At 44.1% G+C, this 57,671-nt stretch carries 49 protein-coding genes; 34 read left to right on the forward strand and 15 right to left on the reverse strand.

Annotated elements, in window-relative coordinates; translation table 11 throughout:
- Positions 1-180: 180 nt before the first annotated feature.
- Positions 181-1,566, reverse strand: coding sequence for an aspartate aminotransferase family protein (locus Q8J82_RS00675; RefSeq protein ID WP_305327576.1), 1,386 nt, complete (start codon positions 1,564-1,566; stop codon positions 181-183).
- 190 nt (positions 1,567-1,756) lie between these two features.
- On the opposite strand from Q8J82_RS00675, the gene speB reads away from it, so the two are divergent.
- Both speB and Q8J82_RS00685 read left to right on the forward strand, forming a co-directional pair.
- Complete coding sequence (speB, locus tag Q8J82_RS00680; RefSeq protein ID WP_304890320.1) at positions 1,757-2,701, forward strand: agmatinase; 945 nt, start codon at positions 1,757-1,759, stop codon at positions 2,699-2,701.
- A 25-nt stretch (positions 2,702-2,726) separates the two neighbouring features.
- On the forward strand, positions 2,727-4,067 hold the full coding sequence (locus tag Q8J82_RS00685; RefSeq protein WP_304890321.1) for an FAD-binding oxidoreductase: 1,341 nt from the start codon (positions 2,727-2,729) through the stop codon (positions 4,065-4,067).
- 26 nt (positions 4,068-4,093) lie between these two features.
- On the opposite strand, the gene Q8J82_RS00690 is transcribed toward Q8J82_RS00685, so the two are convergent.
- Complete coding sequence (locus Q8J82_RS00690) at positions 4,094-5,683, reverse strand: PLP-dependent aminotransferase family protein (RefSeq protein WP_305252385.1); 1,590 nt, start codon at positions 5,681-5,683, stop codon at positions 4,094-4,096.
- A 171-nt stretch (positions 5,684-5,854) separates the two neighbouring features.
- Here Q8J82_RS00690 and Q8J82_RS00695 point away from each other — a divergent pair, with 171 nt between their 5' ends.
- From Q8J82_RS00695 to Q8J82_RS00755, 13 genes are all read left to right on the forward strand, one after another.
- Positions 5,855-6,628, forward strand: coding sequence for a gamma-glutamyl-gamma-aminobutyrate hydrolase family protein (locus Q8J82_RS00695; protein WP_304890323.1), 774 nt, complete (start codon positions 5,855-5,857; stop codon positions 6,626-6,628).
- Positions 6,629-6,703: 75 nt separating this feature from the next.
- The gene (locus tag Q8J82_RS00700) at positions 6,704-8,071 is read left to right on the forward strand and encodes a glutamine synthetase family protein (RefSeq protein ID WP_305327577.1); all 1,368 of its coding nucleotides are present in this window, start codon (positions 6,704-6,706) and stop codon (positions 8,069-8,071) included.
- A 54-nt stretch (positions 8,072-8,125) separates the two neighbouring features.
- A complete protein-coding gene (locus Q8J82_RS00705) occupies positions 8,126-9,496 on the forward strand; it encodes an aspartate aminotransferase family protein (RefSeq protein ID WP_305327578.1) in 1,371 nt (456 codons plus the stop codon).
- Between the two features lie 142 nt (positions 9,497-9,638).
- The gene (locus Q8J82_RS00710) at positions 9,639-10,787 is read left to right on the forward strand and encodes a polyamine ABC transporter substrate-binding protein (protein WP_305327579.1); all 1,149 of its coding nucleotides are present in this window, start codon (positions 9,639-9,641) and stop codon (positions 10,785-10,787) included.
- An 89-nt stretch (positions 10,788-10,876) separates the two neighbouring features.
- Positions 10,877-11,998, forward strand: a complete 1,122-nt coding sequence (locus tag Q8J82_RS00715; protein ID WP_304909147.1) for an ABC transporter ATP-binding protein — start codon at positions 10,877-10,879, stop codon at positions 11,996-11,998.
- A gap of 25 nt (positions 11,999-12,023) precedes the next feature.
- Entirely contained in the window at positions 12,024-12,929 is a 906-nt protein-coding gene (locus tag Q8J82_RS00720) for an ABC transporter permease (RefSeq protein ID WP_304909148.1), read from the forward strand.
- Positions 12,926-13,771, forward strand: a complete 846-nt coding sequence (locus Q8J82_RS00725; protein WP_304909149.1) for an ABC transporter permease — start codon at positions 12,926-12,928, stop codon at positions 13,769-13,771. Before Q8J82_RS00720 ends, Q8J82_RS00725 begins: the two co-directional genes overlap by 4 nt.
- Before the next feature lie 90 nt (positions 13,772-13,861).
- Positions 13,862-15,322, forward strand: a complete 1,461-nt coding sequence (locus Q8J82_RS00730) for an NAD-dependent succinate-semialdehyde dehydrogenase (protein WP_304909150.1) — start codon at positions 13,862-13,864, stop codon at positions 15,320-15,322.
- 1 nt (position 15,323) lies between these two features.
- On the forward strand, positions 15,324-16,817 hold the full coding sequence (locus Q8J82_RS00735) for an aldehyde dehydrogenase (protein ID WP_305326457.1): 1,494 nt from the start codon (positions 15,324-15,326) through the stop codon (positions 16,815-16,817).
- Between the two features lie 66 nt (positions 16,818-16,883).
- On the forward strand, positions 16,884-18,170 hold the full coding sequence (gene gabT / locus Q8J82_RS00740; protein WP_305327580.1) for a 4-aminobutyrate--2-oxoglutarate transaminase: 1,287 nt from the start codon (positions 16,884-16,886) through the stop codon (positions 18,168-18,170).
- Between the two features lie 135 nt (positions 18,171-18,305).
- Positions 18,306-20,045 (forward strand): ShlB/FhaC/HecB family hemolysin secretion/activation protein, encoded by a 1,740-nt coding sequence (locus Q8J82_RS00745; protein ID WP_305327581.1) that lies wholly within the window; start codon positions 18,306-18,308, stop codon positions 20,043-20,045.
- A 66-nt stretch (positions 20,046-20,111) separates the two neighbouring features.
- Positions 20,112-25,772 carry a filamentous hemagglutinin N-terminal domain-containing protein gene (locus Q8J82_RS00750; protein WP_305327582.1) on the forward strand — a complete coding sequence of 1,887 codons (5,661 nt, stop codon included), beginning with the start codon at positions 20,112-20,114 and terminating at the stop codon, positions 25,770-25,772.
- Positions 25,773-25,865: 93 nt separating this feature from the next.
- Entirely contained in the window at positions 25,866-27,506 is a 1,641-nt protein-coding gene (locus Q8J82_RS00755; RefSeq protein ID WP_305252390.1) for an alpha-D-glucose phosphate-specific phosphoglucomutase, read from the forward strand.
- A 352-nt stretch (positions 27,507-27,858) separates the two neighbouring features.
- Here the strand turns inward: Q8J82_RS00755 and Q8J82_RS00760 are convergent, their stop codons facing one another.
- The gene (locus Q8J82_RS00760; RefSeq protein ID WP_304909171.1) at positions 27,859-28,326 is read right to left on the reverse strand and encodes a TIGR02281 family clan AA aspartic protease; all 468 of its coding nucleotides are present in this window, start codon (positions 28,324-28,326) and stop codon (positions 27,859-27,861) included.
- Between the two features lie 116 nt (positions 28,327-28,442).
- The gene (gene iscX, locus Q8J82_RS00765; RefSeq protein WP_304909156.1) at positions 28,443-28,637 is read right to left on the reverse strand and encodes a Fe-S cluster assembly protein IscX; all 195 of its coding nucleotides are present in this window, start codon (positions 28,635-28,637) and stop codon (positions 28,443-28,445) included.
- A gap of 144 nt (positions 28,638-28,781) precedes the next feature.
- Between iscX and glyA the strand changes: the two genes are divergently transcribed.
- The 11 genes from glyA to ftsB all read left to right on the forward strand — a co-directional run bounded on the left by glyA (position 28,782) and on the right by ftsB (position 39,291).
- Positions 28,782-30,041, forward strand: a complete 1,260-nt coding sequence (gene glyA / locus Q8J82_RS00770) for a serine hydroxymethyltransferase (protein ID WP_304890245.1) — start codon at positions 28,782-28,784, stop codon at positions 30,039-30,041.
- An 81-nt stretch (positions 30,042-30,122) separates the two neighbouring features.
- The gene (gene nrdR, locus Q8J82_RS00775) at positions 30,123-30,566 is read left to right on the forward strand and encodes a transcriptional regulator NrdR (protein ID WP_304890243.1); all 444 of its coding nucleotides are present in this window, start codon (positions 30,123-30,125) and stop codon (positions 30,564-30,566) included.
- Positions 30,567-30,618: 52 nt separating this feature from the next.
- Positions 30,619-30,996 (forward strand): hypothetical protein, encoded by a 378-nt coding sequence (locus Q8J82_RS00780; RefSeq protein ID WP_305327583.1) that lies wholly within the window; start codon positions 30,619-30,621, stop codon positions 30,994-30,996.
- Between the two features lie 63 nt (positions 30,997-31,059).
- A complete protein-coding gene (ribD, locus tag Q8J82_RS00785; RefSeq protein ID WP_305327584.1) occupies positions 31,060-32,160 on the forward strand; it encodes a bifunctional diaminohydroxyphosphoribosylaminopyrimidine deaminase/5-amino-6-(5-phosphoribosylamino)uracil reductase RibD in 1,101 nt (366 codons plus the stop codon).
- 16 nt (positions 32,161-32,176) lie between these two features.
- Positions 32,177-32,974, forward strand: a complete 798-nt coding sequence (locus tag Q8J82_RS00790; protein ID WP_305327595.1) for a TatD family hydrolase — start codon at positions 32,177-32,179, stop codon at positions 32,972-32,974.
- Positions 32,975-33,194: 220 nt separating this feature from the next.
- Entirely contained in the window at positions 33,195-34,280 is a 1,086-nt protein-coding gene (mtnA, locus tag Q8J82_RS00795) for an S-methyl-5-thioribose-1-phosphate isomerase (RefSeq protein WP_305327585.1), read from the forward strand.
- Between the two features lie 4 nt (positions 34,281-34,284).
- On the forward strand, positions 34,285-34,956 hold the full coding sequence (locus tag Q8J82_RS00800) for a class II aldolase/adducin family protein (protein WP_304890236.1): 672 nt from the start codon (positions 34,285-34,287) through the stop codon (positions 34,954-34,956).
- 115 nt (positions 34,957-35,071) lie between these two features.
- Positions 35,072-36,718, forward strand: coding sequence for a CTP synthase (locus tag Q8J82_RS00805; protein ID WP_305327586.1), 1,647 nt, complete (start codon positions 35,072-35,074; stop codon positions 36,716-36,718).
- Between the two features lie 34 nt (positions 36,719-36,752).
- The gene (gene kdsA / locus Q8J82_RS00810; RefSeq protein WP_304890232.1) at positions 36,753-37,592 is read left to right on the forward strand and encodes a 3-deoxy-8-phosphooctulonate synthase; all 840 of its coding nucleotides are present in this window, start codon (positions 36,753-36,755) and stop codon (positions 37,590-37,592) included.
- Positions 37,593-37,643: 51 nt separating this feature from the next.
- Positions 37,644-38,930 carry a phosphopyruvate hydratase gene (gene eno / locus Q8J82_RS00815; RefSeq protein WP_304890231.1) on the forward strand — a complete coding sequence of 429 codons (1,287 nt, stop codon included), beginning with the start codon at positions 37,644-37,646 and terminating at the stop codon, positions 38,928-38,930.
- Between the two features lie 13 nt (positions 38,931-38,943).
- Positions 38,944-39,291 (forward strand): cell division protein FtsB, encoded by a 348-nt coding sequence (gene ftsB / locus Q8J82_RS00820; protein ID WP_305327587.1) that lies wholly within the window; start codon positions 38,944-38,946, stop codon positions 39,289-39,291.
- A 181-nt stretch (positions 39,292-39,472) separates the two neighbouring features.
- On the opposite strand, the gene Q8J82_RS00825 is transcribed toward ftsB, so the two are convergent.
- The gene (locus tag Q8J82_RS00825; protein WP_305327588.1) at positions 39,473-40,501 is read right to left on the reverse strand and encodes a folate-binding protein YgfZ; all 1,029 of its coding nucleotides are present in this window, start codon (positions 40,499-40,501) and stop codon (positions 39,473-39,475) included.
- Between the two features lie 88 nt (positions 40,502-40,589).
- Between Q8J82_RS00825 and Q8J82_RS00830 the strand changes: the two genes are divergently transcribed.
- On the forward strand, positions 40,590-41,027 hold the full coding sequence (locus Q8J82_RS00830; protein WP_370868600.1) for a protein YgfX: 438 nt from the start codon (positions 40,590-40,592) through the stop codon (positions 41,025-41,027).
- A 136-nt stretch (positions 41,028-41,163) separates the two neighbouring features.
- Here the strand turns inward: Q8J82_RS00830 and Q8J82_RS00835 are convergent, their stop codons facing one another.
- The 6 genes from Q8J82_RS00835 to Q8J82_RS00860 all read right to left on the reverse strand — a co-directional run bounded on the left by Q8J82_RS00835 (position 41,164) and on the right by Q8J82_RS00860 (position 46,693).
- A complete protein-coding gene (locus tag Q8J82_RS00835; protein ID WP_305327590.1) occupies positions 41,164-42,195 on the reverse strand; it encodes a VWA domain-containing protein in 1,032 nt (343 codons plus the stop codon).
- Positions 42,195-42,749, reverse strand: a complete 555-nt coding sequence (locus Q8J82_RS00840; RefSeq protein WP_305327591.1) for a hypothetical protein — start codon at positions 42,747-42,749, stop codon at positions 42,195-42,197. Before Q8J82_RS00840 ends, Q8J82_RS00835 begins: the two co-directional genes overlap by 1 nt.
- A complete protein-coding gene (locus Q8J82_RS00845) occupies positions 42,734-43,717 on the reverse strand; it encodes a vWA domain-containing protein (protein WP_304890545.1) in 984 nt (327 codons plus the stop codon). The genes Q8J82_RS00840 and Q8J82_RS00845 overlap by 16 nt, the downstream gene beginning before the upstream one ends.
- Entirely contained in the window at positions 43,717-44,712 is a 996-nt protein-coding gene (locus Q8J82_RS00850) for a hypothetical protein (protein WP_304909159.1), read from the reverse strand. The genes Q8J82_RS00845 and Q8J82_RS00850 overlap by 1 nt, the downstream gene beginning before the upstream one ends.
- Positions 44,713-44,727: 15 nt before the next feature.
- Positions 44,728-45,609, reverse strand: a complete 882-nt coding sequence (locus tag Q8J82_RS00855; RefSeq protein ID WP_304890539.1) for a DUF58 domain-containing protein — start codon at positions 45,607-45,609, stop codon at positions 44,728-44,730.
- Between the two features lie 67 nt (positions 45,610-45,676).
- On the reverse strand, positions 45,677-46,693 hold the full coding sequence (locus Q8J82_RS00860) for a MoxR family ATPase (RefSeq protein WP_304890538.1): 1,017 nt from the start codon (positions 46,691-46,693) through the stop codon (positions 45,677-45,679).
- 589 nt (positions 46,694-47,282) lie between these two features.
- Here Q8J82_RS00860 and fabA point away from each other — a divergent pair.
- From fabA to Q8J82_RS00875, 3 genes are read left to right on the forward strand one after another with little or no spacing between them, the layout of a single operon-like run.
- Positions 47,283-47,798, forward strand: coding sequence for a 3-hydroxyacyl-[acyl-carrier-protein] dehydratase FabA (gene fabA, locus Q8J82_RS00865; RefSeq protein WP_370653532.1), 516 nt, complete (start codon positions 47,283-47,285; stop codon positions 47,796-47,798).
- 47 nt (positions 47,799-47,845) lie between these two features.
- Positions 47,846-49,078 carry a beta-ketoacyl-ACP synthase I gene (gene fabB / locus Q8J82_RS00870; RefSeq protein WP_305327592.1) on the forward strand — a complete coding sequence of 411 codons (1,233 nt, stop codon included), beginning with the start codon at positions 47,846-47,848 and terminating at the stop codon, positions 49,076-49,078.
- Positions 49,079-49,118: 40 nt separating this feature from the next.
- Positions 49,119-49,661, forward strand: a complete 543-nt coding sequence (locus Q8J82_RS00875) for a DUF1439 domain-containing protein (protein WP_305327593.1) — start codon at positions 49,119-49,121, stop codon at positions 49,659-49,661.
- A gap of 2 nt (positions 49,662-49,663) precedes the next feature.
- Here Q8J82_RS00875 and Q8J82_RS00880 read toward each other — a convergent pair whose 3' ends face one another.
- On the reverse strand, positions 49,664-50,032 hold the full coding sequence (locus Q8J82_RS00880) for an Mth938-like domain-containing protein (protein ID WP_304890534.1): 369 nt from the start codon (positions 50,030-50,032) through the stop codon (positions 49,664-49,666).
- A 92-nt stretch (positions 50,033-50,124) separates the two neighbouring features.
- Between Q8J82_RS00880 and Q8J82_RS00885 the strand changes: the two genes are divergently transcribed.
- The 4 genes from Q8J82_RS00885 (at position 50,125) to Q8J82_RS00900 (ending at position 55,086) form a co-directional block, all read left to right on the forward strand.
- Complete coding sequence (locus Q8J82_RS00885; RefSeq protein ID WP_304890533.1) at positions 50,125-51,450, forward strand: pyridoxal phosphate-dependent aminotransferase; 1,326 nt, start codon at positions 50,125-50,127, stop codon at positions 51,448-51,450.
- Positions 51,447-52,778 (forward strand): homoserine dehydrogenase, encoded by a 1,332-nt coding sequence (locus Q8J82_RS00890; protein WP_304890532.1) that lies wholly within the window; start codon positions 51,447-51,449, stop codon positions 52,776-52,778. Before Q8J82_RS00885 ends, Q8J82_RS00890 begins: the two co-directional genes overlap by 4 nt.
- A gap of 68 nt (positions 52,779-52,846) precedes the next feature.
- Positions 52,847-54,268 carry a threonine synthase gene (thrC, locus tag Q8J82_RS00895; protein ID WP_305327037.1) on the forward strand — a complete coding sequence of 474 codons (1,422 nt, stop codon included), beginning with the start codon at positions 52,847-52,849 and terminating at the stop codon, positions 54,266-54,268.
- Positions 54,265-55,086, forward strand: a complete 822-nt coding sequence (locus Q8J82_RS00900) for a thymidylate synthase (protein WP_304909161.1) — start codon at positions 54,265-54,267, stop codon at positions 55,084-55,086. The genes thrC and Q8J82_RS00900 overlap by 4 nt, the downstream gene beginning before the upstream one ends.
- Positions 55,087-55,223: 137 nt before the next feature.
- Here the strand turns inward: Q8J82_RS00900 and Q8J82_RS00905 are convergent, their stop codons facing one another.
- The 3 genes from Q8J82_RS00905 to Q8J82_RS00915 form a co-directional block, all read right to left on the reverse strand.
- On the reverse strand, positions 55,224-55,625 hold the full coding sequence (locus Q8J82_RS00905) for an EF-hand domain-containing protein (RefSeq protein WP_304909162.1): 402 nt from the start codon (positions 55,623-55,625) through the stop codon (positions 55,224-55,226).
- 219 nt (positions 55,626-55,844) lie between these two features.
- Entirely contained in the window at positions 55,845-57,203 is a 1,359-nt protein-coding gene (locus tag Q8J82_RS00910) for a sigma 54-interacting transcriptional regulator (protein WP_304909163.1), read from the reverse strand.
- Positions 57,204-57,241: 38 nt separating this feature from the next.
- Positions 57,242-57,568: a hypothetical protein gene (locus tag Q8J82_RS00915; protein WP_305327594.1), complete on the reverse strand. Its 327-nt coding sequence runs from the start codon at positions 57,566-57,568 to the stop codon at positions 57,242-57,244.
- Positions 57,569-57,671 lie beyond the last annotated feature (103 nt).

Consider the following 57,671-nt stretch of genomic DNA (forward strand, 5'->3'; position numbering starts at 1 on the left):
CCTTTGCAAAAGTATTTATTGCGGCAAATTACTGCGTTGCGCGGTACTCGCAACCTCGCTGTACACCGCGTACTATCTCGGTTTCTGTGTTCCGTGCGCCTTGTACTTTATCCACACTAAACACTTTTGCAAAGGTCTCTAAAAGTCTTGTTTAAAAGTCTTGGTTTTTATTTCGTGCTTTTATGCCGTTAGTGCATCTAGACAATCATTAAATACTCGTATTAAAAGGTTTAAGTCCGCATTGTTTGTAGCAGGGCACACCAGCATCATATTATGAAACGGCGTGAGCAGTACGCCGCGGTTTAGCAAGTAAAGATGAATTGCACTTTCCAGCGTTTCGTTTTGTGCATCGCGTGCTTCTTGTGCGTTTTTTGGTGTTTCTGCGCAAAATTGCAGTTCCAGGCGCGCACCAAGGCGGGTGATATTCCACAGTAGTTTATGCGAATTGATTGATGCAGTAAGCAGCCGCTCAAGGTCTTCAGCCATTGTCAGCATGTGCGTGTAAGCTTCTGCTGTTGCTACTTCTGTTAAGGTGGCATGAATGGCTGCCAGTGTCATCATGTTGCCTGATAAGGTTGTGCCAATGCCAGAGTGACCTGATGGTGCGCTATCTTTAGCGATTTTCATGCGAGCCGCCATTTCTGTACTGAATCCGTACGCTGAGGCGGGTAGGCCACCTGCAATCGGTTTGCCTATGACCAAAAAGTCTGGTGTGACATGATTGGCTTTTGCCCAACCGCCTCGCCCAGTGGATATTGTATGAGTTTCATCTAATACCAGCAGGCTGTCGTATTTTTTCGTGAGTTCACGCAAGCTTTTAATAAAGCCGTCTTTAGGTAATACCATACCGCAATTAGTAAGTGCGGGTTCTGTCAGCACGCAGGCAATATTGCCTTTGGCTAATTCGCGTTCAACGGCTTCACTATCGTTAAATGGCACAGCCACAGTATGCAGGCCTAGATCGTAAACCTGGCCAAGTAAGCTGGCACGGTTGGCGGTTTTGCCTTCAATTGCGTCTGCCATGGTGTCATCACTTATAACCATGTCTACCATGGTGTCATCAATAGTCCCGTGGTAACAGCCATCAAACACCAGCAATTTTTGACGCCCGGTTACAGCCCGTGCCCAGCGCAACACAAACCTGTTTGCATCGGTAGCTGTGGTAGCAAGTTGCCAATAGGGCAGGCCAAAATGCTCTGCCAAAGCTTCGCCAACATTAGGTGCTAGCGTGGAAGGTAGCATGGTGGTATAGCCACTGTTAGCTTGAGCGGCTATCGCTTTGGCTACTGGTAGCGGGCTGTGTCCGAACATCGCACCCGTATCGCCCAGGCAAAAATCCGTATAATCAATGTCATCCGCACAGCTGAAGTGCGCGCCCTGCGCTTGCTGCACAAAGAGTGGAACAGGTGTGCCCCAATCATTCATCCAATGCATTGGTACACCATACAAAAAGTGTTGATTAGCCTTGGCTGAAAATGCAATTGAACGTGGGTGTAGCTTTAGATAATTTGTGCGTTCATAAGCAAGTATCTCTATAGCATTTTTGACTATATTGGCATTTAACATTTTATTTTATCGACCGTGATAGTTTGCAATGTGGCCCCAATAAAATTTGATAATTGGCTCTATTTGTTAAACCAAAAATTTAGTTTAACATTGAACAAATTGTGCGTACAAGCAATTTGTTAAGCACTTAAATTGAAGATTCGATTTATGTGAAATTAGTATAAATAGGAAATTTTGGAGTAACGCAATCATGAAGCATGCTTTTCCTTATGCCGTCACAGGCGGTTTTTTAGGGTTACCTATTACACCAGCTGAAATTGTTGATAAAAGCGCTATAAGCACTTTTGCAGTGGCTGGAATTGCATGGGATGGCTGTGTAACGAATCGTCCGGGTGCGCGCTTTGGGCCGAATGCTATTCGCCAAGCCAGTCATATGTTATGTGGTGATGATCACCCATTATTTGATGTGTCACCGGTAAAACACACGGTAGATTTAGGCAACTTAATGTTACCAAATACCAGTTTAGAAGCCATGCGTGCCGCGCTTGCTCCTCAGGCCAGCCGGCTTATAACGCAACATACAATGGTATGGCTGGGAGGCGACCATTCCATCACTTTGCCATTATTGCGTGCCTATCATGCGCATTATCAACAGCCGTTGGCTTGTATTCATTTTGATGCACATTGTGATACATGGGAAAGCCATTTTGGTGAGCCTTCCGGGCATGGTACCTGGGTGTATGAAGCGATTACTGAAGGTTTAGTGGATCCTAAAACTTTTATACAAATTGGCATTCGTTCATCTGGGGAACGTGCAGCGCGAGAATTTGTGAATGACCAGGGCGGACGTATTTTCACCGCGCGGGAACTGCGCGGCAAAGATGGGGCGGGTTTGCAAAGCGTTATTGATGAAGTACGCCAACGCATGATGGAAGCAGGCAATCCGCCACTGTATTTAACTTTTGATATTGATGCGTTTGACCCAGCGTTTGCCCCTGGTACAGGTACACCAGAAGTCGGTGGATTAACAACAGCGCAAGCGATGACTTTGCTGGAAGCTTGGCACGATTTGAATTGGGTGGGTATGGACTGCGTGGAAGTTTCGCCGCCCTATGATCATGCAGAGCTAACCTCAAATGCAGCTGCAACGCTAATATGGACATGGCTTTGCGGGCAGATAGCGGCTAAAAAATAATGATGATTTTAAAATAGAGAAAACCATGTCTGCAGCTACAGAATTAAAACTTACGCAAAACTCATATTACGCTGCAAGTGCTAACGAACAGCCCACTTATTCCAAACTGGAATCGAATATTGAGGCCGATGTATGTGTCGTTGGCGGTGGCTTTGCTGGACTTTCAGCAGCAATTGAGTTGGTAGATCGCGGCTATTCTGTGGTGGTGTTAGAGGCTAAGCATATTGGCTGGGGGGCGAGCGGACGTAATGGTGGGCAAATCATCGCTGGCCTAGCGTGTGAGCAAGATGTGATTGAAAAAGCCATAGGGTTTGATGCGGCAAAAAAAGTATGGGGTATGTCTATAGAAGCCTTGGATTTAGTGCGCGAGCGAGTAAAGCGCTTTAATATCGATTGTGATTTAACGGATGGATTTCTTGGTGTTTCAGTCAATGCAAAAAAAGGTGCTTATTTACGGCAATGGTATGACAGAATGGCAAAGCACTATCAGTATGATGCTGATGCGCAATGGATAGAACCAAAAGACATTCGTCATTGGATAGACAGCCCGCGCTACTACAACGGCTATTTTGATAAACGTTCCGGGCATTTGCATCCCTTAAATTACTGTTTAGGTTTGGCAAAAGGTGCAAGCCGCATCGGTGTGAGCATTTATCAAAAATCGCCAGTCATTGCAATGCAACATGGCAATAGTAGCGATAATGAGTCTGCATATTTGCAAACGGGAACTGGCAGTGTGAAAGCTAAATTTGTCGTGCTTGCGGGTAATATGTATTTGCCTGAAGTTTCGCCTAAACTTGCGCCAGCATTGGCTAAACGTATCATGCCAGTCGGCACTTATATTATCGCTACTGAACCGATTGCGCCCAGTTTGGCAGAAAAGCTGATTCCCACTAATGCTGCGGTTTGCGATACCAATTTTATACTTGATTACTTTAGATTTTCGGCAAACACAACATTGTATGGCCCGCGCATGATTTATGGTGGTCGTGTAAGCTATAGTGCCTTGACACCACCTAATCTTACCGCGAACATGCAAGCTCGTATGGCAGAGACTTTTCCGCAACTAAAAAATACCAAGGTTGAATATACTTGGGGTGGTTTTGTTGATATTACCATGAATCGTGCGCCAGATTTTGGGCGACTTGCGCCAAATATTTACTATCTACAAGGTTTTTCAGGTCATGGCGTGGCACTAACCGGCTTGGCGGGCAAGCTGGTGGCAGAGGCCATTGCAGGGCAGGCTGAACGTTTGGATTTGCTGTCACAAATCAAGCACCATGATTTTCCTGGTGGAAAATTATTGCGTACACCAGCATTAGTGCTGGGCATGCTGTGGTATCAATTACGCGATAAGTTAGGTTGATTTTTTCTAGTTTGATGTATTCAAAGTTAATTTCTTAATGCCTCCTGAATAACTTCAGCCAATTTGCCTCCGTATTGGGTAATATGCTCTGTTGCTGCATAGGCATAACCAATAATCAGACCTTTCTCGCATTTTTCACCCATGCAGTAATGTGAAAGTGGATATACCCGCAGCCCATGTTCAGATGCCATTTCAGTGACACGAACGTCATCGCATGCTTGGTCAAATTCCACCACTAAATGTAAGCCGGAGTCTACTGTTGAAAGGCGTGCACCTACATTCGCTATTGAGGCAAGTGCTGCTTGTAACAAGCGTCTCCGCTCGCCATAAATTTGGCGCAACCTTCTGATATGGCTTGCGAAATGACCTTCTTCAATAAAATCTGCTAGTGCTGCCTGAATAACTACTTGCCCAGGCCGTTGTAGTTCGTACAATCCATGCTTGAAACTTTCTATTAAATTAGGCGGTACGACCAAATATCCCAACCTAATACCCGGGTACATGACTTTTGAAAATGTGCCTAAATAAAGCACGCGACCATTTTGATCCATACCTTGTAATGATGAGATTGGGCGGCCTTCAAACCTAAACTCGCTGTCGTAATCATCTTCAATAATCCACGCACCAACATTTTGGGCGTAATCCAGTAATAAGCGTCTGCGACCATAACTCATGACCATGCCCTTGGGGTATTGGTGTGAAGGTGTGGTGTAAATCAAGCGCGGAGTTGTTCGGTAGTCTATTGTTGTAGGCGCCAACCCTTCTTTGTCTACATCTACAGGGTGCAGTTGCAGACCATTAACCTCCAGCACGCGCCGTGCCGCCCAATAACCAGGGTTTTCCACCCAAGCGCAATCGCCATGGTCAGTCAATAAACGCGCACATAAATCAATTGATTGTTGGGTTCCGGAAGTAATCAGCACCTGGTCAAAAGTGAGGTTGACTGCGCGCGATACCCGCAAATAATCAGCAATGGCTTTGCGTAAAGGTAAATAGCCGCCATCGTGGCTGGAGTCGAGTAATGCCGGGTTTGGTGTACGCCACTGTCGATTAAGTAATCGCCGCCATAGCGCATATGGAAATCCTGCATAATCATCTTCACCCGGTGTAAATGGCTGTACTTCGTTATGAATTCTGCTATTAACTCTGTCTGAATTATTTTGCTTTGCTGATTGATTTTGTCTGCTGGTTGATGCACACGCAGCTAACCCGCGTTTAGAAAGTTGTAGTGAGTCTTCAGATTTTATGCGGGTGTTTGATACGTTTGAATCAAGCAACACTTTATCAGTGATGTTGTCAGAGGTATTGCTGCCGGCAATGTCCTTTGAAAAGTTATCATGTTGATTATAGGTAACATAGGTACCGCTACCAGTTTGAGATGCGACATAGCCTTCATCAAGCAGTTGTTCAAAAGCTGCCAAAACAGTGTTACGTGATACGGTCAAGTCTTCAGCTAATCGTCGAGTAGATGGAAGTCGTGCCCCTGCGGGCAATACCCGGCTTGTAATAGCGCGCCGAATAACTTCGTAAATGCGCCTGTGGTTGGGCATGCGAGCGGGAAAGTTACTTTGGTTAAGTTGCGTTAATAACCATTCAGATAGCACAAGCTGTTTCATGGAGTAGAATATTCCTGACTTACATAGCAGCCGAGTTGCTGGATATGTTAACTTAAAGTGGTTCTATCTAAATAATCTAAATGGTTCTTGTAGCATTACCAATTTTAGGAATAGTATACTCACCAATGAGGCAATGCAATGATTTGTAATCCTTATAAAACTTAATGTGAAATGATGACAACAAAACGTAAACCAGTGGTTTTGATTCCTGCAGATGTTAAGCAGCTTGGCGAGCATCCTTTTCATGTAGCTGGTCATAAATACATTATGGCTGTGGCGGAGGCCGCTGGCGCGCTGCCTTTAGTTGTTCCTGCCATTAGCGATTTGTTGGATATTGACGTCTTATTAGCCATGGCAGATGGTATTTTGCTCACAGGTGCTGTTTCAAATGTGCATCCTTCACATTTCGGTCAAACTGTACATAACCCTTCATTACCGCTAGACCCGGCGCGCGATGCGCTTACTTTAAAACTTGTGCAAGCGGCGATTAATGCTGAAGTGCCGCTTTTGGCTATTTGCCGGGGGTTTCAGGAAATCAACGTTGCTTTTGGTGGTAGCCTGCATCAGGCAGTGCATGAAGTATCTGGTTTAAATGATCATAGAGAAGCTAAAGAATCTACTCTCGATATTCAATATGGCGAATCACACCTAATAGATCTAGTGGCTAGCGGTCAGCTTGCTCAAATAGTAGGCGCCAAGCAAATGATGGTGAATTCGATACATGGACAAGGCATTGATAAACTCGGTGCAGGTCTGGTAGCAGAAGCGTTTGCTTCTGATGGTTTAGTTGAGGCCTTGCGTGTTGAACATGCAAAGGCTTTTACCCTAGGTGTGCAATGGCATCCTGAGTGGAAGGTCATGGAAAACCCTCAGTATTTGGCGATTTTTAAAGCGTTTGGCGATGCTTGCAGATTAAGAATGAGAAGGCACGAGCCACCAGATTAGCAATTGTGCGATACATAAAAACTCAAAAAAAATACATCAATAAGTTGTTAATAAAAGCAAGCCAGGAGAATAAAAGTGACAGAAAAAGTAAATATGAACCATGTGGATATGGATAAGTGGCTGACTGAAAACAACATCACCGAGATTGAATGTTTAGTGCCAGATTTAACTGGTGTGGCGCGAGGCAAAATTTTACCGCGAGAAAAGTTTTCAACAGACCGGGCAATGCGTTTGCCGGAAGCCGTGTTTGGTATGACTGTGACTGGCGAGTCGCCCGAGGGGCATGAAGGGTATGACCGGGTATTTGGTTTTACCGATAAAGACATGGTGCTCATTCCGGACCCGACAACATTACGAGTGGTGCCTTGGGCGGTAGACCCTACAGCACAGGTCATTATGGATTGTGTAGACCATCAAGGTAAACCTGTTGATTTTGCACCGAGAAATGTATTGCGCCGCGTGACTAGTTTGTACAAAGATTTGGGCTGGACGCCTATCGTTGCGCCTGAGCTGGAATTTTACTTACTGGAACGTAATACTGATCCGGATATTGCTTTAAGCCCGCCTGTCGGACGTAGCGGGCGCAAAGAAACGAGTCGTCAACTTTACAGTATTGATGCGGTGAACGAGTTTGATCCGCTCTTTGAAGATATCTATGATTACTGCGATTTAATGGGATTAGAGCTGGATACGCTGATTCATGAGTTTGGCGCAGGGCAAATGGAAATTAACTTTTTGCACGATGAGCCGATGTTGTTAGCGGATAAAACTTTTTTCTTCAAACGTACCTTGCGAGAGGTGGCGATGCGCCATGGCATGTATGCCACGTTTATGGCAAAACCGATGCAGAACGAGCCGGGCTCTGCCATGCATATTCATCAAAGTGTGGTGGATGCTCAGGGACAAAATATTTTCAGTAAGCCGGATGGTTCAGCTTCGCCAATCTTTTTTCATTACATTGCGGGTTTGCAAAAATACCTGCCAGCCGCCATGGCATTGCTCGCGCCTTATGTGAATTCATACCGCCGTATTGTGAGAAATGGTGCTGCACCTATCAATATTGAATGGGGTTATGACAACCGCACTGTGGGGATTCGCGTGCCTATATCTGAACCTAGTGCCCGTCGTGTTGAAAATCGCGTGGTCGGCGCAGACGCAAACCCATACCTTGCTATGGCTGTCACATTAGCTTGCGGTTATTTAGGAATTGTTGAGAAATTAAAACCAACAGATGTGACCACAGGCAGTGCATACGCTTCTGATTACCAGCTGCCGCGCGGCTTGTCAGAAGCTTTGCGTGAATTAGAGAATGCAAAAGCTTTACATCAGGTTTTAGGCAAAGATTTTATTGACGTGTATTTGGCAGTAAAAGATGCAGAACATGATGAATTTATGCGCGTAATCAGCCCCTGGGAACGTGAACACTTGCTAATGCATGTATAAAAAATCACGTAAACAAATAAAGCCAATTAAAAAATATAGAGAAATGAGAACGCCATGGCTATCAACACAAGTGATATTCAAGCAATAGATTCAGCCCACTATATGCATCCTTTTACAGACCACAAAGGGTTGGCCGAGAAGGGTGCGCGCATTATTACCAAATCTGATGGCATTTATATTTGGGATTCTAAAGGTGAAAAAATTCTGGATGCGATGTCCGGTTTATGGTGTGTGAACGTGGGCTATGGACGCAAAGAACTAGTGGATGCTGCAGCTAAGCAGATGCAAGAGCTGCCATATTACAATAGTTTTTTTCAAACCACCAATGTGCCGGCGGTGAAGCTTGCAGAAAAAATCATAAAGCTGGCGGGTGATAATTATTCACATGTTTTTTTTAGCAGTTCAGGTTCTGAATCTAACGATACCAATATCCGTATGGTGCGACATTACTGGACAACGCTGGGTCAGCCTGAGCGTACGGTAATTATTAGCCGTAATAATGCCTACCATGGCTCTACCTTGGTTGGCTCTTCTTTGGGCGGCATGGGTGGTATGCATGCGCAGGGCGGTATGATTTCAGGCATTGAGCATATAGAGCAGCCTTACCATTATGGCCTTGCGCCAAATAAAGATAGAGATGCGTTTGGTATAGAGGCGGCAGGCTGGTTGGAGAAAAAAATTCTCGAAGTGGGCGCAGATAAGGTTGCAGCCTTTATTGGTGAGCCAGTACAAGGTGCAGGCGGCGTGATTATTCCACCAAAAACCTATTGGCCGGAAATTCAACGCATATGCGATAAATATGGAATTTTGCTGATATGCGATGAAGTAATTTGCGGTTTTGGCCGCTTGGGCAAGTGGTTCGGCTCACAATTATTTGGATGCAAACCAGATTTAATGACTTTTGCTAAAGGTGTGACTTCTGGCTACATTCCATTAGGCGGCGTTGTTATTGGTAAACGTGTTGCTAAAGTGCTGATTGAGCAGGGCGGTGAGTTTAATCATGGTTACACCTACTCTGGGCATCCAACCGCCTGCGCTGTGGCATTGGCGAATATAGAAATTATCGAGCGCGAAGGCTTGGTGGATAAAGTTCACAATGAAACAGGCCCGTATTTAGCTCAAAAATATGCCGAGCTAGCCAAGCATCCATTGGTAGGAGGTGCGGAAACCTGTGGTTTAGTGGCTGGCTTTGTGTTGATGAAAGATAAAGCGAATCATGTGCATTTTGACGAAGATTTAGGTGTAGGCATGATTTGCCGTGGTCATTGCTTTGCTAACGGACTCATCATGCGGGCGGTGGGTGACCGCATGATTATTGCACCGCCGTTGGTAATTACTAAAGCGCAAATTGATGAAATGATACGCTTGATACAGCTATGTTTGGACGCGACATTGGCAGACTTAAAAAAGCAAGGCATTGTGTAATTAATGGTGGTTGTTGTTGAATACATATTGTAAGATTACTTTCAATAAATTTGATCTATACAATGAGTTTTATGGCTCAAAAGATGATTCAGATTTGTAAAAAGCTTTCTCAATCACTCACAAGTTTAAGGGGTTAATGAATATGAATTTATCATATAGTAAATACTTTCTAAGTATGGCGATTATCGGTATTGGGCTTGCTACCGTTTCATGTGGAAAATCAGATAAGGATAATGCGGGCACAAGCGCAAAAGTAGCGGAAGAAAAAATACTCAATATTTACAACTGGTCTGATTACATTGCACCTGACACGATTGCCAATTTTGAAAAAGAAACAGGTATTAAAGTGCGTTACGACGTCTTTGATAGTAATGAGATTTTACATGCAAAACTTATTGCGAAAAATACAGGCTATGACATTGTAGTGCCTGGCTCTAACTGGGCTAAGCTGCAAATTGATGGTGGTTTGTACCAAAAGCTGGATAAGTCCAAACTCCCTAACTGGAAAAATCTTGATCCAGGTATTTTGAAACAAATGGCTGAACTGGATCCAGGTAATACTTATTTGGTGGATTGGATGTGGAGCTACAACACAGTTGGCATCAATGTAGATAAAGTCAAAGCTGCTCTTGGAGATACTCCTATGCCGGAAAACGCTTGGGATTTAGTCTTTAACCCTGCTTATACAAGTAAATTAAAATCATGTGGTATTACATTTTTAGATACTCCAGCGGATGTATTTCAAGCGGCATTGCATTATTTAGGTCGCCCAGTTTATACGGGGTCATCAGAAGATTACGACGCGGCATTCAACTTGCTCATGAAGGTTCGCCCGGATATTAAAAAATTCAATTCAGGCGGTCAGATAGATGATTTAGCCAGCGGTAATGTCTGTGTTGCTTATGGCTGGGCAGGGGATTTTAACTTAGCTCGTAAACGTTCAATTGAGAACAAGTCAGAGCAGAATATTGAAGCGCTAATTCCAAAAACAGGGGGCTTGATGTTTATGGATACCATGGCGATTCCTGCAGATGCTAAACACCCTGATAACGCACATCAATTTATTAACTATGTGATGCGACCTGAGGTGGCTGCTTCAATCACTAATGAAGTGACCTATGCCAACCCTAATAAAGCCGCTACAGAGTTTGTAGACCCTGAAATTAGAAATAACAAGTCTATTTACTTATCAGCAGAAGATATTGCTAAATTGGTTCCACCTGGGATTGAAGACAATAAAACACGCCGTAACATGACGCGTTTATATACCAAGTTCAAATCAGGGGTTTAATCAATTGAAACTTTGTAGCACATGCCTGAATATAGACATGTGCTACAGGATTGGTTTTGCAGTAAGCAACTTTTTTGTAGGGGATTTTGATGGCGACAGCACCTAAAGATAACAATAAGCCAGCGCAAGAAATATTGTTGCGTGTTGAAGGTCTCACCAAAATTTACGACGGTACGGTGAAAGCTGTAGATGATGTTTCACTTACCGTAACCAAAGGTGAGATTTTTGCGTTATTGGGCGGTTCTGGCTGTGGAAAATCTACGCTGTTGCGCATGTTGGCTGGCTTTGAAACGCCCACTAAAGGTAAGATTTTTCTGGCAGGGCAGGATATTACCGATTTACCCCCGTACCAGCGCCCAATCAATATGATGTTTCAATCTTATGCTTTATTTCCACATTTGAGTGTGTGGGAGAATATTGCATTCGGTTTAAAACGTGATGGAATGCCTAAAGATCAAATAGCTGAACGTGTAGAAAAAATGCTGAACCTGGTGCAGTTGGCTAAATATGCCCAACGAAAACCACATCAACTTTCAGGTGGGCAACAGCAGCGTGTGGCGTTAGCGCGCAGTTTGGCAAAACGTCCGCAGTTGCTTTTACTAGATGAGCCGCTGGGTGCGCTGGATAAAAAGCTACGCGAAACCACACAGCTAGAACTCGTCAACATTATTGAGGATGTTGGCGTCACTTGTGTATTAGTGACGCATGATCAAGAAGAGGCAATGACGATGGCATCGCGGATTGCCGTGATGAGTGAAGGCTATTTCTTGCAAGTGGGCGAGCCAGATGCAGTGTATGAAATGCCAAATAGCCGTCAAGTGGCTGATTTTATTGGCAATGTTAATATATTTGATGGTGTAATTGAAGAGGATGAAGCTGACCATGTGACGGTACGCTGTCCTGAATGCGTACATTATGTAGGGCATGGCGTGAGCGGTCATTCAGGGATGGCTGTAGGTGTAGCGCTACGCCCTGAAAAAATCATACTTTCTAAAGATAAGCCAAAAGGTGAATATAACTGGTGTGCAGGCGAAGTGATTGAAATTGTATATTTTGGCGCACACACTACTTATCACCTTAAACTTGATAGCGGCAAGGTGATTAAAGCACAAGAGCTTAACAATACACGTGACCTGAGCTGTGGTTTAACGTGGGGTGACCGCGCTTACGCACAATGGAATGACTTGGCGATGGTCGTGTTGACGCATTAATGCTTAATCCAAAAAGGATCACACCGTGGCTAAAAAACAAAATTTATTAAGCAGATTTTTAGATGGTCGACATGTTGTGATTGGCGTGCCGTATTTTTGGTTTCTTATGCTGGCAGCCATTCCGCTACTGATTGTACTTAAAATCAGTTTGTCTGAAATGGAAGGTACGCAAGTTTCCAGCATGATAGACTGGCGTGAAGGTTGGCCTAAGCTTACGCTTAATTTTTCCAGTTATCAGTTTCTTCTTACTGATTCTTTGTATATCAAAACGTATTTATCTTCTATTAAATACGCCCTGATTACGACCTTATTATGTTTATTAATTGGTTATCCATTTGCCTACTATATGGCGCGCTCGCCTAAGCATTTGCAACCGATGTTGCTCATGCTCATTATGTTGCCATTCTGGACTTCATTTTTACTGCGTATTTATGCTTGGAAAACCTTGTTAGTCAGTAACGGCGTTATTAATAATACGCTGATGAGCTTAGGCATTATTGATTCGCCACTACCAATGATGAATAACTCATTTTCATTGTTAATTGGTATGGTGTACTCCTATTTACCTTTTATGATATTGCCCTTGTATGCCAATTTGTCGAAGCTGGACATTCGGTATTTAGAAGCTGCCGCAGACCTTGGCACTAGTCCATTTAAAGCCTTTTGGTTAATCACCGTGCCGCTTTCAAAAGCAGGCATTATTGCAGGTTCTATGCTGGTGTTCATTCCGGCGGTCGGTGAGTATGTGATACCGGAATTATTAGGCGGCTCAAGCACGCTGATGATAGGCCGCGTGTTGTGGGATGAGTTCTTTAGTAACAATGATTGGCCGATGGCCTCTGCGGTGGCTGTGGTGATGATATTGCTTATACTGTTGCCCATGGCCATTTACAATAAATCGCAAGCCGAGCAGTTGGAGGGCAAATCATGAGCCAGGCATCCAACAAAGTATTTGCCAAAAGCTGGATGATCGCCGTCTATGTTTTTTTATATTTGCCGATTATTACGCTGGTGGTGTTTTCGTTCAATGATTCAAAACTTGTGACAGTTTGGTCGCACGCGAGTTTTCGCTGGTATGAAGCTCTGGTAAAAGACTCTGCATTGATCGCGGCGGTGTGGTTATCCTTAAAAATCGCTTTTTTATCGGCATTAATGTCGGTGTTTTTTGGCACATTCACTGCGTTTGCACTCAATCGCTACAAGCGTTTTAAAGGTCGTACGCTATTGTCTTCAATGTCCAGCATGCCGCTGGTGATGCCTGATGTGATTGTGGGTTTATCATTGTTGTTAATGCTCATTTCAGTGCAGCATTGGTTAGGTTTTCCGCAGCGTGGTTTGTTCACTATTTTGCTAGGTCATGCTTTGCTGGGTACAGCGTATGCGGCTGTGGTGGTGACATCCCGTTTGCGTGAAATGGATAGCAAATTAGATGAAGCAGCGATGGACTTAGGATGCAAGCCTTGGCAAGTGTTTGCTTTGGTCACATTTCCGCTGTTGGCGCCAGCGTTGGTGTCAGCATTTTTACTCACATTTACCCTGTCATTTGATGATGTGGTGTTGTCATCCTTCTTGTCAGGGCCAGGGTATTCAACGATGCCGATGGTGATTTTCTCCCGTGCTAGATTAGGCTTGAATCCTACGATTAATGCGGTGGCAACGGTAACTATTGTTGTGGTAACGCTGGCTGTCATTGCTTTTAGTTTTTATACCTCGCACCAAACGCGAAAACGTAAACGTGAAGAAGCGCAGGCTTACAGCGATGGTAATAAGTAAGTATTTGTAGGAACGACGACCCGTCGCGAATAGTGGCATAGCTTCGCGACGGGTCGTCGCTCCTACCTAAAATCAATTGAAGCAAACACTATGACCTTACAACTCAAACACACAGCACTACTTAAAAACAATCAAACCCTACTCGCTGGCGAATGGTTAGGTGCAGATTCAGGTGAATCTTTTAATGTGATTAACCCTGCAAATAATCAGGTTATAGCATGCGTACCGCGTATGGGCAGAGCTGAAACAGAGCGTGCGATTGTTGCAAGTCAGGCCGCACAAAAGCAATGGAAAACGCTCACGGCTAAAGCCCGGGCGGCGATACTCAGACGCTGGTTTGATTTAATAGTGCTGCATACGGAAGACTTGGCACAAATTTTAACTGCAGAACAAGGGAAGCCGCTCGCCGAAGCGCGTGGTGAAGTTGCCTACGGGGCAAGCTTTGTAGAATGGTTCTCAGAAGAAGCCAAGCGTGTATACGGCGAAACGATACCCGCGCCCATGACAGATCGCCGATTATTAGTGCTTAAACAACCCATAGGCGTCACGGCAGCAATCACTCCCTGGAACTTCCCGATTGCCATGATTACCCGAAAAGCAGCACCTGCGCTGGCAGCCGGTTGTACGATGATTATTAAACCTGCTGAACAAACGCCCCTGTGCGCCATTGCATTAGCTGTATTGGCTGAGGAGGCGGGCGTGCCAGCGGGAGTGTTGCAAGTGGTCACTGGCGATGCGCGTCAAATTGGGGCGGCGATGTGTGAAAGTCCTGTTGTTACCAAACTTTCTTTTACTGGTTCTACTGAAGTGGGTCGGATTTTAATGCGTCAATGTGCAGATACTATAAAAAAACTCTCACTTGAACTGGGTGGCAATGCGCCATTTATAGTGTTTGATGATGCAGATTTAGATGCCGCGGTTGAAGGTGCCATGATAAGCAAGTATAGAAACGCCGGGCAAACTTGTGTGTGTTCTAATCGGCTGTTTGTGCAAGACGGGGTGTTTGACGAATTTGCCAAAAAGCTTGCAATCAAAGTGAGCCAACTTAAAGTAGGGGCTGGCACTGACGATGGTGTGACGCAAGGGCCGCTGATAGATGATGCCGCTATAGCAAAAGTAGAAAGTCATGTGGCAGATGCAATTGCTAAAGGTGCAACGCTCATGCAAGGTGGCAAGCGCCATGCGCTGGGAGGTACTTTTTTTGAGCCCACAGTACTGGCTGGCGTGAGTGCTGATGCTTTGATTTTTAGTGAAGAAACTTTTGGGCCGGTAGCGCCACTGTTTCGTTTTAATACTGATGATGAAGTCATAGAGCTGGCTAATAGAACTGAATTCGGCTTGGCCTCATACTTTTTTAGTCGTGATATTGGCAGAATCTGGCGTGTGGCAGAAGCGCTGGAATATGGCATGGTGGGCGTAAATACGGGCATGATTTCGAACGAAGTCGCGCCTTTTGGCGGAGTGAAACAGTCTGGTTTGGGGCGCGAAGGTTCGCACCACGGCATAGATGAGTATCTTGAACTGAAATACGTTTGTATGGCAGGACTTTAATATGACAGAGATTAAGATTGATTGGCATCAAAGAGCTAAAGACCTAAGAATCGATGGGCGTGCCTTTATCAATGGTGAACGGGTTGATGCGCTGGATGGCGGAACATTTGAGTGTTTTTCACCGATAGATGGGCGTAAATTGGCTGACGTGGCCAGTAGTAAAGCAGCCGACGTTGACCGTGCGGTTGTCGCGGCACGCACTGCTTTTAAAGATAGGCGCTGGGCAGGCCTGTCGCCACGCGAGCGTAAGCAAACCATGATTCGTTTTGCGGATTTAGTGTTGGCACATAAGGCGGAGTTAGCCTTATTGGAAACGCTGGATATGGGTAAGCCTATCTCGGCCAGTTTGAGTGTGGATGTAGCCTCCGCATCGAATAGCCTGCGCTGGTTTGGTGAAGCAATTGATAAAGTGTATGACGAAATTGCACCGACCGCAGATCATACTTTGGCGATGATTACGCGTGAGCCGATAGGTGTGGTAGGCGCAATCGTACCGTGGAACTATCCAATTTTAATGGCCTGCTGGAAGATTGCGCCTGCTTTAGCTACCGGAAACAGTATCGTACTAAAACCGTCTGAAAAGTCGCCACTCACAGCATTGAGACTGGGTGATCTAGCTATAGAAGCGGGCATCCCTGCCGGCGTGTTGAATGTAGTGCCTGGTTTTGGCCCCGATGCGGGATCGCCGCTGGCGATGCACATGGATGTGGACTGTATTGCTTTTACCGGCTCTACAAGTGTAGGCAAAAAAATTCAAATCATGGCTGGGCAAAGCAACCTTAAGCGCGCGTGGTGCGAGCTAGGAGGCAAATCGCCCAATATTGTATTTGCGGATTGTAAAGACCTGGATAAAGCTGCGGCGGCATCGGCCGGCTCTATTTTTTACAATCAGGGTGAGAGCTGCAACGCGCCTTCGCGCTTGCTGGTTGAGCGCTCAATTAAAGAAGAGTTCGTTCAAAAATTATTGACGCATTTACCTGAATATCAGCCAGGTGACCCATTGGATGCCAATACCACCATGGGTGCAATCGTTGATTGTGGGCAAATGGAGAATGTACTGAAATACATTGCAAGCGGTAAATCTCAAGGTGCTCAATTACGCTCTGGCGGTGAAAGGGTGCTCACTGAAACAGGTGGGTTTTATATCAGCCCCACCGTATTTGATGATGTGACAAACGACATGACGATTGCGAGTGAAGAGATTTTTGGCCCTGTACTTTCTATCATTGCATTTGATACGGAAGAAGAAGCAATTCGAATTGCCAATGACACGCCATACGGCCTTGCAGCTGCGGTCTGGACGCAGGACTTGACGCGTGCGCATATGGTGTCACGCGCATTGCGTGCAGGTACTGTACATGTGAATAGCTATGACGAAGATGACATTACAGTGCCTTTTGGCGGCTATAAGCAAAGCGGTAACGGGCGCGATAAATCGTTGCATGCCTTAGAAAAATATACGGAATTGAAAACCACTTGGATTAAATTAGTTTAGATTAAATTAGTTTAAAGCATGCAGGAGCGACGAGGTCGTCGCTCCTGCATAAAAAGGGAAAGCAGTATGAATACCAATACATCACTCAGCAATCAAGACTTACATAACAGACGTTTAGCTGCCACTCCGCGAGGTATCGGTGTGATGGCTAATTTCTTTATTGACCGCGCACTAAACTCAGAAGTGTGGGATGTAGAAGGTAAACGTTATATTGATTTTGCAGGTGGCATTGCCGTGCTTAATACTGGGCACAGACATCCTAAAATGGTTGCCGCGATTGAGGCGCAGCTTCAACGCTTTACCCACACTTGTTATCAGGTATTGCCTTATGAGAGTTACGTTACTTTGGCTGAACGGATTAACGCGCTCACACCAGGCAATCATGCAAAGAAAACCTGTTTTTTTTCTAGCGGAGCAGAAGCGGTGGAGAACGCCATTAAAATTGCAAGGGCGTCTACCAATCGTCCAGGTATTATCGCTTTTTCCGGGGCTTTTCACGGTCGTACTATGATGGGCTGTGCGCTTACGGGCAAGGTATCGCCTTACAAAATTGGCTTTGGACCTTTCCCAGCTGAAATTTATCATTTGCCATTTCCGATTGATTTACATGGTGTCAGTGTTGAGGATTCTATCAATGCGCTGCATATGTTATTTAAGGCTGATATTGATCCAAAACGTGTAGCAGCAATTATCATTGAACCTGTACAAGGTGAGGGAGGTTTTTATGCCGCCCCACCAGCTTTAATGCAGGCATTGCGTAAAGAATGTGATGAGCATGGCATGTTGCTGATTTATGACGAGGTGCAAACTGGCTTTGGCCGCACTGGTAAACTCTTCGCGGCTGAACATTATGATGTGATGCCCGACATGATTACCATGGCTAAAAGCTTGGCAGGCGGAACAACTTTATCTGCGGTTTGCGGTAAGGCTGAAGTGATGGACGGACCAGCACCAGGCGGTTTAGGCGGTACTTATGCGGGCAATCCGCTGGCAATAGCAGCAGCCCATGCGGTGATTGATATTATCGAAGAAGAGAAACTGGTTGAGCGTGCAAATTATTTGGGTGACAAACTCACCAAAAGATTAAAGGCAGCGCAGGCGAAAACACCAAGCTTAAAAGAAGTACGCGGCTTAGGCTCTATGATAGCGGCCGAATTTTTTGACCCAGCTACAAATGAGCCTTCAATGGATGTCGTAAAGAGAGTGCAGCAAGCTGCGTTGGACGAGGGTTTAATTTTGCTCACTTGCGGTGTATATGGCAATGCAATACGGTTCTTGTATCCACTCACCATTCAGGATGCCCTGTTTGACGAAGCGCTGGATATTATTGACCGCGCGCTGGCTAAAGCCTAATCAATAGATTGTTAATGGGCGGGGTTTCGATAGTTTTAAAACGCAAAATTAGTCATGCACTTTAAATAAGTGAACCCGTGAATTATTGCTACAGATTTAATAGAAATTTTCGGTAATCGTTTAAAATAAACGGCTATGATAATCCCATTAAAAAAACCTGATTTATTACGTATTATTGTTAGTATTATTGCTGCGATATGCGCTAGTTTTTTCATCGTTACATTGGCTACTGCCGCCCCTGCGTTGCCAGATTCTGCCAATATCCCGCGTATAGAAACTCAACCCAAGCTACCTGTTATCACAAGCCCTGCTATTGAAACAAAAGAGGATTTGAAATATCCGGCGGCATTGCCAGAAACATCAGGTATTAAAGTCAATATCAATAGCATTAAATTTTCTGGCAATAAAAATGTGAGTGATGACCAGCTTTTACTTCTGCTAAAAACGTATTTAGGCCAATCCCTGGGCATTAAAGAGTTAAACCAGATGACCGCTTTGGTGACAAATTATTATCGTCGGCAGGGTTTTATACTGGCACAAGCCTATTTGCCTGAGCAGGACATCAATCAAAATGCTTTAGAAATAGCTGTGGTTGAGGGTTATTTAGGGGAGTTGAGAATAAAAGGTGTTGAAAGCCTCGATGAAGTCTTTTTGAAAAAGATGGCTTCGCATGATTTGGCTAGCAACGATGCTGTTAAAGAGTCCAACTTGGTTAGAAATATTATGTTGATTAATTCTCTGCCTGGATTAAATGCGACTTCTCAGCTTAATCCAGGGCAGGAAGTAGGCTACAGCGATGTTGACATTGAAGTGCAGACTTTACCTCGTATGACTGGATTTATTTCAGCGAATACCTACGGCAATCGTTTCACTGGCAGAGAAGTAGTCAACGCAGGTTTGTTTTTAAATAATCTGGCTGGCAGGGGTGATAGGCTGAATTTAAACTTAAAAACCTCTAATGGTGGTGGCCAGCGTGGTGTTCAAATCGGCTATGTCTTACCCGTGCACCAGACAGGTACTATTTTGAATTTAAGTACAGGCTATCTTGACTATCACTTGGGAGGTCAGTTTTCCAGTCTTGGTGCGAAAGGCGAAAGTTATTATGTGAGTGCTTTGCTGGATCAGCCTTTATTGAGATCCAGGCAGGGAAACATTACTTCAAGATTGGGAACTTCTTATAAAGACATTACTGATGATGTTTCGGCATTTTCGTTAAAAGATCATCGAGGTATCAGTGCGGTTGAATTGGGGTTATTCGGTGATTGGCGAGATATTAGTTTAAACGGATTTAATCAGCTAGGGCTTAATATTAAATTGGCAGATGTAAATTTTAAGAATAATCTAGCCGAGTCCCTGGATTCTACAGGTGCAAAAACTGCAGGCGGTTTTATTAAATACAATTTACTGGCATCTCGCTTACAGCCTTTATCTGAGGAGTACACGCTTAGATTAAGTAGTGACTTTCAAGGCGCGAATAAAAACCTGGATAGTTCAGAAAAATTAGCCATAGGTGGCATTAATCGATGGCGCGAATTCGGCGAGTACCCTATATCATCGGACCGAGGTTTGATTGTAGGTGCAGAGCTACGCAGGATGATGTTACCAATATCTGGGTTGGCAAGGTTTTTGCCTGTATTGCAGCGTGTAGAAGTGAGTCCGTATGGTTTTTATGATTATGGCAAGGGTGTAATCAATCATAATGCGTTAAGTAGCGATAATCATGTTAAGTCATCTCATTACGGGGTTGGCATTGATGCGCTATTAACAAAAAAATGGATGCTGAATTTTGCGGTATCACATCAGAAAAGTCAGGTTGATGGCGTAGCTTCTGAAAATGAGACAAGAGCATGGGGGCAGATTCAAGCGGAATTTTAGAAAAATAATAAAAACCTTGGATAAAACGGTAGATTAACCAAAGATTAACCAATTACGAAAAAGATCATGCAGACTAAAAAGCCATTGAATAAGCAATTTAATCTATCGCAACATGCCTGCATGAGAATCATGCTAACTTGCCTTATCAGCGGCGCATTTAGCCACGCGCATGCACTGCCGCTAGGTGAGCAGGTTCAGGCAGGTAATGTTGGTTTTGTGCGCGATGGACAATCTCTCAATATCAATCAAACAAGTCAGCAGGCTATCGTCAATTGGCAATCGTTCGGCATTGCTGCCAGCGAAGCTGTTCGGCTTATACAGCCTAATCAGGGGTCAGCACTTTTTAGGGTGACAGGTTCCGACCCATCTCAAATCTTTGGTAGTTTAAGCGCTACAGGCAGTCTTTTTTTGGTGAATCCGAATGGTGTGTTATTTGCACCTGGCGCGCAGGTGAACGTAGGTAGTCTGGTGGCAACCACCATGCAAATAAATGATCAGGACTTTTTGGCAAAACGATACCGGTTTTCAGGTGATTCTGAAGCGTCTGTCGTTAACAAAGGTGTGATTAAAACCTCAGATGGCGGTTATATCGTATTACTTGGCGAGCAAGTTGAAAATAGCGGTTCGCTTATTGCCAATCAAGGCAGTGTAGTATTGGGCTCAGCACAATCAGCCCTGTTAGATTTTTATGGTGATGGTTTGGTGCAGGTTAAATTAAGTGGTGATGCTCTTGCTGCGGCAGTGAGTCATACTGGCAATATCATGGCTGATGGCGGCTCAGTGCAACTCGCAACACAAGCCCGAACAGCTGCACTTAATGTGGATGGTGTGGTGCAAGCCAATAGTTTAGTCAGTCGTAACGGGTTCATTCGTTTAGAAGGCGGTACAGGGTCAAAAGTCAAAGTTACAGGCAGGTTGGAAGCGCGAGGCGATGACCGTGCTGGCCGAGGCGGCGAAATTGCAGTGACTGGAGAACAGCTAGCACTGCTTGATACAGCGGTTATTGATGTATCTGGGCAAGCGGGGGGTGGCACGGTACTTATTGGCGGAGATTACCAAGGTAAAAATACCGCATTACATAATGCCAGAACTACTTACGTTGGAAGCGGCGTGGCAATTAACGCTAACGCTATCAATGAAGGCAATGGTGGCAAGGTTGTAGTATGGTCGGATGACACCACGCGTTACTATGGCAACATCAGTGCTCTAGGCGGCGCGGTCTCGGGTAATGGCGGATTTGTAGAGGTTTCGGGTAAACAAAACCTGGACTTTAACGGCGGTATTAAAGTGGCTGCAGCTAATGGCATTGGCGGTTTTATTTTACTAGACCCCCAGGATATTTTGCTTAACACAAGCACTCAACCTTCACCTTCTAATAACGCGAATGGAACGCCGGATATCGCCTTTGCTGATGCGCCTGTTGCAGGCACCACTACCGTTCAGATTGCTGATGTGACTGGATACTCCGAATTGTTTTTGCAAGCCACACGTGACATCACGGTGGCTAATGCTATTACGATGGGCGCCAATAACAGTATTCGTCTAGAAGCAAATAACAATATTACTTTAAATGTTGGCGCTACTATGACAGTGTCAGGAACAGGCTCGATTAACCTCAAAGCAGATGCTGATAATAGTGGTGTCGGCGCATTAACGCTTAATGCTGGTCTGGTGTCCAGGCAGGGTGGCATCATGCTTTCAGGTGCCAGCATCACTGGTGCTGCTGCAGGCGCTATCACTACAACGGGGGCGGCAAATTTAAATGGTGGCAATGTCTCAATAAGTTCAACTGGCGGTGTCAGCCTGCTTGGGGCTGTCACTGCAAATGGTGGCGCAGGCGTGGCGGCGACGGCCGGAGGTAATGCAGGAAATGTGACAGTTACAGCCGCAGGAACAGTTACAACTGCCGCTATAAATGCTACCGGCGGAACTGCCGGCGCAGGTAATGTTGCTGGCGGTAATGCTGGCACTATCAATATTTCGACCAATGTGGCTGACATTACTACAGGCGCTTTGACTGCCCGCACGGGCGTAGCGTCAGGTACTGGTGCAGGCGGCCAAGCTGGCAGTATTTCAGTCACCAATACTGCAACAGCCGGCAATGTTACTTTGGGTTCACTTACCACTTCTGGCAATGCAAATGGCAGTGGTGGCAATATCAATGTTGTTACGACAGGTTTACTTACACTTAACGGAGCTATTGCGAGTACGGGTGGGGCTAACGTAGCGGCAACTACGCAGGCTGGTAAGAGAGCGGGCACTATTACATTAACTGGCAATGGCGGGATTTCTACACTTGCCGCAGCCACCATCAATGCCAATGGCGGGGCTGGATTAGGGGTTAATCAGGCTGGTGGCAACGCTGGCGCTGTAATACTAAATTCTTCCGGCACAATAGTGGCAAGAGCGATTAACTCTCAAACTGGTGCCGCAACAGGCACGGGAGCGGGAGGCGCTATAGGAGGTATTGCGGTCACCGGGGCGGCGGTTACCACTGGTAATCTCACCACTACTGGTACTACCAACGCCCATGGTGGCAATGTTTCACTTTCTTCACTCGGCAATACAACCATTGCAGGCACCATCAATACTTCCGGCGGAGCGGCTGGTACAGGCGTTACTGCCGCTGGACGTAATGCAGGCAATGTTACGATTACAGGTGTTAATCGTTCTGTGACTGGTGCAATTACATCGAGTGGTGCGGCAGGTCTGGGTGCCAATCAGGCGGGCGGTAATGCTGGGCTAGTGTCAATTACAGGAGCAGGTACACTTAGTACGGCAGCGGTCACTTCACGTACGGGTAACGCAACAGGTGCAGGGGCGGGCGGTGTGGCTGGCGGTGTTACATTGAGCGGTAGCAGTGTATCTTCAACTGCCATAAACACTGCGGGCGGTACGGCTGGCAATGGAGGTAACGTGAATGTGACCACCACTGGTCTTGGTGCTTCCAGTATTACTTCTGTCAACGCGAATAATCTTGGTGCAGTGAGCTTGAATGTTGCAGATACGTTAACGGTATCAGGCATCATTGCCGGCACGAATTCAACCGTGACTAAGTCTGGCAGTGGTACGCTGCTGTTAAGTGGGGCGAATACTTACACGGGCTTAACTACCATCAATGCGGGTACTTTGAGATACGGTGCTAACAATGCGATTTCAACTGGTGCGGTAACAGTGAATGATGGCGGCACTTATGATCTTGCGGGCTTTTCAGATACGATAGGCGCACTAACTGTAAATAGCGGCATTACTGGCGGCACAGTTAGCACTGGCACGGGTACACTTACGCTGGGCGGCAACGTTACCACAACAGGTGGCGCTAATAATGCTTTAATCAGTGGTAATTTAGCTTTGGGTACGGCCGCACGCACCTTTACCAGCACTAACGCGACAGATGGCTTAACCGTAGCTGCGGTAGTCAGCGGTGCGGTAGGGCTTAATAAAGCAGGTAATGGTACGCTTACTTTGTCTGGTGCAAATACCTATACAGGGGCAACACTCATCAATGCAGGTACGCTTTCTGCGGCACATGCTAATGCGCTTGGTGCTGTTGGCACAGGCACTACAGTGGCCAATGGGGCGGCTTTGAATGTGAATAACATATCGTTAGCGGCCGAGCCAATTAGTATCAATGGCGCAGGTGTGGGCGGTATAGGCGCGCTCACAGCCACTGGCGCAGCAATTGTGACTGGCAATGTAACAACAGCAGGCAATAGCTTAATAGGCGCAACATCTGCATCATCCTCTTTAACACTAAATGGCATTGTTACCGCAACAAACAATCTTGGCATTGTCGGTGCTGGTGATGTTATTGCAGCGAATGCAGCCAATAATTTTTCAACCGTCAACATTAACGGCGCTAACAATGTAAGTCTGCGCGATGTCAATGCGATTGTTTTAGGTAATGGTGCATCTAACTTAACAGGCAATTTGACTGTGCAGGCTGGCGGTAATGTTACCGTTGCTAATAATATATCTACTTCTGCAGGTGATATTACTTTAGCGGGGACCAACTTCATTAATAATGCAGGCGCATCGGCGCTAACAGCAGGCGGTCGTTGGTTAGTCTATGCAAATTCACACACAGGAAATACCTTTGGCAGTTTAAGCAGTGGTAATCAGGCGATATGGGGCACAACGTATCCAGCAGCAGTTTCGCAAACGGGTAATCGTTATGTATTTGCCAATAGCCCTAGTTTAACGGTTACTTCTAATAATCAAAGTAAAACTTACGGTCAAAACGGCGCGCCAGTAGTGGCTAACTCATTTACTGCAACTGGTTTTGTTAATGCTGCTACATTTGGCAACGTGTTTTCACAAGACATGCAAGCTAACACGGTAACGGGTTCTGCCGTATCAGCTGGATCAGCAATTACTGCCAACGTAGGTAGTTATTTGATTGATGTAACGCCAGTGACGGCAACAACAGGATATTCACTCAGTAAAATTAACTCAGGTAACTTGGCTGTAAACCAAGCGGTCATTAGCCTTAGTGGTACACGTACTTACAATGGCACCACAGTTTTTGATGCAAGCGATTTCGGTACTTTTTTAACGGGCATAAATGGCGAAACATTAAATGTAGCCGGGTTAGGCTCAGTTACCAATGCGAACGCAGGCGCAGCACAAATGCTTACGCCTAGTTCAATTGTACTGGCTGATGGCACTGGAGTAGCCTCTAACTACACAATGACAGGCGGTACACATACCGGCACCATCAATCAAGCTAACCTAAGTTTGAGTGCTGTCACCGACAGCCGCACCTATAACGCACTTACCAGTTCAGGTGGCTTGGTCAATATTGCTGGTCTGCAAGGCACAGATACCATTACCGGCTTGTCACAGAGTTTTGACAGTAAGAATGCAGGCGCACGTACACTAACCGTCGATACAGGCTTTACTGTGAATGATGGCAATAGTGGCTTGAATTATAATACTGTTCTGAATACAGCCGCTGGCAGTATCACACAACGAGCAATCACCGTGACCTCAAGCCCTGATAGCAAAACATACGATGGCAACATCAGCTCTGCAGTCACCCCCAGTATTACTGCCGGCTCAATTATGGCGGAAGATTCAGGTGTGTTTAGTCAGATCTATGATAATGAAAATACAGGCGTTGGTAAGTCGCTTACTTCAATTGGAAGTATCGCAGATGGCAATGGCGGCAATAACTATGCAGTGACTTTTATTGCAAACAATACGGGTGTAATTAATCCGCGAGCTCTTACTGTTACGGCGGATGCTGGACAGAACAAAATAATTGGCACCACTGACCCGTTACCTTTTTCTTTCACCGTTGGCGGGCTTGGTTTGGTAGGCGGCGACACGCTGTTTGGTGCGCTTAACCGCGTTGCAGGTGAGGGTGTTGGTCACTACGCCATCAACCAAGGCAGCCTAGATGCGGGTAGTAATTATTTACTCAGCTATATTGGCAATAACTTTACTATTATTGCAGCTTCATTGGACAACACAGGAAATAACAGTAATCCACGCGCCTCTGCAGGCTTGGTTGATTGGAATCCAATGCTGGGCAACTACACAAATCGGCAGCTATTTGTTTTAAATTTAGGATTTACGGCCGCAGGTAATGAGGCTAACGGTCATCAGGCCGACTTGCCAAATTGCGAAGCAAATCCGGATTCACTCGCTAAAGATAAGGATTATATTTTAATGTTAAATTATGGTTTAAAATTACCACAAGGGCTGAGCGCCAATTGTATTTAACCAGCATTATTTAATTAACCTTTTAATTGTGCAGTTAAGTTTGAAAAAACACTGCTGACTTCGTTTTAAATCATTCTTAAAGAGTAAAAAGTGATGCAAACAATTACCACAAAAACACAAGCTTTTACTGATCAGAAACCAGGCACTTCTGGATTGCGAAAAAAAGTAAAAGTATTCCAGCAGCCAGGATATTTAGAAAGTTTCGTACAAAGTATTTTTGATACGCTTGACGTGCCAAGTGGTGCTACATTGGCTCTAGGTGGGGATGGACGTTACTACAATCGGCATGCGATTCAAACGATTATTAAAATGGCGGCTGCAAATGGTTTCGCGCGTGTCATAGTAGGGCAAGCAGGTATTTTATCTACACCTGCATCCTCGCACATCATTCGTAAATATCAAACTTTTGGTGGCGTGGTGTTGTCTGCAAGCCATAATCAAGGCGGTATGAATGGTGATTTCGGCATTAAATATAATATTAGTAACGGTGGGCCAGCGCCTGAAAAAATCACAGATACGATATTTGAAAAAAGCAAAATAATCACTGAGTATAAAATTGCAGATATTCCTGAAGTTGATGTTGATGCATTAGGTGAAATTGTTTTTGATGGTGGGAAATTTACCGTTGAAGTGATTGATGCTGTACAAGATTACGCGGACTTGATGCAAGAGTTGTTTGACTTTTCCGCCATTAAAAAATTGCTGGCAAGTGGCTTTAAAATGCAGTTTGATGCCATGCATGCGGTAACTGGTCCTTATGCGCAAGAAATTTTTGTGAATCGATTAGGTGCATCAGCTAACAGTTTAATGAACTGCGTACCAAGTGAAGATTTTGGTGGAGGTCACCCAGATCCAAATTTAACCTACGCTGAAGACTTAGTGAAACTGCTATTTGCAGGTGAAAAGTCGCCCGATTTTGGCGCGGCATCCGATGGTGATGGCGACCGCAATATGATTTTAGGCAAAAACTTCTTCGTCACACCGTCTGATAGTTTAGCTGTGCTTGCGGCCAATGCCACGCTCGTGCCAGCCTATAAAAATGGCATTGCAGGCGTGGCGCGTTCTATGCCCACCAGTGGCGCGGCAGACCGTGTAGCGGCTAAATTGAATATTCCGTGCTATGAAACGCCCACAGGATGGAAGTTTTTTGGCAATTTAATGGATGCTGGTAAAGTCACATTGTGCGGAGAAGAAAGCTTCGGTACTAGCTCCAGCCATGTACGCGAAAAAGATGGGTTGTGGGCAGTATTATTTTGGTTGAATATTATCGCCGCAAAACAAATGAGCGTAGAAGCCATTTTAATGGCGCACTGGGCAGAATTTGGCCGTAATGTGTATTCACGGCACGATTACGAGTCGATACCGACTGAGGCTGCCAATAGCGTCATTGCGCATATTAAAGGGCAATTTAGCAGCCTGCCGAACCAAAAATTGGGTTCATATACCGTGAAAACCTGCGATGATTTCAGCTATCACGACTCCATTGATGGCTCAATCAGCAACAATCAAGGCATCCGCATTTTATTCACGGATGGCTCGCGCATTGTATTCAGGTTGTCTGGCACAGGCACGGAGGGTGCGACGATTCGTATTTACCTGGAAGCGTATGACCCGGATACTAAAAATCATCATTTAGATGCACAAGTGGCGTTGGCAGAGATGATTAAAATCGCCTTGCAGATTTCGCAACTGGTTGAAAAAACAGGCCGTGTTGCCCCAACGGTGATTACTTAAAATTAGTAGGTAGGAGCGACGCCCCGTTCACTCAGAATAATGCGCTTTAGCGCATATATTATGTGGGGAAGCCAAATACTGGCTCGCGAAGCAATAGTGCAATCGCGACGAGGTCGTCACTCCTACATACGACTTTTCAAGTGCTTTGGTTGGTGAGCTTGCCGAACCATACCTCTTAGAAAATCAGAGTGCCTGTGGTACACAATCGAGACCTTTGCAAAAGTGCTTATTGTGGATGAAGTGCAAGGCGCACGGAACGCAGAAACCGAGACAGTACGCGCTGTACGGCGAGGTTGCGAGTACCGCGCAACGCAGCAATTCGCCGCAAGAAGTACTTTTGCAAAGGTCTCAATCAATCAACCTGCTTAATCGTCATCTCACCCTTATACAACCTTACATCCATACGCCCTAAAAACGACATGCCCAGCAGCACGTCACCGTCTAGGCTCGGGGCTATCATGGCGGATACATTTTTGGCTTCTACTCCACCAACTTTCACTGAATTTAGCCGCACCATATAGCCGATGCTATCGCCACTGGCGGTTCTGGTGCGGATGGCATCAATACTTTTCAGCTTGAGTTTATCAGCCACACTTTGTGAAATTGCCACGCCCGTAGCGCCAGTATCCACCAGCACGTTTACTTTTTGTCCATTGATGAGCGCTTCGCTACGGTAATGTCCATCCAAGCCACGTTTTAGTACTACGGTGCTGGACTCACCTAAGTTTTTAATTTTATTCGGGTTTTGAATGCCATCGGCCAAATAATAAATGAGGCCGGCAAGTGCGATCCAGATGAAAATAAAGGTATGTTTAGTCATGAGGGTTGGACAGCGTTGTTCGTTAAATCGTCTTAAACGCAAGCGCAATAATGCCAAAGTAAGTGAGGTGATGCAGTAATTGGTCAAAGCCTAACAATATCCAAAACCACTCACTGTTATCCGGCTTCATCAATCCAAGCCAGTTGTATGGCTTCTAAAATCTTCTCACCGCAATGCTGAGGGTCATCATTAAAACCATCTAAAGCCATGACCCATGTCATTAAATCGGTAAAACGAATGGTTGCTGGGTCAATGTCTGGATGTATGTCGTAAAGCATTTCGGCGATGGTGAGGGTGTCGGTCCATTTCATCAGGCGGGTCCTTTATTTGAATTATTTGAAAGTAAATTTGAATAAATTGATTATAACGCGGCTAACTGACTGATAGCACTGCGTGGTAAAATACGGCAAATTTATTCACTCAACTAATTTTAAGTATTTAGAAAGCTAAATGTTATGTCAACTGCCCCATTTAACTACGCAAACACCTTAAATCAAGCTGATCCAGCCTTATGGGACATGATAGAGCATGAAGTCGTGCGTCAGCATGAGCACATCGAGCTTATCGCATCAGAAAACTATACCAGTCCAGCCGTCATGCAGGCGCAAGGCTCTCAGTTGACGAATAAGTATGCAGAAGGTTATCCAGGTAAGCGCTTTTATGGCGGTTGTGAATATGTGGACCAAGTTGAGCAATTGGCAATTGACCGTTTAAAAGCACTCTATGGTGCAGAATATGCCAATGTGCAGCCACATTCAGGCTCACAAGCTAATCAGGCTGTGTATTTCAGTATTTTAAAACCAGGTGATACCGTGATGGGTATGAACCTTGGTCACGGTGGCCATTTAACGCACGGTTCACCAGCAAACTTATCAGGCAAGTTGTTTAACATCGTGCCTTATGGCTTAAATGACAAAGAAGAAATTGATTACGATGAAATGGAACGAATCGCGGTTGAATGCAAGCCAAAATTGTTAATCGGTGGTGCATCGGCTTATGCATTACGTTTTGATTGGGCGCGCATGGCGGAAATCGCTAAAAAAGTAGGCGCTTATTTCATGGTGGATATGGCGCATTACTCAGGCTTGATTGCCGCAGGGGTGTACCCGAACCCGGTACCACATGCAGATTTTGTGACATCGACTACACACAAAACATTACGCGGCCCGCGCGGCGGCATTATTTTAGCAAAAGCCGAGTTTGAAAAATCACTCAATTCAAGTGTATTTCCTGCATTGCAAGGTGGTCCGTTGATGCATGTGATTGCTGCAAAAGCTACAGCTTTCCTGGAAGCGTCACAACCGGAATTCAAAACCTACCAAGCGCAAGTCATCAAAAATGCGCAAGCGATGGCTGAGGCGCTCACTGTGCGTGGCTTGCGTATTATTTCAGGACGCACTGAATCACATATGTTCCTGGTGGATTTACGTCCAAAAGGTTTAACTGGTAAAGCTGCCGATGCCGCGCTTGGTTTGGCACATATCACTGTCAATAAGAATTCAATTCCAAACGATCCGGAAAGTCCATTTGTGACTTCAGGTATTCGTATTGGGGCGCCAGCTATTACTACGCGTGGTTTTAAAGAAGATGAAGCAAGACAAGTGGCGAATCTAATTGCTGATGTGTTGGATAACCCAGCAGATGAAGCGGTGATTGCAGCAACTAAAGCGAAAGTACATGCTTTGACGGCTCGATTCCCTGTTTATGCTGTGTAATTTGGTAGGAGCGCAATTTATTGCGCGAATTTTTGTGCATCTTCGCGATTTAAAAATCGCTCCTACAACGGAAGTAACCTGATGAAATGTCCTTTTTGTGGTGCTGACGATACGCAGGTAATTGATTCTCGCGTCAATGATGAAGGCGATTCTATACGCCGACGCCGTAAATGTGGCGCTTGCGATAAACGTTTTACGACTTACGAAACAGCTGAGCTGCATATGCCTCAGGTGGTGAAAACCAACGGCACCCGTGAAGAGTTTAATCGTGAAAAACTGCGCTTGTCATTTTCACGCGCATTGCATAAAAGACCTGTGCCTACTGAGTATGTAGATCGAGCGCTGGATAGAATCTCACAGAAACTGCTGAGTTTAGGAGTACGTGAGATTCCAGCGCGAGATTTGGGTGAAAGTGTCATGCATGAACTTAAGCTTATGGATAAAGTCGCATATATACGCTTTGCCTCGGTGTATCGTAGCTTTTCGGATGTAGATGATTTTAACGATGCAATCCGTGATTTATAAGTCAATTAAATTCCAATCTGCAATATAAACATATACGTATGGACATCAAAGTATGAAGCTTATTAATTGGGCTACAATTGCACTCGCAGCGTTTACCTTGGTGCTCACTATCGTTTTTTTTGCCTGGTGGATGATGAAAGACAGTCTCGTTTTCGGAAGTGATAAATTTGACCAAGTGAAATGGATGCAAAGTGCAGCTTCTATTGAAAAGGATTGCAAACGCGGCGATATGGCTTATGATTTGCAGCAACACATACTCGCAAAAGGAACGTCTAAAGAATCGGTTGGTGTGTTGCTGGGTCGGCCAAGTTATGAAGATGGCAATGCGATGGAGTATGATTTAGGTAAGTGTATGCATGTATATCATGGTTTACTGCTTTTTTTTGATGAAAATAATCGTTTAATCAATAGTCGTATTTCATCACACTAAAGGTTATGTAATGGTTATTTTGTTGACTTAATTCCCTTGTTTTCAACAGCAGACTACACTTATATGACCCTTGCACTGCGCTTAGCAGAGCAGGGCTTGTATACCACACAACCCAACCCTAGAGTTGGGTGTGTTATCGTTAAAAACAATCAAATTATCGGTCAAGGGGCACATCTAAAAGCAGGTGAGCCGCATGCAGAAGTACTTGCCTTGCGTCAGGCAGGTGCTGATGCAGTCGGAGCGGATGTGTATGTTACGCTAGAACCGTGCAATCACTATGGCCGAACCCCGCCCTGTGTTGACGCTTTGATAAACGCAGGTGTTAATCGCGTGGTAGTGGCGATGCAAGACCCTAATCCATTAGTGGCTGGCAACGGTATCAAGCGACTGCAAGCGCAAGGCATGCAAGTGGATACTGGTTTGATGGAAAGTGAAGCTTTCATCTTGAATCCGGGGTTCATTTCACGTATGACATACGGGCGGCCTTATGTCCGCAGTAAAGTAGCGGCAAGCTTAGATGGTCGTACCGCGCTTAACAATGGCAAAAGTCTTTGGATCACTGGTGAATGTGCACGGCAGGATGTGCAGCACTGGCGAGCGCAATCTTGCGCCATCATTACGGGCATTGGCACAGTGTTGGCTGATAACCCCAGTATGAATTTACGCTTGGAGAATGTTTCACGCCAGCCCTTACGCGTGATTGTGGATAGTCATTTACAAACGCCAGTTGACTGTAAAATGCTTAATGCTGAGCTGACGCAGGCCAGTCCGGTGATTATTGCGTATGCAAACGATGTAAACAATAAGGCTGATTCTCTAGGCTCAACTTCTTCGAAAACTACTGGCGCGGAAATGTTACATTTACCTGATGCTAACGGGCGAGTTGATTTGAACCTGTTGCTGTCACATTTAGCTCAGCGTGGCATCAATGAAGTGTTGCTTGAGGCAGGGCAGGGCTTGAATGGCGCGTTTGTACAAGCAGGCTTGATTGATGAGTTTATTTTTTACTATGCGCCAAAACTGATGGGTAATGATGCAAAAGGGATGTTTGCTATTCCCGAGTTAATTGAAATGCAACAAGCCGTTGATTTGCAGATTCTGGATGTGCGTCAGTTTGGACAAGATATTCGTTTGCGTGCAAAGCCTATTAAAACCAAAACTTAAACCTCCTCAATTTCCCATGCTTATAGACACTCATTGTCATCTAGATGCAGCAGAATTTGATGCTGATCGGGACGATGTTGCTTTGTTGGCTTTGCAACAAGGGGTGTCAATCATCGTTGTGCCAACTGTAGCGCGTTTTAACTTTGACAGCGTCATTTCGCTATGTAACCAGCAAAAACATTGCTCATACGCGCTAGGAATTCATCCTATGCACGTTGATGGTGCTGCTGAAGATGATATTGAAGTGCTAAAAAAATATGTTGAAGAAAACTATCCGGTCGCAATTGGCGAAATCGGCCTTGATTACTTTGTGACTAAAGCAAACGTAGAGCGGCAAAGCTATTTTTTTTCTGAACAGTTAAAAGTCGCCAAGCAACATGATTTGCCTGTGATTCTGCATGTGCGAAATGCGATTGATGATGTTTTAAAATATCTACGCAGATATGAAGTTAACGGCGGTATTGCTCATGCCTTTAATGGTAGTTTTCAGCAAGCTGAGCAATTCATTGCATTAGGTTTCAAGCTCGGGTTTGGTGGCGCAATGACTTATAGCCGGGCATTAAAAATTCGTGACCTTGCACGCAAACTGCCATTAGAGGCTATTGTATTAGAGACAGACTCGCCCGATATGCCTCCTGAATGGGTTGGCACCAAAGGCAGAAATACGCCGCTGGAATTAAGCAAAATAGCACAAGTTTTAGCTGATCTAAAGCAGGTAAATGTATCGCAAGTGCTTGATATTACTAGTACCAACGCGCTAAAAGTTTTGCCAAAATTAGCTGACTTATACACACCACCTAAAGTGTTACTTTAACTTGTGTGAAAATCCCTTATCAATCAAGGGTCGTTATTTAACTTGTTGATTTATAAAGATTAAATAATAGGTTAAAATTTAAGCGATTTGAAAAAAGCCTTTAAAATTGGTATGTTACATTTTCAAGTCACAGTTATTCACAAAGTTATCCACAGATATTGTGGAGAGTATTTTTTGTTTCAGGGAACTTTTTAAAAGTCAACATTTGAATAAATAATTTATGATAGTTAATGATCAGCAGTACCGCACTATTTGGCCAAATGAAGCTTTGGGCACGAATGCTAAAACAGTTTCAGTCATTGACCAAACAAAGCTCCCGCACTTTTTTGAAGTCACTCAAATAGACAGCTTGCAGCAAATGATTTCAGCAATTAAAACCATGCAAGTACGTGGAGCGCCGTTGATAGGCGCAGCTGCTGCTTATGGAGTTGCGTTAGCGATGCAACAGGATGCGGGCGACAATCATTTGCAAGATGCTGCTACTAAGCTTATTCAAAGCCGCCCGACGGCCGTTAATTTGCGATGGGCGGTTCAACGCATGCTCAAAGTTTTATTACCGCTCACTGAATCCAGTCGCATTCAAGCTGCTTGGAATGAGGCGGCCATTATTTGTGATGAGGATGTGCTATTAAATCAGGCGATAGGCCAGCACGGCTTAAGTTTAATCAAACCGTTATATACCAAACAATCACGCACAATCAATATACTTACCCATTGTAATGCTGGCTGGCTGGCCACTGTAGATTATGGTACTGCTTTAGCGCCAGTATATGCGGCACATAATGCAGGAATCGCGGTGCGTGTTTGGGTTGGTGAAACGCGCCCACGCAATCAAGGCGCGAGTCTAACTGCATGGGAGTTGGCTCAGCATGGGGTGCCGCATACGGTGATTAGCGACAATGCTGGCGGACATATAATGCAACAGGGCGAAGTTGATATGGTAATCGTAGGCGCAGATCGCGTTACTGGTACTGGCGATGTGTGTAATAAGATTGGCACTTATCTAAAAGCACTGGCGGCATTTGATCATGCCATCCCATTCTATGCGGCGGTGCCATCTCCCACCATAGATTGGGGCATTACAGACGGTTTAAAAGAAATTGAAATTGAAGAGCGTGATGCGCGTGAAGTTGCCTGGATGAGCGGTAGGCTAGCCAATGGTGAAATCGCTGAAGTGAATATTTTGCCAGCAGGCACCAAGGTGGCTAACCCGGCGTTTGATGTCACACCTGCCCGGCTAATAACAGGGATTATTACGGAACATGGCGTATATGCACCGCATCAGCTAAATACCATGCAAAGGTAGGATTATGCAAAATCAGAGTGAAAAGGCATTAAGAGTTAGCTTGATTGAGGTCAGTCAAAAGCTCGTAGTGCTAGGGTTGAACCAAGGAACTTCAGGCAATGTAAGCGTTCGTAGTTATAATCAAAATGGCGAGGCTGGGTTTTTGATAACCCCATCAGGCATAGCAGCAGATAAATTGATGCCTTCAGACATTGTATGGATGGATTTTTCCGGAAAAGCAGTCGGAGAGCGTTCTGCTTCAAGCGAATGGCGATTTCATCTTGATATTCTTAAAAATAAACCTGAAGTCAATGCTGTTGTTCACACCCATAGTATGTTTGCAACTACTTTAAGCACATTCCGCCGTGATATGCCAGCATTCCATTACATGATTGCCCTGTGCGGTGGCGATAACATCCGCTGCGCGCCCTATGCATTATTTGGCAGCCAGCAACTCTCTGATTATGCGTTAAATGCACTGCAGGACAGAAAAGCCTGCCTGTTAGCGAACCATGGCATGATTGCAGTGGGAGAGTCTTTAGGTAAGGCGCTTAATATCACGCAGGAAGTCGAAACCTTGTGTGAGCAATATTTGCATGCATTACAGGTGGGTGAGCCATATATTTTAAGCGCTCAAGATATGCTGGAAGTGCAAGAAAAGTTTAAGGGCTATGGCGTGTGGACTAAGAAAGATTAGCTCAAAAAAATTAGCAAGTAAAATATTGCATTTTTATTTTGGTATAACGTTTTGAGTGGCTTATATTTTGCGGTAAAATCTTAACCCGTCTGCAACAAATAATAAGTGCCTTTTCATGACCAAATATGTATTCGTAACCGGCGGTGTAGTTTCCTCTCTTGGTAAAGGTATCGCAGCTGCCAGCCTTGGCGCAATCCTTGAATCGCGTGGTATCAAAGTGACCATGCTCAAGCTTGATCCCTATATCAACGTTGACCCTGGTACCATGTCGCCTTTTCAGCATGGTGAAGTATTCGTGACTGATGATGGCGCTGAAACCGACTTGGATTTAGGCCATTACGAACGTTTTATTACGCAGCGTATGGCTAAACGTAATAACTTTACGACTGGTCAGATTTACGAAACCGTCATTAAAAAAGAACGCCGTGGTGAATACCTGGGTAAAACCGTACAAGTCATCCCTCACATTACCGATGAAATTAAAGCACATGTAAAGCGTGGCGCCGAAGGCGCAGATGTAGCGATTGTAGAAGTGGGAGGGACTGTAGGTGATATTGAATCTTTACCATTTCTGGAAGCGATTCGACAAATGGGTTTTGAAGAAGGTCGCAACAATGCCTGCTATATTCATTTAACCTTATTGCCCTGGATTCCAACCGCAGGCGAGTTAAAAACTAAGCCAACCCAGCACTCTGTGAAAGAGTTGCGCGAGATTGGTATTCAGCCAGATATTTTGCTCTGTCGTGCAGACCGTAATATTCCTGAAGAAGAGCGTAGAAAAATTGCCTTATTCACTAATGTGGCACCAGAAGCTGTGATTAGCGCGATTGATGCGGATTCAATCTATAAAATTCCCGGCTTTTTACATGAACAAATGTTGGATGAGATTGTTTGCCGTAAACTGGAAATTACCGCTAAACCAGCTGATTTATCAAGCTGGGAAAAGATTACCTACGCACTAGAAAATCCTAAGCATTTGGTGAATATTGCCTTTGTTGGTAAATATATTGATTTAGCTGATTCTTATAAATCTCTCACCGAGGCCTTGATTCACGCAGGTATTCACACTGAATCTAAAGTTAAAATTCATTACATAGATTCTGAAGATATTGAAGGAAACGGTACTGGCGTTCCAAATCTTGGCGCTCTAGAAAACATGGACGCTATTTTAGTGCCAGGCGGTTTTGGTGTGCGCGGCACAGAGGGTAAGATTGCAGCTATTCAATACGCACGTGAGAACAAAGTGCCTTATTTAGGTATTTGTTTAGGTATGCAGTTGGCTGTGATTGAGTTTGCACGTCATGTAGCAGGTTTAACTGATGCTAACAGTACAGAGTTTAATCCTCAGGCACCGTATAAATTGATTGGCCTTATTGATGAGTGGCAAGATGCATCGGGTAATATTGAAAAGCGAGATGAGAATTCTGACCTTGGTGGCACAATGCGTTTGGGCGCACAGGCATGTCCAATCGTGCCTAATACTATGGCAGCAAGCATCTACGGCAATCAGGTAAACGAGCGTCATCGCCACCGTTATGAAGTAAATAATAACTATGTGGAACAATTAAAAGCGGCTGGTTTAGTGATTTCCGCCAGAACACCGACTGAAGATTTGTGCGAGATGATTGAGTTGCCGCAAAATGTGCATCCTTGGTTTGTCGCTTGCCAATTCCACCCGGAATTTACCTCGAATCCGCGCACGGGTCACCCGCTATTTACTGCTTATGTAAAAGCTGCGCTGTGGCATCAAGGTGTTAAGTAACAGATATTGTTGAACTAAATCAAAAAGGATTGTTATGCAATTATGTGGATTTGAAGTGGGCATTGATAAGCCATTGTTCTTGATTGCAGGCCCGTGTGTGATTGAGTCACAACAGATGGCAATTGATACGGCAGGACAGCTTAAAGAGATTGCCGCAGCATTAGGCATTCCTTTTATTTACAAATCATCTTACGATAAAGCGAACCGCAGTTCTAACAGTACCTTTCGTGGCTTTGGTATGGAACAAGGTTTGAAGATTTTAGATGAAGTGCGTCGCCAAATTGGCGTGCCAATCTTGACGGATGTTCATACGGAAGAACAAGTGCCACATGTGGCCGCAGTGGTCGACGTACTGCAAACCCCTGCATTTTTATGCCGTCAAACGGATTTCATTACTGCCTGTGCAAAATCAGGTAAGCCAGTCAATATTAAAAAAGGCCAGTTTATGGCGCCGCATGATATGCGTAATGTGGTACAAAAAGCGCGAGAAGCTAACGGTAATCAGGACACCATCATGGTGTGTGAGCGTGGCGTTTCATTTGGCTACAATACTTTGGTTTCAGATATGCGTGGGCTTGCCATCATGCGCGAAACTAATTGCCCGGTGGTGTTTGATGCTACGCACTCTGTGCAGCAACCGGGCGGACAGGGTGATAAAAGTGGCGGCCAACGTGAGCATGTGCCTGTATTGGCCCGCGCAGCAGTGGCAAGTGGTATTGCCGGTATTTTTATGGAAACACATCCAGATCCTTCTAAGGCATTATCGGATGGGCCAAATGCCTGGCCATTACATAAAATGAAAGATTTATTGGAAGTGCTAGTAGATTTAGATAGATTGGTGAAAAAAGCTGGTTTTATTGAATCAACTTTATAAAATTCTTTATTTAAATAATTAAAATTAATTTGTATATTTGAGGAGCAAGTCATGAGCGCTATTGTAGATATTATCGCCCGCGAAATTTTAGATTCACGCGGTAACCCAACTGTTGAATGTGACGTGCTGCTGGAAAGCGGAGTAATCGGGCGTGCAGCTGTGCCGTCTGGCGCGTCTACTGGAGCTAAAGAAGCTGTAGAGTTGCGTGATGGTGATAAAGGCCGTTATTTAGGTAAAGGCGTACTTCAAGCGGTAGAGAATGTGAATACCGAAATCACTGAAGCGATTATTGGCTTAGATGCTGAAGAGCAAAGTTTCATTGACAAAACTTTGATTGAGCTTGACGGCACAGAGAATAAAGACCGCTTGGGTGCAAATGCGATTTTAGCAGTCTCTATGGCCTGTGCACGCGCAGCTGCTGAAGATTCTGGATTGCCGCTTTATCGCTACCTGGGCGGTTCTGGTGCTATGCAATTGCCGACACCGATGATGAATATCATCAATGGTGGCGCACATGCAGATAATAGCGTTGATATGCAGGAATTCATGATTATTCCAGCTGGATTACCTTCATTCCGTGAAGCAATTCGCTGTGGCGCAGAAGTTTTTCATCAACTCAAGAAAACACTGCACAAAAAAGGTTTGGCTACTACAGTGGGTGATGAAGGTGGCTTCGCCCCTAATTTACCTTCAAATGAAGCAGCGATTCAATTGATTTTAGAAGCGATTTCAGCAGCAGGCTATGAGCCGGGCCGTGACGTTTATTTAGGTTTGGATTGTGCCAGTACCGAATTCTATAAGGATGGAAAATATCACCTGGAATCAGAAGGTTTAGCACTTTCTTCAGCACAATTTACTGATTATTTGGCTACTTGGTGTGATAAGTACCCAATTATCAGTATAGAAGATGGCATGGGTGAGTTTGACTGGGATGGCTGGGATATCCTGACAAAACGTCTAGGCAAAACAACACAACTAGTGGGTGATGACTTATTTGTAACTAATTCTAAAATTCTACGTGAAGGTATTCAACGCGGCGTGGCAAACTCCGTGTTGATTAAAGTGAACCAGATCGGCACTTTGACAGAAACCTTCCAAACCATTGAAATGGCAAAACGTGCAGGTTATACCGCTGTAGTTTCTCACCGCTCTGGCGAAACGGAAGATACGACCATTGCGGATATTTCTGTGGCTACCAACGCATTGCAGATTAAAACTGGTTCATTATGCCGCTCTGAACGTATTGCAAAATACAATCAGCTATTGCGTATTGAAGAAGAGTTAGGCGACGCATCAAGCTATGCTGGTATAGGTGCGTTTTACCAACTGTTTAAATAGACATAGTGCTTAATTGAAAGCATTAACGCTTATATTTGTCGTCCTCATTGCCTTGCTACAGTACCCGCTGTGGCTAGGTAAGGGGAGCTGGTTACGTGTGTGGGATTTGAGCCGGCAACTTACAACTCAGCAAGAAAAAAATAGCGCATTAAAAGCACGTAACTATACACTAGATGCAGAAGTTCGTGATTTGAAAAGCGGACGTGCGGCTATTGAAGAGCGGGCTAGAAGTGAGCTGGGCATGATAAAGAAAGATGAAGTTTTTTACCAAGTGCTTGATATTAACTTATTAAAACCTAAAAATACTGCCCCTCAGAATCCTGATAATGCGGCCAAAACTGCTGAGCAACGGGGAGAGTAAGTTCTCTCATCACAGAGGGAGACCTTTGCAAAAGTGTTTAGTGTGGATAAAGTACAAGGTGCACGGAACACAGAAGCCGAGATAGTACGCGGTGTACAGCGAGGTTGCGAGTACCGCGCAACGCAGTAATTTGCCGCAATAAATACTTTTGCAAAGGTCTCAGAAGGAGTATGCGCTTCTGCTATTCACTTAATGCGTATGGCAACTGTTGAATATCTGCTTTGACGCCGTTCACTCGTAAGCCGCCAGCTTCAACACTTTCCAGACGAATTTCAGCCAGTACATCATAGCCTCCTGCTGGTCCTGGTGCGCTTCTAACAACTTTTCCAATCACATCATTACTTTCAGTTGTCACGTCATTGCCTGCTTGCGGCGGAATTGAAGTGCTTAAGTGCGCAAGGTATGTGCGACGCTTTACCTTACCTAAGTAGTGTGTTCTCGCGACAATTTCTTGTCCTGTGTAACAGCCTTTTTTGAAGTTGATTGCATCTAGTAAATCCAGGTTAACCATTTGCGGAACAAACTCTTCTTGGGTTTGAAGGTAAATATCAGGAATGCCTGCCCGAATTTCTAGCCACTCCCAGCAAGGTTTACCAACTGGTTTGCAATTGGGTTTAAGCGCCTGCCAAATTTCTTTTGCGTGTGCGGTGTCACAAATAACCTCAAACCGCGGAGTTTTACCTGGCAGGCGAATCAACGTACCGTTGTCATTATTAGTGAGTTCGTAAGTTTGTGCTGGAATTTTCGCAAAAAATGGCACTAATAAATCAGGTAGTCCGTGCCCGCTCAATCCTATTCTGACAGTGGAGTCAGAAACATTAATAATGTTTACTTTAGACCGCATGACATACATTTTCAGGCGTTTGTAGATAGGTTCCACTAGTTTATTATTCAGCTGTAAATGCAGATTATTACCGTGAGAGAAAGCGAAAAATAAAGCCAGCAATCGACCTTTAGGGCTACAATATCCTGAGTAGTGTGCATGGCTGCCATCTAACAAACGCACATCATTAGTGACTTGCCCCTGTAGAAAGGTCACAGCATCCTCGCCGCTAATTTCTAACAAACCTAAATGCGATAAATCACAAATGATGTTTTGATTTTGCGTGTATATCAGCTCATTTTGCGTATTGCCGAATGACGTGATTGTTTCATTGTTAAACACTGCGCCTTGAATGAATTGATATTCTTGCCAGTCATTGTTTGCCATGTGGTACTCTTTTGTTTAGTAAAATTTGTTAATTACAACTTGTTCATTTTATTGTGCATATTATATCTTGAAGCCTGTCACGTTAATCTTGCGCCCATCAAAAATGCTAACACTATTGTTTATAATAGTAGGGTTATTTTTCGGTCTTATGGTGTTATCTGTTCCACTGCCGCTTTTGCCATCTACTGTATTGTTGACTTTTACCGTATTTTCAACATGTTACTTTGTGTTGCGAGATGCTTTGTTAGCACTACCGTGGTCGTGGCAAGCATTTGCGTTAGATAAAGCTGGAGATTGGCATTTCACCCAACGTAATGGTGTTTACCTTTCAGGAGCGATTGCTCCAGATAGTTTTGTTAGCGCTTACTTAACCGTGTTACATGTTGTTCCTAAGGATTATCGCTGGTTTAAGTTTTGGCAGCATCGCTATGTTTTATTGCTGCAAGATAACAGCAATGCCGAACTCTTTCGCAAGTTGCGTGTTTGTTTGCTGTGGGGCAAGAAAACCAAGACTGCTAAACTTTAATAGATAGTGATGTTTGAGTTCACCCCGGATTTTCTATTATGACGGAAAATGATAGTGGTCACGTAGGAGTAGAAATCCACCTAATTGAAAGTCGGGATTTTAAGTAGCTATTAACGCTGAGTAGTGGGTGTGGTTACTAAAAATGGTTATCGTGCGCAATCGCTGTCTCATTTTTTGATTGAAGTTTCCTCACTGTATTTTTTCTATATAGCTTAAGTGCTTCACCAATTTGTTTTATTGGGTGCTTGCTAAAGTAGGCGGCTAGTAGAAATAGACCTGCCAAAGAAGCTAAAATCCAGCTTAAATCAAACGGTGCCACATCGCGACGCGCGGGTTTTTGCTTTTTCATTGCGTCTAGTATGGTGTGCACATTGTCACCGTAGATATAGGTTGAGCCAACTTCCTTGGCAATTGTTTTCATATATTCAGCATTATGTTTTGAGATAAAGCGATCTTGCTCACCGCTGGCTACGTTATCATCTCTTGTTCCAATGTTCTGTTCCGAAATTTGCGCAATACCTGGCTGCAAGGCAAAGCTATCATTGGACCAGTAACCAATCAACTGGTTTTTTTCACTTAGTTTTGGAATAGATGCCCCTTTTTCAGAGCCGACACCTACTAATAGCCATCCGTCAGCCCCTTGAAAATTTGTTAGGTCTCTAGTGTTGAAGGCATGAAGCCTAGGTGCTTCTTCTCCATCTGTGATGAAAACAACTTGTGCGGCTTCTGGAAAGCTGCGAATAATCCTTGTTATACTGAACAAGCTTTCACGTATACGGCTATTGCCAGACCAGGCAGTCCGCCAGTCAAGGTGGTCAATAGTATCCTGAATCGCAGCAAAATTATTGCATACTTCAATAGGGTTATAAAGTGCGGCAACACTAGCCCCTGCGAATAAAGCAACGCTCACCTTTGTACCGCATGGCAGGGAAGATACCACTTCATGCAATAGTTTCTGCGTATGCGCAATACGTGACGCGGGCTTTCCATCTATGGTCATATCAATGGCATTCATGCTTTGGGAAATATCGGCAACCAATAGATAGGTATAGATATTATGTTTAATAGGTACGGTTGGGTGGAACATTGCTAATATAAGCAGCACCAAGGCGCCACCTAGCAATGCTGAGTCACGTTGGGCTTTAAAATAAGCAATCAGCTTTTTCATTAAGGTAGCCCTACTGGAATGTTACCCATAATCAAGCCGGGCGAATCAGATTCACCTACGCCAGGCGTTGGATTTTCTGGAAGTAAGGTAATCACGCGATCAAGATTACGGCGTGTGCCCCAGTTGTTATTATCTAACTTTAGCGCTTGCTTATAAGAGCTATGCGCTTGAGTCAGCAGATATTCTACTTCGTCTCTTACTTTTGGGTCATTGCCGCCACTTACCTGTAAGCTCTTTAAGAAGAACATATTGCCTAAATTGTGATGAACTGCCGCGCGTTGGCTGGCAGTACCTTTCCCGGTTAATTGCGAGTACAGCAGTGTAGCTTCCTTGAAGCGCTCATTGTGTGCAAGCCAATAAGCAGTTGAGAATCTTGCCTCAAAACTTTGCATGTCCGTTTGCGGATTTTTACCAGTGCTCACTGCTTGATTGAAAGCATTTATTTGGCGTATACGATTAAGTTCACTTAAGATGCCTGCAGTAGAAGCAACTGCAACAATTATTAAAATAAGAGTAAGTTTTTTTACGCTAATTGATTTTAAGCTGAACGCCATGTTCTAACCTCCAGATATTTTACGCTAAGTAGCAGGGCAATCATCAAAGCTGCAATGATGTAGCAGAGTTGTGTAAAGTCGTGACCAGGAATTTTTTCCATATATTTAATAGGTTTTCTTTCTTTCTGGTTAATGTCTGAGATTGCCGCGGCGAGTGATTTTGGGTCTTCTGCCTCATATGCACTAAATGGAGTACGCAGAGTTTTAAAGTACTCATATAATTCAATTTCAGATGGTAGCGGGCTATCGTCCTTTGCTTTATATTCGTTAAAAATACTGATACCGCCGGGTTGTCTTAATACAATCCAGTACAGTGTAATATTGTATCTTTGTAGCCACTCACGTAGTTTTTGCTGTACGTCACCACTCATACGACCAGCTCCATCAGAGATTAAAATGATTGCGCGCGATCCTGAATCAGGCACGTTTTCAAACAAACTAACCGCGCTTGTCAAGCCTCCGCCAATGTTGGTCTGAAATAACGAGTTGCCAGCCGTTGCCTTGATTGCAGCTAAAATAGCCTCACGGCTTTCCGTGAGAGGTAACACATACATTCCAGAATTACTAAAAGTAATTACGCCTATCATGTCATTTTGGCGTGCATTCACAAAGTCAGTCATTAACCGGCTTGCGGCGACGGATTTTGTTTCCCCGACGCGACCATCTGAAGTGCCACCAGCAAATGGATCATCCATACTGGCGCTTCTATCAATGACCATGCCGATTTGGGCGCCTACCCCGATACGTTCAACCTTTTGCTCAAGGCTATGTGGGCTAGCTAAACCCAGAATGATGCAAAAAAGACTCACAGCCGCGAGTATCTTGAGTAATAAACCGATTAAATTTGACAAGGGGTCATGCGGTAGCATGTATACCCACGAGTAGGTGCGTGTGTGCGACCGTTCAAGTAATATCGGTAGCAGTGCCAGCGGCAGTAACCACAGCACTAATGGATGCGTAAATATCATCATCTACTCGTTTCTGGTCTTAGTCCGCGTTCACAGTCACGCATGTGGCGACAAAACTTAAGTAGCCAGGCTTTTGATGAGTTTTCGCCTAGGTTTGATGAGCCGTCAGCTTCAAAAAATACTTGGCGCGATAAACTGAAAAACTTCTCAATATCTTGTTTGACAGGTGCGAAAGTTGGTTTTGTTTTTAGAAAGCTTTCAATATTATTCCCGAATAAAGTCGTGCCTGCTGTTTTATTGAGCGCTTCATGCATCCGTCCTACTGCCTGTTTCAAACCCTCAGTTGTATCTGGGGCTTTGCGAATGTCACGGTAAGCTTTAGCAAAAGGCGCTCCCATTCTTGGGAGCCAGGCATGCATGCCAAAAATATAAAGTAATCCTAGTAGCGATAAGCCTAGCAAGCTACTCAGCACCTTAACGTGAAGTTTTTGATTACTTGAATCAATGAGTAAAGGAGGTGTGAGTGGACTTAATTCTTCTTTTAACTTAATTGCGCCAAATACTGACAGTGGAGAGATGCGGAAAGCAAACGAAGGAATACGGTACTGTAATAATTCTTTTTTCTCGGTATTTCTCATTTTGACTATTTCGGCTCTCAGCGCTGCAGGCTTAGCTAACTTGCCAGTAGTAAAGACTTGGTAGCTAAGGTGTAACACATGCGTCACGCTATCACTATTTTTCTTTTCTTCTATGCTGATTTTAACCAGTTCTATGCCTGAAATCTGCCCTTGATAACGATGCTCGTAGCCTACTATTGGTATAGACTCTTTTACCAGCTCGTATGGTTTTTTGACAGTAAGTGTGATGGTCCTTTCTAGCACATCCCCCACAACAAACCCAGCATCACGTGTCGGATTAACTTCATGTATTTCTATATATTTGTCGTTGATGGAGGGTAGTACAACGTCTGCCATCGCGGGTTGAGTGCCCAGAATGATGGAATATATCAGGAATAATAAATTTAAAAAGTATGGGTTTAGGTTGCTGGGTCGCATAAATGTACTCATTAATTAAGCCGCCACATATTGGTGGAAATATTCAGATAATTGGTCGGCATCGAAGCTGTTTTCCACAAAAAACGGCTGCATGTCGAAGCGCAAAAACAGGTTTTCTATCGCTTTGCGTCTATCGGCAAAACTTTTTAGAATGCGATTGCGATATTCTTTACGTAGAAATAAGGTGCGCTTGGCGCCAGTTTCAGGATCGGTTACATTGGTAATGCCAAATTCTGGTAAATCCGTATACTCTGAGCTATCCCATAACACCATGGGCACGATATGATGGCGCTGCATGAGAACCAATGCGTCTTCTAAATCGCTGATAGGCATGTGAAAGTCAGAAACCATAAAAATCAATGATCTTTCTCGTGGTAATAATCTCACAGTATCTATCAGTGCGGTACTTCCCACCTCAGCAGGTTGGTAGTTTTTGAGATTTTCAGCCATCTCAATTGCCATATGCGGTCTGGTAGATAGTGCGCATAACCAGTCTTCGCGCACTACATCATCAAAGCCGATAAAGCCGACTAAATCGCGATTATGCGCAGCTGACTGAGCCACTGATTGAGTGATATCAGCCGCAATAGCTATTTTTTTTCGTGTACTTCCATCTTGCATAGAACTGCCGTACTGCATTGAACCGGACAAATCGCACAAGACAAAGACAGGTGTGACACTCTTCTGGTTAAATATCCGTACATGGATTTGTTCCAAAGGGTCGCGTATGGTCTGGCGTATATCTATACGGCGCGGGTCAGGGTAAGAGAGTAGAGTAGTATGTCCGCGAAACTCCATTCCCATACCGCGCTGGTTGCTTTTGTGTCTGCCGGGCCTGCGTGAGCGTGAGCGCCATGCGATATGGTAACTAAACTCTTTAATATGTTCTGGGCGCATTAGAATGGTTCAAAATGAGGAATGAGCGAGTTATAACTTAGTAATTGGTAACTTGATGATTGGTAACTTAAGGTGCCGCTATCGCGTGGATAATGCCAGTTAACATATCGCGAGCGATTTCTGTACGACGCATTTCATACACAGGACTAAATACCAAGCGATGTGCAACAGTTGCGTGAAAGACATCATGAATATCTTCCGGCAACACGGCGGTGCGCTCATTTAGCCACGCATTTACACGGGCTGCACGCAATACCATCGCCATACCGCGCGGACTAGCACCAGATAATACTAATCGGTTCATATCAACGCCTGATACTTTTACGCCAAAATCTGTCGGCGTTTTAGTTGCGCGCCACAAATTAAGCACGTAGCTACGCAATGTTGGGCTCGCAGAAATACTATTTTGCAGCAAACTGGCAAAGCTGTTTAATTGATCAAATTGCAATATATTTTCAGGTACATTTGAAACCAGCTTATCTGCATCATGAAAACGGGTGTCAAATACCAATGACTCCATGATGCTATCGTCATTTGGTACAACAATCGGAATTTCCATCATGAAACGATCCCGTGCGGCAGAGGGTATGTCGAACGTTTCTTCTTTTTCAACTTGGTTACGGTCAGCAAATACCAGCATGTGTGGGAAGTGGTATTCTCTGTTAAACGCCGTTAGTGTGCGTTCCGCCATCACGCGCAACAACAATGAATGAACTTGCGGGCGGGCACGGTTAATTTCGTTAAAGAAAAATACTGATAAATTTTCACCAGACATCAATATCGGGCCTGGGCTTACATGCGGTTTACCATCTTCACCCAAATACGTGTGATAGATTAAATCGTTGGGCATCAAGTCGATGGTGCCTTCGATTCGTTGGTAACCACCGCCGATACCACGGGTAAATGCGCGTAGCAGGGTTGTTTTACCAACGCCCACATCACCTTCAAGCAATACATGGCCACGGGCAAAGATGGATGTGGTAATCAGGCGTACAGGGATATGTTGACCTACAATGACCTTGTTAACTTCAGACTCTAAGGTAAGTGCATGATTGCGCCAGTCGGCTAATTGTGTGTCGCTCATTTAAGGTGTTCCTAAGCTATAAAATTAGTTGTTGTAGTTTGTTAAAATTTTGTAACAGAATGTACTGATTGTAATTGGTTTGTATAAAGCTGGGTAGTACACAGCTTTATAAAATGCTAATTGCCTGTCTGTAAATGCTAATATAAATGAAATTTTTAAGCGTATATACAGATTTGTATACCCCCGTTAAGTATTTTAAAACTTTTTTTAAAAATATAGCAGAAGAGGACTAAGCTGACTTGCCTAGCGCACGAATTAACAAGTTATTTATCAGCAGATTAAAAAAGACCCGCAACACCGTTAAAGGGGCTGCGGGTTAAGGGAGGGCGAAAATTTGGAGATCCGCAAATTATATTTGTGCAAATCTTATGCCAATTAAAAATTTAAATTAATTCAATTGCTTAAAATTTAGAGGCTCTAGATTGGTGGTTGTATACAACCAAGCTGGTTAATTACAGCCAAAGGCTGCAAATTATTCTCTATAAAAAATTGATAAAGCGTGAATAGGGCTTTCGTAAAATCGAATTTAAAGCGAAAATAGCATCCTGGATATCACTATTAAAATAAAATCATGTCAAATCAATCTAGTATTGCTAAACAAAACAGTTTTACAAAAGAAGAGTTACTGAAGTGCGGTAGGGGCGAGATGTTTGGGGAAGGTAATGCCCAACTGCCTTTACCTCCGATGCTAATGTTTGATCGCATTGTTTCTATTACTGAAGATGGCGGCAAGTACGGTAATGGCCAAATCATTGCAGAGCTTGATATTAGGCCTGATTTATGGTTTTTCGAGTGTCATTTTACGGGCGACCCTGTGATGCCTGGTTGTTTGGGATTAGATGCCATGTGGCAATTAGTCGGGTTTTATTTGGGCTGGAAGGGTGGTCCAGGACGTGGGCGTGCACTGGGTGCTGGTGAAGTTAAGTTTACCGGCCAGGTGTTGCCAACGGCAAAAATGGCGACTTACACGATTGATTTAAAACGCGTAATTATGCGTAAATTAGTGATGGGATTGGCTGATGCTACTATGACTTTAGATGGCCGTGAAATCTATGTGGCGCAAGACTTGCGCGTTGGCTTGTTTACTAGAACAGACAATTTTTAAAATAGTATTTGTTAATAGAATAAAAAAATAATTTGAAGGGGCACGAAATGCGTCGTGTAGTAGTTACTGGAATGGGGATTGTATCCAGTTTGGGTAATAATAAATCTGAAGTACTGGCAAGTTTAAAGGCTGGAAAATCAGGTATTACCTATCAACCTGAGTATGCAGAGTGTGGTTTGCGCTCACATGTGGCTGGATCAATCAAAAATTTAAATATAGAAGAGATGATTGACCGCAAGCTGTTGCGCTTTATGGCCAAAGGCCATGCTTATGCTTGGCTTGCCATGCAAGAAGCCATTGCAGATGCGAGTTTGCCTGAGGATTTAGTGTCTAATATCCGCACCGGCTTGATTGTGGGCGCAGGTGGCACATCCACAGAAAGTATGCTGGAAGCTACCAACACACTTGCTGAAAAAGGTATCCGTCGCGTTGGCCCTTATATGGTCACAAAAACCATGTCTAGCGGCATTGCAGCTTGTTTGGCAACTGGCGCGAAAATCAAAGGGGTGAATTACGGCATCAGTTCAGCATGTTCTACCAGTGCGCATTGTATTGGTGCAGGTGTTGAGCAAATTCAGCTAGGCAAGCAAGATATTGTGTTTGCAGGGGGTGGTGAAGAAGAGCATTGGACGATGTCATTTTTGTTCGATGCTATGGGTGCACTGAGTAGTAAATATAACGAAACTCCCGATAAAGCCTCACGTACATATGACGCTGACCGTGATGGTTTCGTAATTTCAGGTGGCGGCGGCATTGTCGTGCTGGAAGAGTATGAACATGCTAAAGCACGCGGTGCAAAAATCTATGCGGAAGTAGTGGGTTACGGCGCGACATCCGATGGTTACGATATGGTTGCACCAAGCGGAGAAGGGGCTGTGCGCTGCATGCGTCAAGCTTTACAAGGGGTTGAAGGCAATATTGATTACATCAATACGCATGGTACCAGTACGCCCGTGGGTGACACCAAGGAGTTGGAAGCAATTCGTGAAGTGTTTGGTCATAATGGTTTAAAACAAAGTCCTGCCGTTGCCTCTACAAAATCACTTTCAGGACACGCGCTGGGTGCAGCGGGTGTAAATGAAGCTATTTATACCATGCTCATGATGGAAAATAATTTCATTGCAGCCTCGGCTAATATTGAGAACTTAGATCCAGGAGCAGAAGGTTTAAATATCGTACGTAATCGTATCGATAACGTCAAAATTGAAACTGCGTTATCTAACAGTTTCGGCTTTGGCGGCACTAATGCAACATTAACACTGTCAACAAAAAACCTTTAGTCTGCGTTACGGACTAATGGTTTTTTTGAAGGTGGTCGAGATGAAATTCAAGCTATTCAATGTTTTACTTTTTGCGGTGATATTCACTGGTTGCGCTACGTTGAGTGACCGTACGGTGAATGTCACTGAGGTTCAATTACAGCAAAAACTGAATGAGCGTTTAGCGACTCCAATTTCACTGCTTAAGATATTTGACGTTAATTTAAGTAATTCAATTGTAAAGTTCGACGGTAAGACGGGTCGTATGATAACTAGGCTGGATGCAAGTTTAACCAGCCTTTTAAGTGACAAGGCGCTTGCAGGTAAACTGGATATTTCAGGCAAGCTGCGTTTCGATGCGGCCACAAACTCTGTAGTATTAGATGACCCTAAAGTGGAAAGTCTTAATTTAGATGGTTTAGATGCTAAGCAAGGAGAGTTCTTTAATTTGCTTGCCCAAAGACTTGGTGGTGAAATGTTAAATGGTTTGTCTTTGTATACCGTTAAGCCGGAAGATTTAAAGTTAGGTTCAACACAATATAACCCTAAAGCAATGCAAATTACTGATTCTGGTTTGCAGATAACATTTAGCCCAGTCAGGTAGTGTTACAAGATTAGCGCTGCGAGTACGTTACGTCCTTCACTCATTAATATATTGTAAGTTCGGCATGCTGCCGCTGTCGTCATGCATTCTAGCGGAATGCTTTTTGTACTAAGTGAATGGTAAATGCTTGGATGTAAAAACTGATGCCTTATCCCAGTTCCTAATAAAATTACCTCAGCGTTAAGCTCAGCAATTTTTGTAAAATGCTGGTCTGTTAAATGTGCGAAATCTGTTGATTCCCAATCAAGAATGAGTTGTTGCGGCATGACAATTAAATTTTTGGCATAGCGCTGCTTGTTCACTTCTATATAGCTTTCACTGTAAGCCGTGATTAAATTATTATTTTCCGCCGTTGTTAAATGTAGTTTCATTGCCTAGCATGGCTTTCATTGATAGAAGCTGCCATTCTAATGTAAACTAACGCCTTTAACTATTGTGCTTTTAAAAGCAGAATCATCGCGCTATGCAGCCATTAAATCAGCCAAATAATTCAACACCATTGGTTCAGCCTACAAAGTCGGGTCAGCCTAAAGAGTTAGCCAAATCCAATAAACTGGCAAACGTTTGTTATGACATCCGTGGCCCGGTATTGCAACGAGCGCGCCAAATGGAAGAAGAAGGCCAGCGCATCATTAAACTTAACATAGGCAATCCTGCTGCATTTGGTTTTGAAGTGCCTGAAGAGATTCAGCAAGATGTGATTCGAAATATGAGTAAAGCGGGCGGCTACACCGATAGCAAAGGCTTGTTTGAACCTCGCAAAGCCATCATGCATTACACGCAAAGCAAGCATATTCAAGGTGTGACGGTAGATGACATTATTATCGGCAATGGTGTTTCTGAGCTCATTGTCATGGCGATGCAAGGGTTATTGAACAATGGTGATCAAGTTTTGGTGCCTATGCCAGACTATCCTTTGTGGACAGCCGCAGTAACGCTAGCAGGTGGTACTGCTCGTCACTATCTGTGTGATGAGGCTACAGGCTGGATGCCAGATTTGAAAGATATGGAAGCTAAAATTACCGCTAACACGCGCGGTATCGTGGTGATTAATCCAAATAATCCGACTGGCGCGTTGTATCCACGTGAAATTTTGGAAGGTATCATTGAAATTGCGCGTCACCATGGCTTGGTGATTTTTGCAGATGAGATTTACGATAAAGTTTTATATGATGGCAATACACACACGTCAATGGCTTCTTTGGCTGATGATATTTTATTCGTGACGTTTAACGGTTTATCAAAAAACTATCGCACATGTGGGTATCGTGCAGGTTGGATGATACTAAGCGGCGAGAAAAAGCATGCAAAAGATTATATTGAAGGCCTAAATATGCTGGCTTCCATGCGCTTATGTGCCAATGTGCCTGGGCAATTGGCAATACAAACTGCGCTTGGCGGTTATCAAAGCATTGATGATTTAGTTTCGCCCGAAGGTCGTTTGCGCAAGCAGCGTGATGTTGCCTACGAGTTGCTCACGGCAATCCCTGGGGTTAGCTGTACAAAGCCAGCGGCTGCAATGTATCTGTTCCCGAAATTAGACCCGGAAATCTACCCCATTAAAGATGATCAGCAATTCATTTTGGACTTGTTACTAGAAGAAAAAGTATTATTAGTGCAAGGTACTGGTTTTAATTGGCCAACTCCAGATCATTTCCGCGTGGTATTTTTACCTAACGTGGATGATTTGACTGAAGCGATTCACCGTATTGCAAAATTTTTAGAAAACTATAGAAAAAAGCATGATTCAAAATGCAATAGCGTAAAAGATATGGGAGTAAAAGTTTGAAGCAACTTAATGTAGGTAAGCATTTAAATGTCGGTCTTCTGGGCATAGGTACAGTTGGCGGCGGCACATACGCAGTGTTGACACGCAATGCCGCAGAAATTTCACGTCGCACTGGCTGCGCTATTAATGTAGTACAGGTTGCAGATAAAAATGTTGACCACGCAAAGGCTGTTACGGCAGGTAAAGTTGACGTCACAAATGATGCTTTTGCTGTTGTGAACAATCCGAATGTGGATGTGGTGGTGGAGTTGATTGGCGGCTATACGCTAAGTAAAGAACTAGTGTTAATGGCGATTGAAAATGGTAAGCATGTAGTGACAGCTAATAAAGCCTTACTCGCTTTACATGGCAATGAAATCTTTAACGCGGCACAAGCTAAAGGTGTCATCGTTGCCTATGAAGCTGCAGTGGCTGGTGGTATCCCCATTATTAAAGCACTGCGTGAAGGTTTAGGCGCAAATAAAATCGAGTGGGTCGCGGGTATTATCAACGGCACGACTAATTTTATCCTGACCGAAATGCGTGAAAAAGGCTTGGCATTTGCGGATGTGTTAGGCGAGGCGCAACGTTTAGGTTATGCAGAAGCTGACCCGACATTTGATGTGGAAGGCATTGATGCCGCGCATAAGCTCACTATTATGTCTGCGATTGCTTTTGGTATGCCGATGAAGTTCGATCAAGCCTACACAGAGGGCATTACCAAGCTGCAGCAAACCGATATTAAATATGCGGAAGAGCTTGGCTATCGTGTGAAATTACTTGGCATTACCAAGCGTACTGATGCCGGGGTAGAGCTTCGCGTACACCCTACGTTAATATCTGAAAAACGCTTGGTGGCTAATGTAAATGGCGCAATGAATGCTGTGGTTGTGAAGGGTGACGCAGTAGGCCCAACGCTTTATTATGGTGCAGGCGCGGGAGCAGAGCCAACGGCAAGCGCGGTTGTGGCAGATTTAATGGACGTGGCACGGTTAAGCAGTGCAAGCGTTGAGCAACGTGTGCCGTATTTAGGATTTCAAGCTGGGCACTTGAATGACTTGCCAATTTTACCGATTAGTGAAGTGAATAGCGCTTACTACTTACGCTTACGTGCTTCAGATAAGCCTGGTGTATTGGCTTGTGTTACCAAAATATTAGCAGAGCGCAATATCTCGATTGATGCCATGTTACAAAAAGAACCGGATGACAATGAAACTGAGGCTGATATTGTGATTTTGACGCATATTACCATAGAGAAAAACATGGACGCGGGTATTGCAGAAATTGAGGCTTTGCCAGCCATTGTGGGTAAAGTGGTTAAATTGCGTATGGAAGAATTAGGTAAATAATACCAAGGTCAATAAGTAATAGGGCGCATTGTGGGTGAAATCACAGTGCCAAAATTTGAGAGATTTCAATGAAATACATTAGCACCCGTGGGCAATCACCTGCATCAAGTTTTAGCGAGATTTTATTGGGAGGCTTAGCACCAGATGGCGGCCTGTACTTACCCGAAACTTACCCGAAATTTACTAATGCAGATTTAACCGCAATGCGCGGCATGAATTATCCGGATTTAGCTTTTGCCATTTTAAGTCGCCTGATTGATGACATTCCGCCCACAGATTTAAAAGCAATTATTGATAAAACCTACCGGGCGGATGTTTATGCCTATGCCCGTTCAGGTCAAAATGCTGCGGATATTACGCCCACGCTTAAGTTAGAAGATAACTTATACCTGTTAAGCCTGTCCAATGGCCCTACGCTAGCTTTTAAAGATATGGCAATGCAGTTGTTAGGCAACTTGTTTGAATATGTGCTTACCAAAACTGGTAAAACTACCAATATTTTAGGGGCTACATCAGGAGATACTGGGTCTGCGGCTGAATATGCCATGCGCGGTAAAAAAGGTATTCGTGTATTTATGCTTTCACCGCATAAAAAAATGAGCCGTTTTCAAACTGCTCAAATGTTTAGTTTACAAGATGAGAACATTTTCAATATCGCTGTGAATGGGGTATTTGATGATTGTCAGGATATGGTAAAAGCGGTCTCTAACGACGCAGACTTTAAAGCCAAATATAAAATCGGTGCGGTAAATTCCATCAATTGGGGGCGCATTGTTGCTCAGGTGGTTTATTACTTTAAAGGATATTTTGCAGTTACAGCTAATAACGCACAACAAGTAAGTTTTTCTGTACCTTCAGGTAATTTTGGCAACGTTTGTGCAGGGCACATTGCCCGGATGATGGGCTTGCCGATTGACAAGTTGGTTGTTGCTACCAACGAGAACGACGTACTGGATGAATTTTTTAAAACAGGCGCTTATCGTCCACGCGGCTCGGCTAACACTTACCATACCAGCAGCCCTTCAATGGACATCAGTAAAGCCTCTAACTTTGAACGGTTTGTGTTTGACTTAGTAGGGCGCGACAGCGCAAAAGTGCGAGAGCTTTGGGGGAGTGTAGACAAAGGCGGCGCATTTGATATTAAGCAGCTTTTACCAAAACTTGCAGACTATGGTTTTATATCTGGTAGCAGTAATCACGCAAACCGCATGAAAACAATTCGTGAAACAAAGGCGAAATATAACGTAGTGATTGATACCCATACTGCGGATGGTCTGAAAGTGGCTATGGAGTTGCGTGAGGCGGATGTACCTATGATAGTGTTAGAAACAGCGCTCCCGGCGAAGTTTGAAGATGCGATAGTTGAAGCGCTAGGCGAAGTGCCAGAACGTCCGGCAGACTTGAGTGGCATTGAAAATTTGCCACAAAAATTCACCGTGATGGAAGCTGACGTAGCCGCCATTAAAGAGTTTATTGTGAAGCATGTATGAAACAATATACTGACTTAATGCGCCATGTGTTGGCTTACGGCAATAAAAAAGAAGATCGCACAGGCACGGGTACGCTATCAGTATTTGGTTATCAAATGCGTTTTGATTTAGCTGAAGGATTTCCACTACTCACTACTAAAAAAGTACATTTGAAGTCTATCATTCATGAATTGCTGTGGTTTTTACAGGGCAGTACTAATATTGCCTACTTAAAAGAACATGGCGTGCGCATTTGGGATGAGTGGGCAGATGAGCAAGGCAATCTAGGCCCCGTGTATGGTTACCAATGGCGTAATTGGCCTAAACCAGACGGCACACATATTGACCAAATTGCCCAAGTAGTGAATAGCATTAAAATCAATCCTGATTCACGTCGATTGATTGTTTCTGCATGGAATGTGGCAGATGTCGACCAAATGAAGCTGCCGCCTTGCCATGCATTTTTTCAGTTCTATGTGGCGCCTGCTTCAAAAGATGATGCGGATCAAAGGTCTAAGTTGAGTTGTCAGCTTTACCAGCGCAGTGCGGACATTTTTCTTGGTGTGCCTTTCAATATTGCATCGTATGCATTGCTAACGATGATGGTTGCGCAAGTATGTAATTTGAGATTAGGGGACTTTGTTCATACCCTGGGTGATGCACATATTTACACTAATCATATGGAACAGGTTGCCGAACAGCTTTCTCGAGATGAACGCGCATTGCCGCAAATGAAAATCAACCCAAATGTCACTAGTATTTTTGACTTCAAGTTTGAAGATTTTACCTTGGAAAATTACGACCCTCACCCTGCCATTAAGGCAACAGTCGCTGTATAACTTCGCTTAACAGCAAGCTCATCCTTTATACAATGAATGAAAAAAGCCACACTGCTGTGCAGTGTGGCAGAACCTGCAATCATCAAGGGGGTGAAATTGCAGGTTTGGGAAACTAATGCATTTAAATCTGGATAGACTTAATTGGCAGGTGCTGGTTCAGCAACTGGAGCGCTAGCGGGCGCCGCGCTTAAACTTTTGCTAGCTTTGTAACTGGCAAACTCTTCAGCGCTGATATTGCCGTCTTTATTTGCGTCTGTTGCATCAAAGTAGAGTGATAAATCTTTATCTTTAACAGCTTCTTTTAATGAGATTTTAGTATTGCCATTGGTATCCAGCTTTTTGAAAGCTGCATCAACTGGTAATTTAGCGGTTGAATCTATCGCTTTAATCTCCCCGGTTTTAACTTCTGCAATTTTGTTTTCATTGCCAATAGCGTCTTTAAACGCGGCTTTGTTGTCAGCCAAAGCAGCTGAACTAAGCCCAGTTAGAAAAAATGCGGCGATAACATTGGTTGTGATTAGATTCAAATTAAATTTCATAGGGTACTCCTAAACAATTAAAAAAGATTACTGCAATTCATATATAGCAATTGCTGTGCCATATTTATTTATTCAATATAAACAATTAGTTATGAATTTTATTTAATTTTATAAGCAATAATATGTCGCTTATAAGCGACGCTATTTATAGTTAAATGATTACTATGATGATAAATAAGGATTTTTTTTGTCGTGACTATGCGACAAAAGATTCTGATGTTATTCAGTGAGGTGAATAGCTTTAAAAAGACTGGGATTAATATGGTGACGTTGCAGTATCTTATAAAATTCGGTACGGTTGCGCCCCGCAATTCTAGCCGCTTGCGTCACGTTGCCTTGCGTGGCTTTAAGTAAGTTAATTAAATATTGTTGTTCAAAGTTTTTGCGTGCAGCATCAAATGAAATGATGCTGGAAATGTTATCCTGCAAGGCTTTTTGTATTAATTTACCCGTGATAATTGGCGTGGTAGAAAGCACTACGACTTGTTCAACAATGTTTTGTAGTTGCCGTACATTGCCAGGCCATGGAGCTGCCAGCATTAATTCAAGCGCATCTGGTGCAAATCCATTTATTTTCCTATGATGTTTTTTAGTTAATTTTTCTAAAAAATAATTCGCTAACAACGGAATGTCTTCACGCCTGGCAGTGAGTGATGGTATTTCTAAACTGACAACATTGATGCGGTAGTACAAATCTTCTCGAAAGCGATTCGCCTGCATTTCTTCAATTAGATTTTTGTGAGTTGCACAAATTACCCGTACATCAATCGCAATGTCTGCGGTAGAGCCTACGGGACGGATGACACGCTCTTGCAAGGCACGTAGCAGCTTGGCTTGAATGGCGAGTGGCATATCGCCAATTTCGTCCAGAAACAGTGTTCCGCCATGTGCATTTTTTATAAGACCCTGATGGTCACGCACAGCGCCTGTAAATGCACCTTTGCTATGTCCGAACAATTCAGACTCAAGTAGTGCTTCAGGTAAAGCTGCACAATTAATGGCGACAAATGGTTTTTCTCTACGAGGGCTGGCAAGGTGTATCGCTTGGGCAAGTAATTCTTTGCCGGTACCACTTTCGCCCTGAACTAGTACACTGGCATCCGATGCAGCGACTAATTTCGCCTGACTGAGCAAGCTTTGCATTTGTTGGCTGTCACAAATGATAGCAGAGCTCCAAATGTCATCGTTATGCTGTGGGCTATTAGAATGACTAGCGGTAATTTTTAGTGCTGTAGCCACTTGTTGTAATAAAACTTTGCTGTCAAATGGCTTGGTTAAAAAGCTAAAAACCCCTTGCTGAGTCGCATACACGGCCTCTGGAATTGAGCCGTGCGCTGTAAGTAAAATAAAGGGCACAGTAGGGTCGAGTTGGTGTATTGCTTCGAAAAGTGAGAAACCGTCCATTTCTGGCATACGTAAATCGCTAATGACGAGAGCTGCAGGCCGCATGTTAAATAAGCTGATAGCTTCCTGTGCAGAGTTGGCTATAGTTACTTGATAGTCACTTGCTGTCAGACGCATTTCTAGCAGTTTTAGAATGTCTGCATCGTCATCTACAACTAATATATGCTTTTTCATTTTGGCGGTTTTGAAAATAATAATATAAGTTAGCGGTTTTATTTACGAGGTGCTAATTCGCGTTCACTCATGGATTTTTCTATATTTTTAAGTTCATTTAACTTTTGCTGCACAGCTTCTAGTTTTTGCTGAGTAGCATCTAACTTTACTTGCAAGACTTCATTTTTTTGTTGGGCTGATTCAACACGTTTTTGATCGTCCCGATTACTTTTATTGGCTTTGTTGATTGCTATTAAATAATCAAACAATAAATGTCCAAAATCTAATTGTGAATGAAATAAAACATTTTCCTGTAATAGTTGCTGTAATAAATTCTGCGCTTTCTGACCATCAAATAGATTGCTGCTTGGTAGACCATATATCATCACCAATTTCATGCGCTGTAATAGGGGCGAACGCAGAAAACGGAAAAAATTGTACGCTAAGACTTTTCTGCGTTGCGTAACAGTCTAAATTTACCATCTTCTA

Source organism: Methylotenera sp. (assembly GCF_030684185.1).
Classification (GTDB): Bacteria; Pseudomonadota; Gammaproteobacteria; order Burkholderiales; family Methylophilaceae; genus Methylotenera.

Bases quoted from the DNA above. Each gene is read 5' to 3' on its own strand.
- Q8J82_RS00675 (WP_305327576.1), bottom strand. From the start codon at position 1,566: ATGTTAAATGCCAATATAGTCAAAAATGCTATAGAGATACTTGCTTAT.
- speB (WP_304890320.1), top strand. From the start codon at position 1,757: ATGAAGCATGCTTTTCCTTATGCCGTCACAGGCGGTTTTTTAGGGTTA.
- Q8J82_RS00685 (WP_304890321.1), top strand. From the start codon at position 2,727: ATGTCTGCAGCTACAGAATTAAAACTTACGCAAAACTCATATTACGCT.
- Q8J82_RS00690 (WP_305252385.1), bottom strand. From the start codon at position 5,683: ATGAAACAGCTTGTGCTATCTGAATGGTTATTAACGCAACTTAACCAA.
- Q8J82_RS00695 (WP_304890323.1), top strand. From the start codon at position 5,855: ATGATGACAACAAAACGTAAACCAGTGGTTTTGATTCCTGCAGATGTT.
- Q8J82_RS00705 (WP_305327578.1), top strand. From the start codon at position 8,126: ATGGCTATCAACACAAGTGATATTCAAGCAATAGATTCAGCCCACTAT.
- Q8J82_RS00710 (WP_305327579.1), top strand. From the start codon at position 9,639: ATGAATTTATCATATAGTAAATACTTTCTAAGTATGGCGATTATCGGT.
- Q8J82_RS00715 (WP_304909147.1), top strand. From the start codon at position 10,877: ATGGCGACAGCACCTAAAGATAACAATAAGCCAGCGCAAGAAATATTG.
- Q8J82_RS00725 (WP_304909149.1), top strand. From the start codon at position 12,926: ATGAGCCAGGCATCCAACAAAGTATTTGCCAAAAGCTGGATGATCGCC.
- Q8J82_RS00730 (WP_304909150.1), top strand. From the start codon at position 13,862: ATGACCTTACAACTCAAACACACAGCACTACTTAAAAACAATCAAACC.
- Q8J82_RS00735 (WP_305326457.1), top strand. From the start codon at position 15,324: ATGACAGAGATTAAGATTGATTGGCATCAAAGAGCTAAAGACCTAAGA.
- gabT (WP_305327580.1), top strand. From the start codon at position 16,884: ATGAATACCAATACATCACTCAGCAATCAAGACTTACATAACAGACGT.
- Q8J82_RS00745 (WP_305327581.1), top strand. From the start codon at position 18,306: ATGATAATCCCATTAAAAAAACCTGATTTATTACGTATTATTGTTAGT.
- Q8J82_RS00750 (WP_305327582.1), top strand. From the start codon at position 20,112: ATGCAGACTAAAAAGCCATTGAATAAGCAATTTAATCTATCGCAACAT.
- Q8J82_RS00755 (WP_305252390.1), top strand. From the start codon at position 25,866: ATGCAAACAATTACCACAAAAACACAAGCTTTTACTGATCAGAAACCA.
- Q8J82_RS00760 (WP_304909171.1), bottom strand. From the start codon at position 28,326: ATGACTAAACATACCTTTATTTTCATCTGGATCGCACTTGCCGGCCTC.
- iscX (WP_304909156.1), bottom strand. From the start codon at position 28,637: ATGAAATGGACCGACACCCTCACCATCGCCGAAATGCTTTACGACATA.
- glyA (WP_304890245.1), top strand. From the start codon at position 28,782: ATGTCAACTGCCCCATTTAACTACGCAAACACCTTAAATCAAGCTGAT.
- nrdR (WP_304890243.1), top strand. From the start codon at position 30,123: ATGAAATGTCCTTTTTGTGGTGCTGACGATACGCAGGTAATTGATTCT.
- Q8J82_RS00780 (WP_305327583.1), top strand. From the start codon at position 30,619: ATGAAGCTTATTAATTGGGCTACAATTGCACTCGCAGCGTTTACCTTG.
- ribD (WP_305327584.1), top strand. From the start codon at position 31,060: ATGACCCTTGCACTGCGCTTAGCAGAGCAGGGCTTGTATACCACACAA.
- Q8J82_RS00790 (WP_305327595.1), top strand. From the start codon at position 32,177: ATGCTTATAGACACTCATTGTCATCTAGATGCAGCAGAATTTGATGCT.
- mtnA (WP_305327585.1), top strand. From the start codon at position 33,195: ATGATAGTTAATGATCAGCAGTACCGCACTATTTGGCCAAATGAAGCT.
- Q8J82_RS00800 (WP_304890236.1), top strand. From the start codon at position 34,285: ATGCAAAATCAGAGTGAAAAGGCATTAAGAGTTAGCTTGATTGAGGTC.
- Q8J82_RS00805 (WP_305327586.1), top strand. From the start codon at position 35,072: ATGACCAAATATGTATTCGTAACCGGCGGTGTAGTTTCCTCTCTTGGT.
- kdsA (WP_304890232.1), top strand. From the start codon at position 36,753: ATGCAATTATGTGGATTTGAAGTGGGCATTGATAAGCCATTGTTCTTG.
- eno (WP_304890231.1), top strand. From the start codon at position 37,644: ATGAGCGCTATTGTAGATATTATCGCCCGCGAAATTTTAGATTCACGC.
- Q8J82_RS00825 (WP_305327588.1), bottom strand. From the start codon at position 40,501: ATGGCAAACAATGACTGGCAAGAATATCAATTCATTCAAGGCGCAGTG.
- Q8J82_RS00835 (WP_305327590.1), bottom strand. From the start codon at position 42,195: ATGAAAAAGCTGATTGCTTATTTTAAAGCCCAACGTGACTCAGCATTG.
- Q8J82_RS00840 (WP_305327591.1), bottom strand. From the start codon at position 42,749: ATGGCGTTCAGCTTAAAATCAATTAGCGTAAAAAAACTTACTCTTATT.
- Q8J82_RS00845 (WP_304890545.1), bottom strand. From the start codon at position 43,717: ATGATATTTACGCATCCATTAGTGCTGTGGTTACTGCCGCTGGCACTG.
- Q8J82_RS00850 (WP_304909159.1), bottom strand. From the start codon at position 44,712: ATGCGACCCAGCAACCTAAACCCATACTTTTTAAATTTATTATTCCTG.
- Q8J82_RS00855 (WP_304890539.1), bottom strand. From the start codon at position 45,609: ATGCGCCCAGAACATATTAAAGAGTTTAGTTACCATATCGCATGGCGC.
- Q8J82_RS00860 (WP_304890538.1), bottom strand. From the start codon at position 46,693: ATGAGCGACACACAATTAGCCGACTGGCGCAATCATGCACTTACCTTA.
- fabB (WP_305327592.1), top strand. From the start codon at position 47,846: ATGCGTCGTGTAGTAGTTACTGGAATGGGGATTGTATCCAGTTTGGGT.
- Q8J82_RS00875 (WP_305327593.1), top strand. From the start codon at position 49,119: ATGAAATTCAAGCTATTCAATGTTTTACTTTTTGCGGTGATATTCACT.
- Q8J82_RS00880 (WP_304890534.1), bottom strand. From the start codon at position 50,032: ATGAAACTACATTTAACAACGGCGGAAAATAATAATTTAATCACGGCT.
- Q8J82_RS00885 (WP_304890533.1), top strand. From the start codon at position 50,125: ATGCAGCCATTAAATCAGCCAAATAATTCAACACCATTGGTTCAGCCT.
- thrC (WP_305327037.1), top strand. From the start codon at position 52,847: ATGAAATACATTAGCACCCGTGGGCAATCACCTGCATCAAGTTTTAGC.
- Q8J82_RS00900 (WP_304909161.1), top strand. From the start codon at position 54,265: ATGAAACAATATACTGACTTAATGCGCCATGTGTTGGCTTACGGCAAT.
- Q8J82_RS00905 (WP_304909162.1), bottom strand. From the start codon at position 55,625: ATGAAATTTAATTTGAATCTAATCACAACCAATGTTATCGCCGCATTT.
- Q8J82_RS00910 (WP_304909163.1), bottom strand. From the start codon at position 57,203: ATGAAAAAGCATATATTAGTTGTAGATGACGATGCAGACATTCTAAAA.
- Q8J82_RS00915 (WP_305327594.1), bottom strand. From the start codon at position 57,568: ATGATATATGGTCTACCAAGCAGCAATCTATTTGATGGTCAGAAAGCG.